We start from the raw sequence: 49,353 nt of genomic DNA on the forward strand, positions 1-49,353 counted from the left end.
TTCAGCTGGTGCTCGGGCTTCATTCGGGCTCTATGTTGACCTCTTCCTTCGGTTCAGCGGTTGCTTGGGCTTCATTCGAGCTCTATGTTAACCTCTTCCTTCGGTTCAGCCGTTGCTCGGGCTTCATTCGGGCTCTATGTTGACCTCGTCCTTCGGTTCAGCGGTTGCTTGGGCTTCATTCAGGCTCTATGATGACCTCTTCTTCCGTTTCAACCATTGCTCGGGCTTCATTCAAGAAGAAGCTCACTCATACAGTCGTAATTAACGACTGATTAGTCTCCTTCTTTAGGATTGTGTTTCGTGGAACAATCTGTGGAACAAGGTATATCGGGGCGTCACAGCAACAAAACTACAATTGATTGTACATGCTACGAAAGTGTATAATATAAACAAAGTAATCATAAAGTCAAAATGGCCGAGTGCCGCAAACACTCAGCCAAAGCAACTACATGCCGCATGAAGAGCGGCTAGCAAAATATCAGGTATACATTTTTCATGAAGTAACTACCCTTATCTTGACAGGAGCAGGGCGGTTACTTTTTTCTTTTGACGAATTTTAATATTAACGTTATCACAGCAATCAAGACTAAATTTGATTGCAGTATAACAGCTATTGCTTCATATGTCGTCATCTTACCACCTCCCTTCTTATAGGAGATGGCTAACCGCCCATCCGCTTTATGAAGTTGCTATTGTTAATTATAGCAAACGTATGTTCCTATTTCTACCATTCTTTTAAATTAGGAAGGATGTCCCACCGTCACGCTCCATTGTAACTACCACAAACCGTAGAACAATCGTGTTTAGATATATTTACTCGGGCACTACAGCGTCGCCCCGCATGCACGCACGAAGTGAACTGCACACCACACTGCACAACAAAAGCCCCCACATCAGTGGGGGCTCTTGCTTGCATACTTTAGTTGAGTAAAGGTGCCTGGCACCTTTTATGTGCATCACATCTTTTATGTGTATCGCACCTTTTATGCATGATGCTCATCGTACTACTTTTATCGGTTACGCCAGTCTACTCCTCAATCACTTTGAAGCTTGTAATTTCTACTTCTGCATTTCCGACTAATGCGGAAACTGTGACGTGGCTGACTTCAATGACGCGTTCTTCTGTTTCTCTGCCTTCACCGTACACTTCTTGTTCTACAGCTACTTTGATTGATAGCATGAAGTCTTTACCGTTATTTTTAGCAACTTTTCCGAGGTCAAAGTCGGCTAATGGTAATGTGTACGTACCTGTTTCTGTTTCGATTTCAAGCATAGCGTCAGGCTGTGATTGTTTCAGTTCTTTGATTTCACTTGTAGGAATGAGAACTTCAATTACATCGTTCGCTGCACGCTCTACTTCTACTATAAAGCGGTCAACACGGTCACTGTTTGCCGCTGCATTGATTAATGCATCCTTGGCAACCGTTGCATTCACTTTGTTTTTACCATTTTCTTGCGTTCTTTCAACTTGAACTTTTCCGTTATCTACTTTAATTTCTTGACCTTTCGCTTGGCCTTGACCTTTACCTTTCTTCTCAACCGCAGAGCCAACTGACGCATAAATGCTGTTTGCTAATAAGCGGTAGCTGTGTTCTGTATGCGCTCTAAACGCTAGGTCATTTGCAAATAAAGTAAATGTTGTATCAGCAGTAGACGCTGTAAATGCCATTACCTTACCTTTAGCATTTTCGTTTCCTGGCCACCAGCCAGCTACATAGAAGTCATCGCTGTCACTGAACGTCGCTAATACGTCTGCGCCTTCAGGAACTGAACTAATCCATGCTCCTGTCGTTACGTAAAGAAGCTCTTCTTCACTGTAACCTGAAGTTATAAGATGCTCATTGACATCAGCTTTTACAAGTCCTTCGTGGTTTGCTCTTGTATAGCCCCAAGTAAATCCAGGCAGCTTACCGCTGTTTCGAACAGCATTCAAAGCGTTCACACCTATACCAATATAAGATTTTCCTGACACATTATTAGCATTAAAAGTACCACTATCAGCAATAATCACATCTGCATCTTGTTGATTTACCAAATCAAACCCAAGCTGATTTAATGAAAATCTCAACTGCGAAGACCCCGTTACAGCAACTTTCGGCTGCGTAAGTCGGTTCGTTTTCAGATTTTGGCCATTCCCTAATGGCAGTGTTTCAAAATAATACTTGCCTTCATATGAACGAAGATCCTTTGTCGCAACGATGAAGTCACCTTGGTTCACACGAGCGTTCGTTTCCATTGCTACTTCAACTGTTTTGCCATTTTTCAGAAGCTCATTCACAAGTTTGATCGTATCATTATTCGTATTTTGCAGTACTTGCTTTGGCGTGTTTCCAGTAACACTACCTTTTGGAAGCTTGACGTTTTCAACTGCAGACGTCACTCCTGCAAATGCACCCGCTTCACGAATAGTATCAATATCAAATCCTCTTAATGCTGGGAAGTTAACAACAATCGGATCATACATCGCTCCCCAGTCAGAAACGTTCTCCCCTTGATAAAGCACTGCATTCGCTAGACCGCGTTTTGCTTGATTCATAGGAACAACAAACGTGCCTTTCGGGTACAGTGTCCCGTTTATTTCGATATTCTTTGTTGTTTGCTCCACCTTCACACCGTTGCGAAGCAAATAATCTACCATTTTATGCGCTTCAAGAAGATTTTTTTGCTCTTTATCATCTGTCGGAATTACATAATAATCAGGGAAGAAATTGTCATGCTCTCCTCGCACACGGCCAATTGATTCACCCGCTGCATTGACAAAATGCTTATCTACAGCACGGTTATCTTCGCCGTTCACGCCACGGTTGAAGATCCCCAGCTGATTTGCAAATAAATCGTCTTTATTTTCCGTAACAAACAGTGTAGCTCCTAATCCCGTACCGATCATCGCATACAGCGAGTCCTGGCTTAATTCTGGGACTTCTATTGTGTGGCCTAATGAGCCGTGCAGCATCGCATAAATTGCCGTATAAGCTGGCGTCATATCATCCCAGCCATCTTTCCAATCTAATTTCGGAATAAAATATGAATTTAACTTTGAAAGCCCAATTCCAGCTTGTCCCATTGCATGAGCTTGTTTAAGCATATTATCACTTAATAGATCATACTCAAAATTCGGGTTGTGCGGCGGTGTTGCTGGTTCAATTAAAAATCCGTTTACATACCCGTGCATATCAATAAAAGAAAGCGGTGTCCACTCGGCAATAATTTCATTCACCTGTTGTGTTTCCACCTGTGTTTGGTACGCGTTGTCACGGTTTAAGTCAAACCCGTTTGCATTCGCTCTTGTATTGGCAACCCGTCCATCTGGATTGTTTGTAAATAAATATAAGAAAATCACATCATCAAGTACTTCGTCGACATTTAGTGTGACCGCTGTTTCATCACCATCTATAGTCAATGAATTAAACTTCACTTCATCCTCTAACGCAAACTTCTTGAATAATTCAACCTGAGCATCCACACCTTCAACTTCATCAGGGTGAATATTGTTAAACCAAATCGGAACTTGGTAGTCTCCCATTGTTCCATTTTCTAACTCTTCTAGTAAACTAGCAGGATTTTCTAAAGCAGTTGGCAGCGTTTCATTTAAATATTTATCAACTGCCGCTTTATCACGAGCTAAAATAACGAAATGAATGTCGCGTCCTTCAACAGACGTTCCAACGTTTTGGTATTCCAAGTAACGTTTATTAGACTCATCTGCTTGAGCTTCTGCGAATACTTGATCAATCGCAGGCTTTATTTCTTCATTAAAAAGGAACTCATCATATACGTTCAACTTAACTTCTGTCGCCGCTTTTGCTCCACTTTCAGAGTTGATAAGCGCTAACTCGTAGTCACCAATAAACTGTTGATACTGCACGCGAATTGTTCGATTTGATAAATTCGTACGATCATAAAGCAAACCAAACTCCAATGTCGCTTTCACAGTGGTTGTGCCATCGACAAAATGAGGTTCCTCGATGACTGTAATAAATGGCTCACCGTTATAATTCGTTCCGCCTGTCCACTTTTTCCATTCAGAAAGGCTTTTTCCACCAAACTGAAATTCTAGTGTGTCCAAATCTACTTCCTTACCAAAATCAGCTTGTACTTCTACCGTTCGGATTTCAGTAAGAGAAAATAACGAGCGACTAACTTCTAATTCTACAACTTCGCTAGCTTCTACTGTGTTAGGTGAAGCCAACGTAGCTGGGGTAATCAATGATAGCAACATAATGATTACTGCAAAGACTGTCATGAACTTTTTCATATCCAAATCTATCCTCTCCTCTATATTCTACTAAAATAACATACCAGAATATTTCGTAGAGGGAAAGAATAAATATACAATCTTTCTGATTTTTCTTTCGACAACTTTCACTGTGTCCTGTTAGGACGAGGACTTACATTAACTAAAAATAATTCATCATCAACCTAGTTAAACAACTGTTTAACTTCCACATTTCAATATTAAAATAACAACACACTCACTTAAGACTTTTGTAATATGTAATTTCTACCATGAATTTTTATTAGATAATATGTATTTGATATTAAAAAACATCGTCAATCCCCCTGCCGAAAAACAAAAAACCAGACCCATTAATAAATGGTGCCTGGCACTACAGGAAAAAGGACCTACACAGCCCTTCACGACAATCTATTCTTATTTTTCCACTTGATCATAAAGGTGCTCGGACTCTCCTATCTTCACTTCACCTATTTCCAGCAAAGTCTGGACCTTCTCAATCTCGCTAGAATCTCCAAACTCAATGACGATCTCATGGAGTAACTTAAGTGCTGCTTCAATATGCGCTACTCCTTCTAGGTATACGGCATGAACATGTTCATAGTGATCGGGTATATCCTCCCTATCCTTAAACGCATTGATCCAGTTGGTTAATTGCCTACTGTATTCACTGGAATCCTCGACCCACATGTCGTTCATCTCGAAGTTAGCCAGATGATTGTTCAAGTCATCCATTGCTGCTCGCACCCGCAAATGAACCTTCTCATAGAATACTTCATATTCTTCCGTTTGGTCAGGAGCAGTCATGCCAATCTCCTCACTGTTCACTTCAGTATTTGCTGGTATAGCATTTTCAGCACTTATAACCTCAACATCATCGATCACCGTCGGGTCGCCATCTGAATCGGTCAATACAAACATCACGCCAACGAAAACCGTAGCCACTGCCAGGCAACTCAGCTCATATTTAAATTGACTCCAATGTCTTTGCTTCCCAACGATATATTTTCCTAGTAAAACGAAAAAGACAACGGCTAGAACGATCAATGAGACCGTAAATAAATAATGAGACTGCATGTTTCCCACTCCTAAAGTTCCTCACTCCACTTTTTTATTTCCCAGAAAATTAGTAGGAATTTGGAACATATTATTATGAGAAAACAATAAGGTGTTTGAGTTGAAAAAGCAAGAGGTTTTCCTATTTAACATAGGTAGTAATAAAAAGTGCCAGGCACCCTATTAGGTGCCTGGCACCGTTCGTGTCAATGTGGCGCGGGACGCAGCGGTAGCTTCACTTGGACGTCGCCAGAGTGATTGGCATTATTGCTAAGTTTTAATTTTCCGTTATGCTGCTTGATGACTCTTTCTGTAAAAGTTAGGCCTAAACCATAGTGATTGTTGGACGTTCGCTCAACGTTTTCTGTGTAAAATAGCTCTGTTCCTCTTTTCAATGCTTCTTCGGTGAAACCAGGTCCACCATCAATGACATTAAATTGGATCGAATTTTCATCTTGCCTAACGATTAATTGAACTTTCTCATGTGGAGGAGTTCGCTCAATTGCATTGAGTAAGATATTATTGAGGGCTCTAATCACCAGATCGATATCGATATATAGCGTCGTCCCTTTTTCTGAATTATTTTCCACGATTAAGTTATGAACACCGAGCTTTTTTACTTCACACTCTACTTTTTCCAAAAACTCATTAACGGTAATTTCTTCTTTATTCAATTTAAGTTCCTTATTATTCAGGTTAATATCAATAACCTCTTGTATATAACTTTCTATCTGTTTTATAGCATTCTGGATATCACTAAAAGTTTCTTCGGAATCCTCATTCCTATCTATTTCGAGCAATTCAACATTCCCTTTTATGACAGTTAATGGGATTTTAATATCGTGTATTAAATAGCTAATTTGTTCAGCCTTTGATCTCTTACTTTCGATTTCGTTTTCAATAGATTTAACTAATGCTTCTGATAAATTTTCCATAGCACCCATGACATCTTTATACTCATTAAACGTAACTTCTGGGAACTGAATATTTAAATCTTTTTCTTTTATTTTACGAGCGACATGAATTAACTTTTGATTTTCCTCAATAATAAGTCGCGAAAATCTCCTTATATTGTAAACTAAATACGTACAAAATACGATAATAGTTAAAATTAGGAGAATAACTCCAGGGTTTGGGATTGCCTGCCTTAACTCTAAATTGGCAAACTGAATTTTTAACGTATAACGGATCATGAGACTTTCATTTTGGCTATCATACCGCAAGTAAGAATTAGATTTTCCGTATTGATTATTTATATATGCCTTTTGGGCCTTTTCCATATTTCTTGAGCTTAAATTAGTATGCACAATTTGGTTCGTTTCTTTATTGAAAATTGCATAGTCTAATTGTGGAGGTATAATAGCAGGATCAATACGATCCGAATTTTCTATGATATCCTTGATTTTTTCCGCTTGTTTTATAGGTTCATTGGCTGGGAGAAACACATTGTTATTCAACCCCCATGTGACGATACCAACATTGAGAAGTATGATACAAACACCCACAAAACCAATACTGAGTATCCATTTAAAAAAGTATACTGATAACGTATTTCTTATTCCCATATATACCCTACACCCCAAACTGTATGAATTGGGGCCAAATCAAACTGTGCAAACTTCTTCCGTATCATCCTGATATGTTCAATGACAGTTGAAATTTGAGATTCACTTTCTAAAGAGTACACGGCATCATAAATGTAGTCTTTTGAGAAAACCTTCCCTTTATTTAAGGCCAACAGTTCACAGATATTATATTGGGTTTTAGTGAAGCCAACCTCTTCTCCACGAATAATGATTTTTTTAGCAGCCAAGTCTAGAAGAATATCACCATCAATAAATGTATTCGTATTTTGCTTTTTCGGTCGATGCTCCCTGCGCAAGTGAGCCTCAATACGTGCATTGACTTCGTGAATACTAAAAGGCTTTAAGATATAGTCATCGCCGCCAATCGTTAGCCCTTGTATGATTGAGTTTTCATCACTTTTTGCAGTCATGAATATGATCGGGATATTAATGAACGGCCTTATTCTCTTACATATTTGAAAACCATCTTCATCAGGCATCATGACGTCAAGTAAAATGAGATCAAAATTATTTATCTCTTCTAACGTCAAATCTTTCAAACTTTGAAGACCTGTTACTTCATGGTTTTTCATTTTTAACATTTTTGTGATTAGCCTTAAAATCGCTGCATCATCATCAATCGTTAATATATTAGCCATTGTTTAACACCTTTTCGTCATTTATTAATCAATCGTTTTTCGATTTGACCAACGATTGAACCAAACCATACTCCAGAGAATAATCATAGTTGTTAGTAGAAAAGCCGTAATACTTCCTCTTACTACGAGGTTGAATTGATCTGAAATCACTATTCCATTTAATTGAGGAATAACTATAAGTTGCTCAATAAAGCGATCGCCCCATGCCCACGGTAAGTAAGGCCAAATATTATCTCCAATTGTAGTCATTGCGAGAGCAGCAATAATTAATCCTGCAAACCCGAAAATACTCGTTATGCCCACTCCATGTTTGTAAGCAATCATATGATAGAAAAAATATTGGAAAACAACAGTAAGACTAAAAATTAGCCCCGCCCATAAGAAAACCGTAAAATCAATTCCCTCTATCCCTACCATATACTGTATACCGAACACATAAATCGTGATAGTTAAAAGTATAGCAAACCAATAAGAGACTAGCATCATGCTAATTTGACTAATAAATGTTACTATTTTACTTCGTGTTCGTCCGATCATATTTTGAAAATTTCCTGCATCGCCTTCTGAATCTGCGACCATACCACAAATAATCGCTATGATAACAGGTGTCCCTACTCCTATAAGCTCAAAGAAAATTTTATAGCTAGCCGCTGCACTTAAAGTATCACTTCTTCCGAGCATATAAACGATCAAAGCTCCAGATAGTGAGAGTGGAACGATAAGGTGTAATACTAAAAATAAACTTCGCTTTCTTTTTTTAAATTCAGCTAAAAAACATCGTATGAATTCAAGCATCTACCTCACCTCTAATTTTCTGAACGACCATACGGCTAATAGTGTAAGAAGGAAGAAGAGTAATAGACTTATTGTAATAGCGACGGGTATAACAGAAAAACTTAGAAGTTCACTATCCTCTGGCAGTGGGATACCATTGGAATGGAGCTTCGTTAAAGGCATTTGGACTCTTAAGTGCCAAGCATACGGTACCAACCACCAATCTTCAGTGGGAGCAAAAAGAGTACCCAAATTCAGATTAAGCATACTATTAAAAAGTAAGGTAAAGAAAAAGTTCGTTTTTCTTGAAAGCCATAAGCAAAAAGGGATTTGCCATAGTGAAGTAATAAATGTGAGCAAGACCGCTAAAATACATAGGGACAATGGGACTAAAAAGGGACTTTCTATTACAAAACTAGTAATCGTCATGATCACAATTAAAAAAATCGACGCTAAAAAAGTAAATCCTACTAAAAATACGATCCTCGTTAGTTCTCTCTTGCCTAAATTGACGGGGAGTCCCACTGTTGTTTTAAAGCGTGTTGATTTTTTTTCCAAGTTATTAAGAAGACCAGCTACAGCTGCGATAAATACTGATAGCCAAATGATCCCCCAATGATTAATGATCGTTTCCACACTCAGTCTAATAATTTCTGGGCCGCCGAGGAAGTTAAACGATAATGCAAGGAATGCGCATATCAAAGGAATGATAAAAAGCATTTTTCTCATTTTTGTTCGTTTCGTTTTTAACACTTCTGATTTTATATCCAAAATCACTAATCTCACCTCCTATTTTGAACGATGATTTCTTACTATATTTGTAAAGAGTGTCTCTAAATCCTCATGCACGTCGTATTCTCCTTCGTACCCTAAAATCCCATTACTTATGATGCCAATATCATCTGCAATATGCTCAACTTCAGATAACAAATGACTCGACAATAGCACCGTAATTCCTTGCTTTGGAAAAGACCGAATGAGCTCCCTCAACTCTTGAATACCAATCGGGTCTAAGCCATTTGTCGGTTCATCTAAAATCAGTAACCTCGGTCGATTTAAAATTGCAAGGGCAATTCCAAGGCGTTGTTTCATCCCCATAGAAAAATTCATGACCCTTTTACTGCCCGTATTCGTAAGACCGACTGTTTCTAACACTTCTTCAATTCGTTGCTTCGGTAATCCTAAGATCGTAGTAATCACCTCTAGATTTTCTTTAGCGGTCAGATTCCCATAAAGTGGTGCATGTTCAATTAAAGACCCAATGTGTGTTAAATCGGCTCGACTCCAAGGATGACCATCAAACACAACCTCTCCAGATGTAGGCTTAATGAGGCCAGCAATGATTTTTAGCGTAGTCGACTTTCCCGCACCATTCGGTCCAAGCAAACCATAGATCGTGTTGCGTCGCACATTTAAGGACAGTTCTTTAACGACCGTATCTCTTCTATATTTTTTAGTTAACCCCTTAGTCTGCAACATGTAAGTATCAGTCATCTTCTTTCCACTACTCCTTTTTCTTATGATTTAAAGAGAGTGTAACAACTAAACCTCAAGATAAAATCAAATTCCCCAAAGTCTTTTTACACAAAAAAGAACAGCTCATCTACAAGGATTTTTGTAAATGAACTGTTTTTTTATTCGTAAGTTAAGTCTGTACCGTTTGTTCAATATTTTTTAAAACTCTTTGTCCATATAACGTATGATAAGCATATGAGTAGAGTTTATCCTCAAACTCCCGGTCAATAACAAATAATCGATTGAAATGTAAATGAATAACGCTCCCGATGATGTTAAATAAATCACTCGTGAGTTCAGGAGTAGAAGAGATCTTTTCCAGGTATGCAGTTATACTCCCTCTCCTAGCCTCTAATATATTTAACAGTTTATCTCCCTCGGCTTGTTTAGAAAACTTATCCCAGTTATTATATGAATCTAAAGTATTAATAAAGTCAAAAGGCTCCTCTTTGTATTGTTTTTTGTAAGTACTATCATTTTTTAAATTTATTTCTAAAAAGTGTAGCTGCGCATCATAAGAAATTTGGAAATCATTCAAATAGTGAAGCAAAGTGATAACACCTACTTGTTCTTTATTCAATTGATGCGTTCTCATATATTCTAGTAAATTCATCACAACTAAACTATCCTGATAAAACAAATCTTCTGCATATGGAATTAATGAAGGTCCACCATATCTATTAACCTCTGGGAAATATGTACCAATTTCCACTTCATACAATATATTCACCTTTCGCAATTCCTCAAAGAATGTGTTCAACTTTGTATAGATTGTAAATAAATTAGCTGAATCTACCGATTTAAACCTTAATCTTATATGTGGTTTTGGATCACTATAACGCATAAAAAAGAACTTCTCATAATCATTACAGCCTAAGTGATGTACCAAAAAGTAGTGTAAAAAGTCTATCAATTCATCCTGTCGATCTTCGGGACCGTACAATTTAAGAAACAGCCAATCGTTAAAAGGAAGATACCGATTTTCCTTGTATACACTTCCATATTGTGCAACAGATTTGGACTTTTTCTTCAATCGATATTTCTCGTTCAGAACGAATGGAACAACAACTTCTGCAGAGTAAGACTCTTTTCCTAAACTAAGCCCAGGTTTTCCCGCCTCCGCTTTTTCCAGTGTCAAGCTAGGGAACTTAAAAAAGTTCTTAAATAGTAAATTAAAATCTGTTGACTTCGATAGATCTAATAAAATACGATTATCGGCAAATTGAAGGTAAACTTCATTAGGTATAGAATAAACATTTTTAAACTCCCCAAATTTCACTTTAAATGTTTCAATATCAGCCTTACCTTCGAACTTCTTTCTCAAGCTTTGTAAACTCCATTTCTCGTTTGAGAGGGTAATTTGTTCATACCTAATTTCAGGGATATGTATGAAATCCTGGTAATATACACTCCATGGTGTACTACTCCATTCTAAGCTTTGATATAAAGAAATATCACTTAATAAGCGAATAACATTACTTGTAGAACTTAAATTAAGCATGTTCATACTAGTAACATTGAGTAATCTCCCGTTCTTCTTATTTTTTAAATAAAAATACTGATCGTCAAAACCTACTAGAATGTCAGATAAAGCTAGTTCTTGATTTGGCTTATATGAGTTAGTATATAAAGAAATATTATATTCCCTAGGAGAATTCACACTTGTAACATTAGCCATTCTAATATGTGAAGGAATAAAGCTTAACTCCACATCATCAACATCAGGATCAGCTAACTCTTTCTCAATTTCTTCTAATACATCTTGGCATCCATTCATCATATAACTAAACCTACCGAAGGTCTTTCCAGCTTCAGATGATCCGATGTTTGGACCCAAATAAAGCAAATTTTCTCCACAATTATCTTTTCTAAGTATAAAATTAAGTTCTAGTGAGTTAGGTAAATGATCTTCGTCTACCTTTAACCCTATTTCATCTAGTTCTTCTTCGGTAATAACGATTGGATGCTTATTTTCAATTGCATCTAAATATTTATCCATAAAATATCTTTTTAGAATAGTGGTTTCATCGTTTAATACCGGAAGGTCTTGTGTAAACTTATTTTTAGGGTGACTATAAGCTTTTAAGGCTCCTATACCCTTTATTTCATCGATTACTTCATAGATAGGAACCTCTACATACGTTCCAAATTTCTCTATAAACCTCAGCCGATACTCTTCAAATTGTTGCTTAAAGCTATCTTTGTAATGAATATTCGATGCAAATTTCATTAAGATATTAATACATTTATTAATGCTATCAATTTCTTTCTTACTTAGAAGTTGTTCGTCAAGCTTGAGTTCAGTATCAACTTGTAAATGTTTTTCATTTTGAAAAGTGAATATATTTCTCATCTTCTCCTGTATTTTCAAATAAAACTCTGTACCCTCGCCTATTGCGGTATTATTATACTCAATAATTAGCGAGCTAATTTGATCAAGCGGTTCACCATATTGACTATATAATTCTGGATTCTCCTTTAACTGGTTGATGGTGTATGTTAGAAGGTCTGTATTACAAACTGGAGGTCGCACTTCGGAAATAAGAAATTCCTTTTCAATCAATGTTTTTAGATAAACAGTTAGTGAGGAAATATCTCTTTCAGGATACTCTTCTTTTAAAGAGTGTACTAACAACTGAAAACTTACCAACTTCTCTGAACACAATTCTTCAATGATCGCTAGAGGTTTACTATAATTAACATTGATTTGTTGCGATTTACCATTTAACGTATATGGAATATATAGTCGATTCCCTATACGATAACTCGCTGTATTCATTTTAAATTTTAAAATTGAATAATTTTCGAGTTCAATCTTCTTTATGAATCTAAACAACCATTCCGCGTCAATACGACTATGTTTTTGGTAGTTTAGAAAAGAAGGTGTTTTTGTACCAGCCGAATTTTTACTGAAATCTTGAATTGTAACTCCCGTAAATAAACCAAAGGGTGTTGTTCTAGTTGATGCCCGATTTATATAGTTACCTAAAGAGGTAATTAGATTTCTTTGTTTCTTCTTTGGTAGTTCGCTGAAATCTTTATTGACTAATGAATTATATATATTCTCACTCGCTACTAAGATCTGTTCACAAAAATATTTATCATTAGCAATGCTTTCAATATTGTTCTCTAGGTCTCCATATTTCTCTTTTAATGAGTTTGGCTGTAACGGTACTCTTAGCATATATTTATTGATAGGTGTAAAATATGTCATCATTGAACCCTTCCTTTAACACTAAAACTAATCGTCTAATAAAAATGCAGCACTCCATGTAGATGGGCTATTTTCTTCAAAAGATAATAAAGGTAATAATACACCAGTTATTCCTTGTAAAATTCCTATGGAGTTTAGTTTTAATAGATTATTATCTTTTAACTCAATATCTAAGAACCCAAAAGAATTCGCTTCATTAAAATACTCCAATGTTTTTTCTTTGAGTCTATGTGACTCCTCTAAGAACCTGATATCTAATGTTTTTTCATAAAACCGCTTGTAAATATAAGTAATTCCAGCATATCCATGACAAAATGTCGGGGAAAACAACCCTTCCTCTTTACCAATTAAATCAAGCATCGCTTGCTTTGCTAAGCCTAATAATTCCAAATCATTTAAAGCTTCAGCTGCACACAGCAATGCAAAAGCAGTACCTGGAGTACCGTAACACCAAGCAGAGCGTGAAGGCTCATTAATAATCATATTGGTATCTATATAATTATTAATATTAATCATCCCACCCCAATTGTTGCTATTATGATTTTTTAATCGTAGAATGTCTCCCACAATTCTATTTATTGCTTCAAGATGACCTTCGACTATTAAACCTCTATTATATGCCTTGCTTAAAATAATCAGTGGACCTGCTATACCATGTGACAACCCAACATTTAAAATGCCATCTTTAAATATTCCTTTTTCATGGTCCGAAAATAAATGTTCATTTAGAATATGCCAGTTTGGTATTTTATAATTGTTATAGTCTTTGTAACTAGATAAGGTTACGAGGTAGTCTAGGATCTTTCGAATGAACAATTCACTTGTATTGTCATTCCTAATCAAAAACAGGTAATTAGCAATCCCCGTTAACCCTTCAACTACATCATAATCAAACATCTCAGTTGCTTTTTTCTTTTTTATAACTGCTAACGTTTTATCAATTTGTTCATATAAATATTCATCCAATGATCTTTGTAGTTTTGAATAATACTGACCATCCAAACTTGCTATTCGAATAGCAAATGCAATTCCCGCTGTACCAGAAAACAAAGAAGCACCTTGTATTCCCCTTTCATTTATCCATTTTACGATTTCACCAACATAAACATTAGAATTTTCCATCCACTTCATATTGTTATCTATTATCCCTAAGTTACTAAAGAGGACACACAATGATGGATAGCCATGACTCAAAGTTAATGGACTTAATGTTTGCGTAATCCGTCCTACGCCTTTATAGTTCTCTTCATTTCTTTGCGATTCCATATGAATGTATGCTACATCAGTTAATCTCTTTGCAATATGCCTTAACCTTTGTTCTGTAGTCACGTTTTTTAACATTTACCTAACCTCACTTTTGTGTAACACTCTTAACTTTCTACTAAGAGTTTTTCACCAACTCTACGTTACTATCGATTTGATCCTTCTGGTATAGCCCACGATATACCTCTGAACTACTCATTAATTCCGAATGGGTTCCTACCCCTTCTATTTCTCCAAAATTGATAACTATGATTTTTTCTGCATTCTTTGCTACTGCAACCTTATGAGTAATAAACATACTTATTTGATCATTAGCTAATTTAAAGAAACTATCAAATACACGTTTTTCAGAAATTGCATCCAACGCTGAACTTGGTTCATCTAATAAAAATACGGATGCATCTCTATAGTAGGTTCTAGCAATAGCTACTTTTTGCCACTGTCCTCCAGACAATTGAGTTCCCTCATCAAACCAGTTTCCTAATTGATTATCCAACCGATAAGATTCCTCACTATTTTTTAAAAAGTCAACATTAGCAAGTTGTAATGTTTTATTTATTTTTTGAGTATCATTGATATTGTCAACATCACCTAAAGTAACATTATCACCTAGAGTGAACTCATATTTTAAATAGTCTTGAAAGAGGACTGCTATACACTTTCTATAACTCTCTTTATTGATCATTTGTAAATCTATACCATTAATAAGGATTAGTCCTTTGTAATGGGTATACAAGCCACAAATGAGTTTAAGCAATGTACTTTTACCAGAACCATTTACACCAATAATCGCCACTAACTCTCCTTTCTTGATACTAAAAGAGATATTTTTCAACGATTCATCCGTTCCACTATAACTAAAAGATACATTCTTAAATTCAATACTGTTAATAGCACCAATAGTAATTTCACCAGAATTTACTTTTTCCGTTTCCAAACTTAAAAACTCATCTAATAGTTCCATATATAAGTTACTTTCGTATAACATATAAATGTTATTAACCATGGCTTGACCATTTGATTGAATCATACCGATAGATTTGATATATGTTGCTACGTTTCCAATTAGTAACTTGCCAGTGAAAGCGCTAATGACAGCTATAAATACAACAACCCCCATACAAATATCTTGAATAGTATTAAAGATAAATCCATAAATCATCTTCTTCTTATTAATCGAATTGTCTTGGTTTCTAAAACGAGATTTTAGCGCCCAGAACCTTTTTAAAAAATAATTTTTCAGACCATACATTTTAATTTCTTTAAAAGAGAAATCATGTGTTAATAAGTAGCTGATATACCATGCCTGTCTTTCAGAATTACTTCTTTCAAAATGAATTTTAAAATCCTCTTGGGCAATTTTTAGATAATAGTATAATGATAAAAACGGTAATATGATTAAAATGATAACTAGAGCAGGCTTCCATAAGATTAAAATAATCGCCGAAGAAATAAATGTTACCGCAGCTGAAATAATTCCTAATAATGCTTGGAAAGTTTGAAAAGGTTTGTACCCTACTTCATTTTCTAAACGGGTTAACTTGTTGTATACTTCAGAGTTTTCAAAATCTTTCATTGACAAAAGACTACTTTTTTCTATTATTAGATAATTGATCTTGTATTCGAGCAGTAGTCTTAATTTACTATTAAAATACGAAGAGATGCTTGATAACCATGATGAAAAAAGCGAAAAGCCTAAATATATAAATAAAAGAATACTTAATTGGTTTAAAGTACTTTGTTTTAATTCAATAGCATTTAGTAATTGTTGAAACAAAAGAACTGATATAACTGGGGATAATCCAGTAAAAAGGGTAAGTAACATTACCCAGTAAAAGTTTCTTCCTGTAATATTAAAGATTAATTTAATTGTCTTACTTATTAACTTTAGATTTTTATTTACTCTTTCCATTTTTATCATTCCGTTTAGTTTTTTGGAATTTCTATTTTATATTGTTTGCCTATGATTTAATCTAATCTCTATGTATTTTTTATAGGAGACGGAAGGACTAATTAATAAGTGCTTTAGCACTTAACTCGTTAAAACAGACCGAGATAATGAAGTTTTATTAATTTATGTAAAGGTCTATTAATAGCGGGGGTCAAGTGCTAAAGGCTTTGGTGCAGTGTCTAAAAAATTCATCCATTTACAAATTAATACGTTGTAGTGAAGCAAACCCATTTCCAGCATGATCCTGGAGTGCAAGCATATCTACTTCCAACTTGTGGCTGTACATCATTATTGTCACTAGCCTGTTTAACATTTAGATCGAAATCATCAAACTTTGGCATCTATATCACCTCCTTTATATAGGTTGATACAAGGTCTGTGAGAAATGATCTTCCTTATTAATATGTTGTTGTAAAGCAAACCCACTTCCAGCATGATCCTGGAGTGCAAGCATATCTACTTCCAACTTGAGGTTGTACATCATTATTGTCACTAGCTTGTTTAACATTTAAATCGAAATCATCAAACTTTGGCATCCATTTCACCTCCTTTCAAGATTTTCACAATTGAGATTAAAGTCCAATTAATATTAATTAGTTAAAACTTTTATCCAGCAGGCAAATAAAAAACTTATTAATATTATTTTCCTTTTCACTATTGCAATAAAATAATAACCATTAAAAATCAAGATTTTATCAATTTTTTCAAGAAAATGAATAAATTGTCAAAAAATAAATTTTATTATCTTATTTTGTATAAAATATTTACATTTAAAGTAGCCAAGATATGAAGATAACCGCGAACCATATTGGTTCGCGGTTATCTTCATATCTTATAAAAAAGAAACAATTGAATTTCAAAAAAAAGAATGGTTATTAAATAATGAATAGACTTTTACCGAATAGTTCTATGGAAGGCGTAATGATTAATGAAGAAGGCCCTCTTTCGACAGGAGGGCCTTTTATTTAGGGAATAAAAGAGCACTACCCTTCTTGTCTAAACAAGTGCCCTTTTATCTTAACTACTACGGTTGCCCCAGCGACCAAACAACCTACCAACGGCCAAATAAAGCCCAATTCCCACACTCGCTCCAGCGGTATCGATCAGCACATCGCGTACCTCGCCAGATCTTCCTGGGATAAAAATTTGGTGCACTTCATCTGAAATGGCATAAAGAATACAGATCAGAAGAGCCAGTCCCACCTTTCTTAATAGTGGCAGATGACTATAACGCAGTGCATTCATGACCAAGATACCGAGAATGAAGTAGGCAATGAAATGAGCATTCTTTCTCACCAGATGGTTGAAAGCGCCAATATCAAACTCCATATTCGGTGCAACCTTCTCGACTGTCTCAACAATAACTTCTGTTATACCAGTGCTTAAATCATTCGAAACCGTCGCTGGCTGATGGGAAAGGTAAAAGATGAGTGCCATCCACAGGATAACAGCTGTCCATGGAAGAATTTTTTTCATGTATTTTATGACTCCTATGTTAGTAAAATAGTAAATTGATTTTATTCAACCTCAATGGGAACTTCAATAATGTGATGACCACCAGGAACAATTACATCGACCGTCACGTGTTTGATAATGATTTTATCATAAAAATGAGATCGGTTTTCATAACTTTCTACAGCCTCTTTAACCATTTGAATAACTTCTTCTTCGGTGACATAGTCAAGAATGCTATACATGCCAACACCTATTCTGATAAACATTTGATCAACAACGTACTCTTTTACTCTATCCTCATCACATCTTGGGTCATCTCTCTCACATTCTTCTTCTTCAAAATCTGTTAAATCATTTACCGCTCGTTGGATTTGATGCGGTAAATCATTAATATAGTTTTCTATCGATAACGTATCGATTTGGTTGATTACCTTTAACCAATTAACATCCGATTCTACTTCGCCAAATCGATCGAAAATATGCCTGATGCCGTCAGTCATGCTTTCATCCGTTTCCATTTCATTTCTCCAATCACCAACCGAGCTTTCTAGTGAGGCTAAGCGGTTTTCAAACTGATCCATATCACCAGATGTTTCTTTATTTTTCATTTCTTCCAACTCTAATTTCACATTAGCAAGTTCAGCTTGTAATTCTTCAATTGCTTGTTGCTGCTGAACGACCAAATCGGCCAATTCTTTTACACTAACCCCTTGCCCATTCCCATTATTAAAATTTGAGGAATTACTCGCTTGTACGAATGAGTAACTTCCAACTATTGAACCAAATAGAATAATAGATAAAACCAAAAACTTTACCTTTAAGTTCATTCAAAACTACCTCCTAAAAAATATATAAATCTACTTATAATATTAACACAACAAGAAAAATCAGGACGTCACTGTTACGCTACCATACACGAATGGAGCTAGAAGAGAAAACTAACACTCATTAGAAGGAAAACAAACAAAAACCTAGAAATTCATGTATATGCCTAGTGATTTTAAATACATATATGCCGTTGAGCTTACTAAATCGACCATTCTAACTTATAAAATTGTATGGTATTGGCGCAGGTCTTAACGATATCGGCGTAACTCCATTTTCGGCAAGCAAACGTAGGGATTTAATAGTGCATGCCTTGGACTGCCCCAATCAATTGCCAATTTTCTATACAACAAAAAAAGTAAGGCCTCCCCATGCATTATAGGGGAAGCCTCTACTAACTAAAGCCATAGATTTTTTATCGCAATCAAGCAATCACGAATCACGCAATCAATTAAAAGGCGTCATGTGACGGAATCAATCCGAATGAATGTAAGGTGGCTTTCCGTCTGGGGTTATTTCGTCATAAGCCATGACTCCCGTGAAAGAAGTAAAAAAGAGTCCTACTGCCATTGCTGCTATAACGAGGGTTGCTTTCGTTTTATTCTTCATCATGCCACATTCCTCCTAATGTTTAGTCTTTCTATTATGCCATACTTACTGAAAGTCTGTCTTCCCTGAATTTTAATAATTTTTAGATAATACAAGCCGTAAGCTTGCTTTTATATTATAATAGCAATACTTATATTAACATATTAATATTTTATACTTTCAAGCGACAAAATTCGGTGTTATCGGGGCGGGAGCAGAAGCAACCACGAACGAGCACCTTTATAGGAGGGAACTTATGTCTTATTCGGTTGGACAGCGTATAAAAGATTTAAGAGAGTATTTTAACGTTACGCAAAAAGAGCTATGTGACGGGATCTGCAGCCAGGGGCTAATTAGCCGCATAGAAAAAGACGAAGTGTCTCCAACAGCAGTCGTGTTAGAGAAAATTGCAAAACGACTATCGGTCGATATGAACTACTTTTTTGATGATATCTTCAACTACGGGAATAACTACGTCGAAATGATGAAAAACACGATCGATAAAAAAATTCGGGAATGCCATTACGAAGAAGTGCTGCAGCTTATCACCCTTGAAAAAAACAGCCCTCTATTTAAAAGCGATCAATTAAAGCAATATATGTTATGGCGAGAAGCGATCTGTATTTTCCACGTCAAACATGATGAAAAACGAGCACTCGAGCTACTAGACTCTGCACTTAAAATTGTGAACTCTTCCCCAAAAATTATGTCAGAATATGAGCTCCATATCTATCAATCAAAAGCCATTATTTACAGCATGACCAACAAACTAGAGTTAGCAGCAGAAATCTATAAGACACTCGTCCAAAAAATCAATAGTCTCACTCATATCAAGCATAAACGATTAATGATCAACATTTACTACAACGCGGGTCTGAATGCCTACGACCGCCAAGACTATGCGGAAGCACTAAATTTAGTAGATCAGGCCATCGCCTTGTGTATTGAAGAAGATTACTTGTATTTGCTTGGGCAACTATTTTTTCTATACGGCATTGTCCTTTTTGATCACGATCATACAAACAAAGAAGAAAGCCTCAAGTACTTGGACAAAGCGCTCTTTATCTTTACTCTGAAAAACAACCAAGCCATTATCGAAAATGTACATGAAGAAAAAGCGCGAATTGAAAATGTGAAGGCCACGGGGTAGTTGTCGAAGTAGAAAAAAACCTTAGCTAACAGTGTCAGCAGGTAGTGAAAGTTCAAAAATCACATGGCCATTTGCTGATTTAACGTACAGAACCTCATCTGTACGTTTCTGCTGTGCTTTTGTATAAGAATTTATTTTCCATTAACAATGAGGTCTGCTCGTTCAAAGGGTTTATGTTCTTCAACATAAATATCTTCTGAAATCATCCAATTATTTTCCCACATATCACGAGCCTCTTCACCATCTCTTTTTAGACCTCGTGAAAGCCTTAATTCTCGTGGGCAATCAACCCATATAGTATAATCATATTTTTTTACTAATTCATTACGAATCGAATAAACACCCTCTATTATTACAATTCCCCCAACGGGAACAACATGCCATTCAGCTAGTCTATCCGTCTCCCAATCATATCGCTGATAATGTCCCTCTTTGTTTTGACTGATAGGTTCAAGAACTTGTTTTAATAAACGTTTCCAATCAAAATCTGCACCAATTGGCTTTTTCTCTGGATGTATTTTTATTATTTGTGAGGACGGCAAATAAAAATCATCCATATGTACAACAGTAACATGAGCACATTCCATCTTCAGTTTGGCAGCTAATGTACTTTTTCCGGAACCTCCACAACCATCAATTCCAATTAACAAGGTTGGTTGCTTTTTTGAAATGGAATGAATTGACTTAACCAACTGTTCAAACTCAACAAATTCACTTTTTTTAGTTGTTAAATCCACTATATCCCCCCTTAAATCTGTCATGCTCATTTAATCAAGTTCCATCTCACTTATCATAATTATTTCTAGTCTCTCCAAAACTTTGTATAGTCCGCTTTGTCTTGAATATTAAATGCAATCATTTTCTCAAGTAATTCGTAATTTACTGGTTTCTTCCACGGAATTCGAAACAATCCTTTCGTAGCGCTGTAGCCAGCTTCTGCAATGTCATCGGCAAATTGCGCAATGCCAACCTCCTCTGGCGATACGCTCATATGGTGTTTCGCTATGGATAAGCCGATGATATATGTGCCGTGATCGGAAAACATTGGCGTATTCCACTTAATTTGTGGTTCTAAATTTGGAAATTGATTAGTAATCCACGACAAAATTCCCTCTGTTCGTTCACGATGATCGGGATTATCGATACCTGCTAAATATTCTGCAAAAACCTCCACTGTGTTCCCTCCTATAAATAAAAATCCAGAAACGCTTCTGAAACACCTATTCACTGTAAAAAATCCTCACAAAGTCGCGTGCTCTCTTCAATGCCCACTTTTTTTGTGTATTTGAACTAGAAAAGTGATTTCTTATCTAACTATAATGCTTTTTAGCGCAAAAAGAAAAGCGCTCACCTTTATTCAGCAGCGCTCTTATCAATAAAATAACATTAAACTTTTTACTTTCTTAAGTTTACCTTCATTAAAGAGGCAATTTGTTGCTTATCTGTAGTTGGAATTTGTTCTAATTGGTTAATAACTAGCTCTTGTCGCTGAATTGAATGGTTTTGGCTTAATTTAGCTTTTCCTTCTATTTTATTGATTTTTATTTTGAGACCTGTGGTAATAATAATGAAGCATAGAGACTGTTCCCCATGCTTCATTAACCCCCATGTATCGCATTCAAAATAAGCTTGTTCAGTATCTCTGGTTGTTCGTGATGAATCCAGTGCGTCGCTTCTTGGACCATAGTCAGCCTTCCATCATCGCACATTTTCATGCTTTCTTTTGCAAGCATAAAGGATAAGAATTGATCTTTCCTCCCCCAGATCATGCGAACGGGTACCGTCACTCTTTCATTCGATATTTGCCCCATCGTCCCCGCCCTCAATGCTCTGTACCAATTGAGCATACTCATCAGGGCATTTGGTTTGGACCAGGAGGCTTCGTATTGCTGGAGGTCCTGTTGTGAAAACGTTCTTGGGTAAGCCGAAATTAGCATCATATTTTTTATTGCCTTATAGTCGTTTTCTGAAAGAAGCTTTTCTGGAATTACTGGTGTTTGAAAAAATAAAATGTAAGAGCTCCGGAACATCTGGGTCGGGTGCTTCACTATATTTCCCATAAAAACAGCAGGATGAGGTACATTGATGGGAATTACCTTGTCCACGTAGGAAGCGCGTGTTGATGCCAAATGCCAAGCCACTAAGGCTCCCCAGTCATGTCCAATAATGGTGGCTTTTTTTCTGCCAAAGCACTCGATCAAGCCAATCACATCATCCCTTAGTTTATCGATTGTATACTGCTTGATCCCTTTTGGCTTATCACTCAAATTATATCCCCGCTGATCGGGAATAATGACACGATAGCCCGAGTTTGCCAATGTGCTGATCTGCTTTTTCCATCCGTACCAAAACTCTGGGAAACCGTGTAGAAGGATAACAAGAGGGCCATTCTCTGGACCTACAACAGCTGTATGTAAGTGAATTCCATTCGTCTTTATAAAACGAAAATCTATGTTTTTCATCATCGAGTCCCTCCTGTTTGGGGGTCTGACCCCCACTATGTTAACGCATTAACGCAGCGGGGGTCAGACCCCGTATCTCCAAACAAGGCTGTTCGTTACTTCAATAACCTCAACCTATTTATTTTGGTGTTTTTCAAGCATTTCCTTCAAATAATCTTCAGATTTCCCTTTTGGAATGCTGAGACTTTTCCAATCATTATCTTTTAGTTGTTTTCCAATGTAAACAATTTGTCCAATATGATATGCGTAATGTGCCATTTGCCTTTCAATAGCTTCTAAAACCAAATGATTTTCTCCACGAATGTTAATATTTTTTAATAAATCTTGCTCTCTTAAATCAGTTAGTGTATCAATTAGTACTTTCCAACCTTTTTCCCAAACAGTGATTAGCTCAGCTTTCGTAGTTATATCATCTATAAATTCCCCTTCACGATTTCTATATTCTTTTTCCCCATCTGAAGTTAAAAAGTCACTCCACCTTGAAACCATATTTCCACTTAAATGCTTTACTATTATTGCTACGCTATTGGATTCGCTATTATAGTTCCAATGTATTTCCTCTTCCGATAGTTGGTTTAATGTCTTATCTCCAAGGATTTTTACACTATTAAATCTTTCTATTACAATCCTCAAATACTCTTTTCCAATATCCATCTGAATCCCCCTATAAACGAATAATGCTATACAATATTAATTTAAAGACTAATGTATTAGTAAACTCTTCTGCTCTTTACTTCAATATGAAAAAGGCGATAACCTTTATTCAGCTATCGCTCACCGTTAGTTGTATAAAATTGTTTACTTATTTCTCTTTATTGAACCAAATTTTATAACCTTCCTGGTTTATTTCTGCAATAACATCTACTGTTCCACCCATTAAGTGGGTATTTGATTCTACTTCCGTCTGATAAATTTGGTACACATTTTCATCTTCAAACGAATTAACAAGATAATAAATTGAATCACCTGCACTATCCCATTTAACCCCATAAACATCCTTAAATATAAATGAACCTCCAGGTGCTTGCTTACCCTTTTCCATTTCAAAATGATATAAATTTATTCTGGCTGAATCATTATATCCACCAATAAATGCAATTACATTTTTTTTAGGTGCCCATGCAAACCCAAAAGGCGATTCGTAGCCATCGTAGTCGTATTGATAACCAATAGTTTCGGACAAATTAATCTCTTCACCTGTTTCTAAGTTAACAACAAAAATTTTTATTCCACTTTCCACCATAACATCATAAGCTAAAAATCGTTTATCATATGAAAAATGCAAACTTTGAATGTATTTATGATTATCAGGTAAAGAAACCTCAAATTTATTATTTTTATCATGTATAATTAACTCGCCATCTACTATTGATAGCTTATAATCCTCTATTTCGACAGTATTAATTGTTTCTTGAAGATTAACGATATAGGGGTTTGAATAATAATTTATTTCCTTTTGAGAACATCCTAATATTAGCAAAACAAAAATAGTCATTAATATAATTATCTTGAGAATATTCCTCACGTTTCTCCTCCAATCTTTTTATCTGTTTCTTCAACTATTCTGCTCATTACTTCTGCTATTTAAAAAATAGAAGAGCTGCCGAAACAACTCTTACAGTTACTGATCTTCAACTATTGCACTCCGTTTGTTTAATAAGTGCACGCGTTTAACCAATCAGACTTTCAAAAAGAAGATAAAATCCTGTACAACTTAAAAGGATATACGTAAATATCCTAAACATCCGTTGATTAAACCATTTGAACTTCATTTGACCTACAAACAACCCTAAAAATACTATTGGTATTGCATATAGACTTGATACCCATATCATTTTGTTAGTTCCAGTAAAGATTATTTGGGTTATTAGACTAATGAAGTAGATAAACAGATAAAACGCTAAAGTAGTAGCTCTTAACTTACCTTTCTCCGTATCCGTTCCTGTAAAGTAAAGTAATAATGGAGGTCCTGGCATACCGATACTTGTCGTTAAAAGACCTGAAAACCCGCCAATGATGAAATCCCTAAATGCTGTTGGTTTAACCTTAAAATTAAAAATCAATAACAATGTTAATAGTAAGAGAATAATGCTAACTCCTAATTTAAAAGCATCGATGTTAATAGAAATAAAGATTAAAATACCAAATGGTACACCAACTATACTTCCTAAAGTAAATCTTTTCAGGAGTAAAATATCAATGTCCTGTTTTATCTTTAAAATTAGTGATAAAGAGATAATTAATGACAAAATAATATTTATTTGTATGGCTTCTTGTGGAAGGAATAACATTAATAAGAATGGAGTTGCCATAATAGAAAAACCAAAACCTGTACTTGTTTGTAAAACAGAGGCTACTAATATAATACATATGAAAATGAATACAGCTCCCAAAATAGACCTCCTCGTTTAACAAACTGCTCGTTACTTGAAGAAAGATGCCTTGCTCCCATATTGAAGCATAGCACTCCGTTAGTAAAAATATTTCAACTGTTTATAACAATCCTCTTATGATAAAAAATATTGTTGTAATAAATATTCCTAAGATACAAAACCTTACATACTTCAAAAATACCCTTTTATCATTTCTTGGTGATAACTCTTCACCATTAGAATTCATCTTTGCCTTTTTTACTATGTTGTTTGCTTTTATGTATGAATAAATCGAAATAATTATTCCGAAAACTATTCCAACATCAGTTATCCTAAACCATTCAAAAAACAGTTAAATCACCTCATTTATTTCAATATACATACACCCGATATGTTTAACAAGTAAACGTATTTCTTATTCAACAATTCTCCCCGTTAACACCATAAGAGTCCATGCAGCTTCTTGAAGTATTGCTTCCGTTAGTTGAACAAATTCAACATAAAAGGGACCCTATATCTATATATTATCTAGGTCCCTTAGTTGCTTTCATTCATTTGTAGTTTTGATAAATTAATAATATAGCCTGCTTTCATCAACAAATCTAACCCAAGCAAACCATTGATATCATCATATCCGAAATCATTAAAGTCTAACTCTACATCTTTTACTGTAAATTCACCCATTTGAATTTGGTCCACTCGTTTCCTAAAAGCGTGCTCTTTCCCACCAATCCCATAGTAGGTGACAATTTTATCTTGCAAATCCACTCCTCAGCCCAACGTCTTGACGGATTTCAAGGACAATATTCTCATGTATTGTATGATATACTAATTCATCGCCTTTTGATTTTAATAGTTCCTTAGTTGCCATTTCATCTGGTACAGGAGATATTACAGCCATATCATCAATAATTTCTTGCCCATCCTTGATATGAGAAGATAATGATTTTAATTTTACAAATTGATTAGGATATAACTTTCTCACTTCGGACCATTTTATATCGAGCACCACCTTTCTAATTACTGTTATTTAGTTTTGGGGTCTGACCCCCATTGTGTTAACGCGTTAACGCAGCGGGGGTCAGACCCCCTCACGCAATTCCAGTAATCAAAGTAAATAAACTGAAAATATTTAGTGTATAACCAACATCACTTACCATATCCACTATTAAATTTCTAATAAGTAGTTTTTTATTAACCTTAGTTTAACATTAATTTCCTTTTTACTGACATAGAAAAAGCGCACCTTGTTAAAGGAACGCTATCCGTTAGTTTAATACCAATATCTTAGTTTTCATTTATTTTATCTTCTAACTCTTTCATTCTCTTTTCTAGTTTCTCAACTTTTCCTATTGAAAATAACGCTAAAGATAACGAACCTGCTGCAATTGAAAAAGCTAAGATTTCAAAGACTCCCAAATCGTACCCCTCCTTTTTCTAAAAATCCCACTAAACTGCTTCGTTAGCGAAACAAGGCATGCGATGCCTTGTTCAAGCACCGCACCCGTTTATTACACAACTACTAATTTACAACAATCTTTCCTGCAACTATGCTCATAACAGGTATGTGTAAAAACCTTATGAAACTAAAAATGAAGTTTTATGAGGCATGCTAGATTGACTTATGGGCCAGAAACGATATATGTTATAAAAATAACTACGAAAATACTTACTAATAACAATGTATTCCCTACAATTCCTAAGCTGCTGTACCTTCCATTGGTTCTTTGGGCATACGCACCAAAGACAATACCTGCTGAGTTAAAAACTAATGTTCCTAACCAAAATGGTAAGTTTGCAGACGAAAAGTAAAATTGTAACCCCCATAATAAAATGCCAATAAAAATCATACTTAAAGATAAGATACTCCAGTGATTTATCTTACTTTTCATAAATAATTTATCCTTTGTCATATTGTCCTTACTTTAAAACTAAGGTAAAGTATTCATCGTTAATAATGGTAGGACTCCACTAAAATTTCCCACTATAACTTCTTAACTTCTCGATTTGTTTGAAAACATCTGTATAAAGGATATCTAAATCCTTTTCACTTTCTAAATAATAAAACCACGCATCATCTTTATTCTCTTTAACATCATTTAAATATATGGTCGTATGCGAACCATTATTTAAAGAGTCAAAAGGATAGGTGTCATAGGTAAGTCCTTCAGTAACAAATGGATAATGACTTTTTTCCGCATTGAAAAATATAGTCGGGATTTCTAAGCTTTTATAAACTTCTGCAAATTGATCATCTGAAGCTACTTCAAATTTAGTCGGTGTGATCATAATCGCATCGAAACTTGCTGAAACATCTGATATATCTCCACTTAGTTTTTCTAATGAAATTATTTCAAAAAGGATCTTTTCATTTTCAATTTCAGGAATACCCCCAACTACTGCGATATTTAATAGCGTTCCATCATATTTAACTTCATTATTTGAACAAGCAACTAAAAATAAAAGACTAAAAAATAATATTATCTTCTTCAATTACAATGCCCCTTCTTCTAATACTACCCTTTAAAAATGCTATTCTACTTACATTTCAGCAATGACATTTCCAACTTCATCCAAGAATTCTATTAAGATATCACCGAAGTTATCCTGATTTTGGTTAGTCATCAAGATCCAAACCTTAGTTTTATCGTTGAGTATCACAATACTGCATCTATTCCATTTACTGCTACGGACTTAGTTTCAGTAACGATATCCTCTGGTATGACACCGTGTAAAAGGATATCTCCAGCTAACCGATCGACAACACTTGAGTATGAATAGTCTTTATTGGTGGCGTAAGAATAATAACTTAGTTTCCAACCAAAAATTCCTTTCTCAAACTGAACTAAAGAAACATGATTGCCAAATTCAAAAGGTACAAATGTGTAATTATCCTTCTCGTAAAACTCTTTATCACCAATTTCGTTTTGAGCAACTTCCGTTTTAAATTCACTTGCTATGAATGTTTCAAATGCTTGATCGACATTTTTAGAGCTTAAATTTACTGTTTCAATAATTGCAAGAATGGCATATATAAATACAATTAATGTGACAAAAATTAGCGTTATTTTGGAAGTTTTCTCATAAAAAATCTTCTCCGTTAACTTCATAATATCTTTATCGATAAGTAAAATAATTATTGCTGTTTAGAGGTTTTTGTTAATGTTAAGTCTTAATAACCCAGTTTAACAACCTAAACAACCAATAAAATACATAAAAGTTAAGTAAATACCCTATTGGATTAAAAGAAATGTTCAACCCTCCATGATAATCTAAAATCTGTGCAGGAAAGCCAAAGTAATAATAAGTCAATAGACCAGCGGAGTTACCATTTAAGGCATCAAGGTAAGTAGAACAGTTAAAACTAAACTCTATCGCTCTTAATAAAGTCATCTTTTATCCTTTTCCAATAACTCTATTATTTTATCTAATTTCTTTTCAATTTCATTCACTTGACTGGTTCTTCCTTTTGAATTCAATAGCAATCTCCTTATGAAGAGAGTAAACGAAATTACAAATAAAACGATAAGTCCTAAATTTATTAATTGAAATAAAATATCTCCCCAATTCACTGGTTGAAACAAAACTATTACCCCCTTTTCGTTGTTCGGTTAAAGCAATCCGTTAGTACAGAATAGAATGTCAGTTTGTTCAATAAGTATTTTACATTCCAATGCTATTAACTATATGTGAGTACATTCCGCCAAAAATATAACCAATAAAATATGCCAAACAAGCTATTAGTAAAACAAAATAAAATAGAAACTCTTTATAACCAACTTTAAAACGAGTATCTATTTCCAATTTGCTATACAATTTATAGAACATCACACGGACCTCCAAATCAAAGGTAAATAAAATTATCTTACAAACACGTAGTAAATTCCTGTAATAGCTATTCCAGCAAATAAAGAATAAACAAAAAGATTTACAGCAATTTTCTTGTTGAAGGTATTATTTTTAGTCATTTTCTACTCCCTCTTTTTTTCTTTCACTCTTCTGCCTCGTTACTTCAACAAGAGAAAAGCGATAACCCTGATTTAGCAATTGCAGCCGTTACATTAATTTTCATAGTTTTTAAAGATGGTGTCACACTAATCATTTGAACCAATCATTCATTAAACTCTACAAAAAAAATCCATTTATTTTGTAATAACACTACAAGACTATCATCATAAAGAGCATATTGTGCTCCTTCGTTACCAAAATTACTTTCTCCATTCTGTACGGGTATTTCTGTGCTTTTTACCGACGATGTGATTGTTCCCGTTATTGCAGATTCATCAATTTCTACCGTTATTTCTTTCCCTGTATCCATGTATATCCTTTCATTTACCATAACCATTGGGCGGATGTCGGATAAACCTTCCTTTATTTCGTTTTGGGAACAACCGAAAATACCTAACAAATAAAAGGTGCATAGAATAAGAGCAAAAAACTTTTTCAAATTAACACTTCCCTACTTCTAAATAATCGCATTCATTACTTAAAAAGGATTTTTTATCTGTTTTCTAAATAGCCTATACATTCGTTTTCACTATGATTGGTTTTTTCTGTTGTCATATCTCCGTATGTATTGTTTATAATCAATGTTTCTTTTTCACAAAATTGCACAACCTGTTTCCCTTTTTTGGTGACTCCATATAAGTATTCTAATTGAGGTTCATCTTTGAAAATCACCTTATAATGGCCGTGATAGACGCTATTATTAATTGAATGTTTAGGTTCAATATACGATTGCTCCAATATATCATCGTCACTATATCCCATCTCTTCTAAATGCGAAGGAATATATTTATTAACAAGGTAACTTTCATAGGGATTTCCATTATTAAGGACATAAAGAAAAGCAAAAGGTACCGATACAATAGCGATCAAAAGAAAACTCAAAATGATTATTAAAAATCGTTTATTCACAAGTAGCTTCATAGATTCCACTCTTTCTCTGTCTATTTTCTTTGCAAACTTATTATTTTTTTAGCAACCTGTCTCGTTCGTAAATAAGCGTCTCTGCCTATTACAGAAACGCTCCGTTGTTTAAAACAGTCACTGGCTTTTAGTTAAAAAATCCGTAATAAATAACACCTGCTATCGCGAATAAAGGAATGACGAAAATCAAATTTCTTTTGAATGTTTTAAAATAGGAACGAAAGCCTTTGCCCTTGTCCTCATAAGTGGCGACTTCATAGCTAACCAAATTATTGTCAAAATCCCTATTCCAATACCGATTACCCATGCCATTATTAAAACCTCCAAAATTTTCCTTTTTATAGATTATAACACACAACTTTCTAAGTATTCCGATTTAATAGGCGTGCCAATTACTTTTTAAAAATCGTTGGGTTTTCAATCCGAATAGAACACACTTCGCCGCATTTTAAGCAAAATGTGTATATTTTATTTGAACCATTAAACGACATCTTGGAAGGTTTTATAGGCATATAATCTGTGCCTTCAGCAAACTCTGTATGACCACACTTAACACATTTTTCTTGGTTTCCCATAATAATCTCCCCAATAATTTAAAATTCAAATGATTTTGTATACTTTTTATACGAGTCGGTAGAGAAAAAGGTTTCACATTGTATTTCTAATCTCCATGTAAGTAAAAAAACGTCCCTGCTCATTGCAGAAACGCTCACCTGTTTTAAATAAAATAACCTATTCATTAAGTGTCCACATTAATTCTCCGTTATTTCATGGAATACCCTGTTATATATACTAATGTCGCAAGGTGATTTCAATTACATAGAATTTTATTTGTTTTCAGCTTTGGTTTTAGCCTGTTCTATCATTACTTTGTATTTTTCACTGTATTTATCTTTAATCGGCTCGAATATATTATCTGTTTCAAAAGACTTATATTCGCAGGGATTAATATCGAGTGCTTTTTTCATATGTTTAATAGCAGACATATGTTCATTTTCTTTTACATAAAACCTGGCTAGGTCATTATGTGCTTGATACGAATTAGGGTTATTTTTCAATGCCAGTTCAAAATAATCAAGTGCTGCTATAGCATTGTTCTTATAATGCCAATATGCATATGCAAGAGCTGTATACCCATTATAAACTTTAGGGTATACTTCAACAGCTTGATGGTACAGTTGTATAGCCTTATCTGGTTGTTTATATACAAGCTCGGCTTGATAACCCGCATTTAATTTCTGCATCGCCTCTTGCATTTTGTAGTTTTCATCTTCAATGTTTTTTTTCCATTCATTAAACCGTTCTTCGACTTTTTTATCAATAATTTTCTCGGCCAAGTATGCATTAAAAAAACCATATGCTGCAAATCCCAATCCTGATATAGCTCCTGCTAATCCAGCTACACCAAGCATAAAAGCAACTGGGTCCCATGTACCACTTCCAATTATATTAACATCGTTTGAGAAGTACATATATACTGCGTACCCAAATATCACCAAACCAATTCCGGAAACCATCCATTTCATATGATTATCCTCCCCTTACGATTTATCGTAGAACAACTGATGTAAATTCGCAATATTTTTTAACGTAAGGTAATAGGATGATGATACCTCGAAGGGAGCATATCAAACCATTCCGTGCTTCTTTAAACACTTATTCCTCAACCTCAATTAACTCCAAATAAACCTTAACAAAAAAGCTTTCTAATAGCTCGCCTAATTTTCCATTGAGATTTTCATGTTCTTTATCCGCTCTCTCGATAACATTATAAAAATCTTCTTCTTCAACTTCGCCATCTTCTAATGCCTGAAATAATCTCCATAATTCCTTGCCATACTCTTTTTCAATTTTCGAGTAGTCAGTAGCGCCGATTCTCTCAAGTATATCAGTTAGATCCTTTAAGTAATTTTCTATGCCAACTTCTTCAATATGCCATGAAAACCAATTCAGTAGGCTTTCATGACCGCCGCTTTCAAGTTCAGAATAGTAGTTGTAGACAATATATGTATCATTAGCGACTTTACTATCAGTTGGAAAGTCGTACTCCACCATAACTGTGATCATCGCGTTCCAAATATCATCCTTAGTTAGTAAGTCTTTCTTCGACATTTTGTACTTCATATTAATTTCTCCACCTATCCCAAAATATTAGTAAAGAGCATATCACCGAAAAGAATAAATAAAAATACTATCCATAAAAATACCAAACCACCAAAGAAATACTTTTTCCCCGCGGACTCTCTTTTTCGTTCACTTTACACAGTTCAGCTATTAGAACAATTATTATGAAGGACACATCCCTCACTTTTCTGCTGCGTTTTGTCCTTCATCACCTTTATGAAGGACAATTCTCCCCTTTTCTCTAATGTACTTCCTTACTTTACGAGGCCTTATTGTTTTTTATTATTAGCTTTCGATTAGCAATTAGTGAAATCAAGAAGGAAACGAGTATTGAAGAAGTAATAATAAGTGCTAAATGTAGAAAAGAAGTTTCTAAGTAGTTCCCAAATAACAAAAGGAAAATGAGCGGAATGCCGAACCACTTCGACTTAATAATCCCTTTCCATCCTCTATCTTTACTATCATTCTTATGTTTTTTTGAAAATATGAGTGGTGAAAAAATTAAGAGTAATAGTCCAAGCGATAAGATAATGCTAAAAACATCCAATTGCACAATACTCACTTCCTTCAATATCTATATAAATCAGATCAAATAATACATAATTTTACATTTAATATTCCAATCAGCTCGCACACAAACAACTACTTTTAATGAATAATCGAGTTAAATGCGACAGTGTGACTAAATGAAATCCCGAGATAGCTATAGCTAATATGAACCTTATTAATCTCTTCGTTATGAATGACACTCACCCCATAAATTTCATCATTAATAGAAGCTGTTCCTGCATCCAATTTTTCGTAGTTAGAAGACGGAGCAGTGCCTGTTTTTATAGTTACCTCATCTATATTTGTAAACCCATATTTTCTCGCTTCTTCACTATTATAATCATCGGTTATGATGAAACCTTGTAATGTATTACTGACTTGTATACTTGTTTCGAGTGGCTCTTCATTATTATTCACCGACACATCTACTATCTTTATATCGCGAAAACCTTTGTTACCCACACCGACAACAACTGATTTATTGTCTTCGAGTGAAGCAATTGTACCAACCTCCAATGGTGGGTTATATTGCAGCAGGAAATAAACGCCTGGGATAATTACTGTAGTAAGATAACAGCACTCCAAATTTTCTTTTTCAATTTTTCCCATCCTTTACAAATGATCTCTTGCTTTTTTTCCTTCAATAAAAAGAGGAATGCCACACCGACTGCTCCTATACTATGCCTCTGTTAGTAGAATAAACTATTAGTTTGGATGAGAAAAATATCAACTTCCTAATTTCATTAACCATTCACGCAATTTGGCTTTTGGATAATAAACATTATTATTTATGATAATATGTGGAATGTTTGGGTGTTCATTAAGCAAATTTTTTGCATCTTCCTTAGAAATACCTATAAAATGATGAACGTTACTCTCCTTAATTAATTCGTGTTCATCATCCTCATCTAACGACTCTAAAATATTTTTTGAATTCGGGTTTTTAAAGTTTTTCAACCCATCTCCAATTAAATATCCTGCAATCGCAATCCCCATTGCTAACCAAATATAATCCATTTGAAATCCCCCAATCTTTGATGACCTTGCCCGAGCTTTCGCCCCCTTACTTGAACAGCTAAAAAATCGCTATACCTACTTATTGCTTCATACCTCTTTAGTCAGTGATAATTACGTTCCTACATCTCATTTTCTATGTATCTATATTTACGAAATATCTGGTAAAAGGTTTCAAATCCAGCATCCTTCTTCAAATAAACAAATCAAAAAATCCGGGTAGACTCCTCGTCTATCAACTTAACATGAATACCATTCGATGTTCCTCCATGAATATGTTTTAGAACATCTGATACATTGAGTAATTCCTTCAAATAAATAGACTTTTTCTGATTAGCTCCTATTGTCATTTGATGTGGACCTGCTAAATTCATAAGAGACTCCATCCGTAATTCATCTTCCATGAAAAAGGAATCTAAAAATTCTAACTCAAATGTCACAGCTTTATTGCTTCGGTTGTGTAATACAAGACGACATTCCCCATTCAAAAAGTCTTCACTCACATACTCAAAATTGCACGTCCCATTTGCATCGTATGAAATTGCTTTAATTCCACTTGCTAATGTTTCTTGGTACATTGTAATTAGAATGTTTGGTAGAAAAGCATATACGATTAAAACAATGACTATTGATCTTAAGCGGTATTTCTTCATGCCAATTGCAAGTAAAACGATGGCCATTATAAACAAAACAGAAGCAATGATACCGAGCAAAATATATCCATCCTGATTACTGATTGGAAACGACATGAATGTAGAACGTGCTTGAAACAATACATTATTAGGGAACGGAAAAAATAAAAACATACATATACCTAAAAGAACAACTGAACTAATGAGCGCCACTTTACTTCTTATCATAAAATCCTCCCTTCCTATTTATTAGATGGTGGTGGAAATAATTTTTTTATTAAGACAATAGATAATGAAAGGAAAATAGAAAGTGTTAAAAACATTAAATAAGTATTTAGATTGAAGTATAGTTTGTTAGTATGAATTGATAACAGAGAAGATGTAATTTGTTCAATATACACCCGATCTACATAACCAAATTCTTTTTGATATACGTCTGCTAATACATTGCGATGATTGTTGAACAAAAACTGTTGATAATATAACCCAAAAAACCAATGAAAAACTATACCTATAATAGCAATGAGGGCTATACGAGAATTAATCCTGAAATTCTTCAACACCTTAATCCACAAGAAAACTAGATAAACGAAGAGCGGCAATAGTATAGGCATTAATAATAATGCTGGGTTTCCGTTTCCTGAAACTGTCCTAGGAGACGGTGTTAATAGGTTAAATATATAAAACAACAAACCACTTACAATGCTGATAATAATGACAAGAGTATATTCCTTTTTCAATTTACCACCTCTTATTAATTTGTGGTTTAATTCGCTAACTCCCCTGATATTGGAACATGGGTGGTGGTAAAGCGTTCTACTAAAGAGCTCCGGTTTGTTGAAGAACAATCTCCACCATACAATCCACTAATATTTTTAATCTTATTCTCCGTGCAATGGATATGTCATACCGTCTTTTGTCGAGGAAGCACCTACAACTTCATTTTCACTCATTATAACTGTCACATGGATATGGCCAAATCCAAATAAATTACTTAATGGATGGTTATTTACATAAAAGAATTCATGATGGAGCTTTTTATCAACATAGAATTCTAGATTTTTATTCTGAACCTTTAGATAGTCAGAATACGGCTTTTCTGTTAGCTCATTGTTTGTTATAGTGTATAGACCAAAATCATCACTATGGTAAAGAACAAAAAAACCTTCATTTTTTAAATATGACACTACAATAGTGCTGGTTTCAGATAGATTAGTCAGATGATTCCACCTAATTCCTACGATTATTGCAAATACTGTAATAACTATTAAAATTACTATAAAAATCTTCTTCAAATGACACCACTCTTCCACTGCTTCTTTGCTTCTATCTTTTGAACAAACCTGCCGCGTTAGCATGATAAGCGATAGCAGTTGTTACGCTATCGCTCCCGATACTTTAAGTACAGTCTTGTCAAGAAATAAGTAACTAGCCATAGTAAAATAAGCGGAGATTTTTCGGTTAGATGCAGAATGAAGCTCGTACCAGGGTATATAGGGGGAGATTTTCCGATTATGCAAAGAAAAATGACCCAATTTCAGTTTTTTTGAGTCGATAGGCGGAATTTCTCCGTCTATTCAAGCTATTTTCAGTGCTAATTACTAATTAAGCGGAATTTCTCCGTTTATTTATCAGATCGGGTTCTTAACCTATTCCCCCAGCCATCGGCCAATCACTTGCTGAACAATTTGTTGGCATCGACGAGGCTTCTCACTAACTTGGTCATAAGAAAAGCGTATCACGGTCCATCCGTCAATCACCAACTGGTTTTGACGTTCCAGGCTGGAAAATTGCCATCTGCTTATGTTCTTTAAGTGAGGGCCGTATCCGTCATCTCTTTTTTTGAACAATTTTTATTAAAATCGGAATCCCATAAAAAACTATTATTCCTACGATAACAGATAAAAAAATATCAAGTTGTATTACATCGGTTACAAAGAGCAACACTAATGCCACTAGAACGAATATTCTCCAATACAAAATAAAATTCATGAGAAACTCCTTTTTTCAGTATTGCTACCCATTAGCTTCATAAGCAGTTTTTTTAAACGCTAATTGAATACCTAATGTTCATTAGAACTTTCATTATATTTAACTAGATATGGTAAAAACAAAGAGATGAATAAAGAAATTGAGATCATAAGAATGATAGCTGCAAAGATATTTAAGTGGAAATAGTTTAATAAAAGAACACCGAAAAATACCATAGGGACAACAATTAAGAAAGATACCAAATTTCTTGAAGAGAAAGATAATTTGTGTGCAGTGTTACATTTTTCACAAATTACAGGTTTATATCCTAACCATAATGATTTATTAATTACTCCCCATTTCATTTGTACCCCACATTTATTACAACTTGGTAAACCCATCATTACACCCCCAATTGAACAAGAAAGGCATTTACTTGAATATATCGTCGATCCTATTTCTATCGTAGTCTAATATCCAATCATTATATTTTTCATAAACATCTCTTATGGTTTCAGTCGAACTAGCCAACAAATCACAACCTCTGTCATCATATATGTAAAATATAGTTTTCCTATCGATGTTTATAAAATAGACGCTGTGAAATATATTTGGTTTTATCCCCATATCTTGATTGCAAATTGCTTTTAACATAGGAGTATATTGAATGTCAGATAGCTTACATTTTAGACAAAACCGATGCGTCTTCCATATTCCATCATCATCTTCTGGATAAATATACGGGATTGTATTTTTCTGTAGTTTATACAAAACCGATTTGTCATTAACGTATTTATGAAAAACGTTTAATTTATGCTTAAAAGCTTCACCATCCGCATAATCATTGACATCAACGACAATAAAAAGATCATCATCTGATGAATGTAGCGACTGAAATAAAGTAATTGCTCTTTCATAAACACCCTGGAGATATGGGCAATTTACATAAACGTTGTCAGAGTCATAGTTTACTCCTAATTCAAACCTCAATCCGATCTCCCAACTATAAAATAACGGCGGTCTAAATTCTAAGTTTGGGAAATGATCATTCATAAATTCTTTTAAATGCATAAGTTGCACCTCTTTATTCTCCTTTACTTCTCTCAATTATCTACATAAATTCTGCATTACTTTTTCCTATAAAAGCAAAACCACTTCTCTTGCTCTTCTGTCTGGTTCACTCAAAAAGAAACGCGCTGACCCTTAACAAAGCAGCGCACCTTTTAGCGTATCATCAATCATTACTTAGCGTAATTGTTTCAACATTACCATTCCATTCGACTGTCACTTCAACTGCGGAGTCTTCTGTTATTTTAGCGTTCGTTGGATTTGCATTACTATTACTTCTTAAAACCCCATTTTCAGATAGTGTGTAGCCAACACCTCCAAAGCCTCCTGCATTTGTTTCAACATCAAAAGTAATATCTCCAACTGAATGAACATCATTTCCTTTATAAAGCAGCTCAAATTCTTGGTCTTCATAATCATTACTATGCTGTTTAACCTTTAAAGACGCTGACCAATTATCTGTTTCACCTGTAAAAGTAAAAGTGTAAATGCTGTAAACACAAGCCGACAGAACTAACATGAATAGTAACCCAAGCAACACTGATAGCTTTCGTACCATATGATCCCCCCTCCTTATTTCATACGATATTGCCAGACATAAGTTTCAACTTTTTTCCATTTACCTTCATTCAGGCATTAACTTCAACAATGCACTAATTCATACCCTTTCTTTTTTGAAAAGGCCATTTTTTTAGTGTTTCCGTTAATTTTCTTATGGTTTTTCTATAAAAATCCGAATAATAATCATTTACATATAATAAAAGTTCGTTTATAATCAATTTTGTGTTTAAGAAAATTATTTGAAATCATTCGTATATTCTTAGAAATATGGTCTAAGAGTCTCTACTAGGAACCTTAAAATCCTAACTACGAATGGGTGGTTTCCTCTACCCATTTTTAGTTAGGATTTTTTTATTGTTTTGGAAGAACATTATATTTAAATATATCTGTTGGGAGTGTAGATCATGGATAATGTATTTGATTATGAAGATATTCAGTTAATCCCTAATAAATGTGTCGTTAACAGCCGTTTGGAGTGTGATACGACTGTGACACTAGGAGGTCGTGAGTTTAAACTTCCTGTTGTGCCTGCCAATATGCAAACGATCATTGATGAAAAAATAGCCCTATATCTTGCTGAAAATAATTACTTTTATATTATGCATCGCTTTGAGCCAGAAAAACGCATGTCATTTGTTAAAGAGATGCAGGCGAAAGGTCTCTACGCTTCAATTAGTGTTGGAGTGAAGGAAGATGAATATCAATTTATCGAAGAGCTAGCAGCGGCAAATCTTACCCCTGAATACATCACGATTGACATTGCACATGGTCATTCAAATGCAGTCATCAATATGATTCAGCATATTAAAAAATATCTACCTAAGAGCTTTGTCATTGCTGGTAATGTCGGGACTCCTGAAGCTGTCCGTGAACTTGAGCACGCTGGTGCCGATGCGACAAAGGTTGGAATTGGACCTGGTAAAGTATGTATCACAAAAATTAAAACAGGATTCGGAACTGGAGGCTGGCAGCTGGCAGCACTTCGCTGGTGTGCAAAGGCAGCAAGTAAACCAGTTATTGCTGATGGCGGAATACGAACACACGGTGACATCGCCAAATCGATTCGATTCGGTGCAACGATGATCATGATTGGCTCGCTTTTTGCTGGGCATGAAGAATCACCAGGAGAAACGATCGAACTCGATGGAAAGATAGTAAAAGAATATTTCGGGTCTGCTTCTGAATTCCAAAAAGGGGAAAAGAAGAACGTAGAAGGTAAGAAAATGTACGTTGAGCATAAAGGTGCCTTACAGGATACGTTAACTGAAATGGAGCAAGATCTGCAATCTTCTATTTCGTATGCTGGTGGTACTACGCTAGATTCCATCCGTCACGTAGATTATGTCATTGTGAAAAACTCTATCTTTAACGGCGATAAAGTATATTAAGGTTTTAAAGAAAGAAAGCTCTTTTTATGGTGAAAATTGGATAGAAGCTTGAAAGCATAAGTAATCAACAGTGACTGATTACTTATGCTTTTTTTCTTCATTCAAAAGAAAAGACAGTGTGAAGTTCAACTTCTCTACTGTCTGCTTAATCTCTCTATTTCAGCTTCAACTTTATAAACTCTTTTGTTCAATACTTCAGTTTTATCATCAACATGTTCAGAAATTTTCTCTGTATAAGTCCCAAGACCTTCGATTAAGTTCTGCTGTAATTTTTGTTGGCCAACTTCAAGTCTGGCTTGTCCCGTTTTTAAATCACCGATATCCGTCTTTATTTCTTTCAATTCACATAAGATTTGTTTTAATATATCTTCCAAAGCACTTTCCTCCGCTCTAAGATACTATTTTTCAAGTATATCATCTATAAACTATTCCACCAATCAAATTTTTCTAATAAGGATAAAATAAAAATATGGTCAGAACTAAAAACCCGCTCATTTTTGAAGGTAGCGGGTTTTCGTTCTAAAACATCACTCGGATACGTCCAAGGTTACAGTTGGACTTATTTCCATGTGAGGATAGTTAATTCTTTCATCGAATTCCACCCAGTCAAGATTTGCCATCAACAGTAGGTAGCGTTTACCACTTGCCGGGTCACTGATGATGATATGGTCACGGCCAGCCGTTTCAACACGACCTTGGTAAACCATTGCATTCCATCTGTTGTTCCCTTGGTAAGTAAAGTAGAAGGTACCAATCTTGCCTTTGTTAAAGCGCAGGATATTTTCGATAAATGATTCTTCCACCCTGCCTGTCGGTAGCATCTGTCCAGTTCCCATCGGAACAACAGGCACATTATATGCAGGTCCAGAATGCATACCCATCGGGAAGCCAGTTGGTTGTTGTGTGGCAGGTGCTTGCATCATAGTAGATGGATAAAAACCAGGGTAGTTCATTTGATTATAACTAGTGTTTTTTCCACAAGTCATGATAAGTTCATCTCCTTTTTATTAATCAACGATAAAACTCTGGGCAGTAGCCCGGTACACCGACATAGAAGCAATGATTTTTATGTGCAAAATCGAACTGTGTCATGGGCGATCTTGGCATCGTTGGGGTACAAGGATCGCGGAATGCTTGCCCTGGACTCGGATTAAAAAACCATAAGTTCATTCGGGCTCGTGGATTCCTATGACCATTCAATAAATTCCTGGCCCTCTGCAGGTCTTCTTCTGTGGGACGCTGTGTATACAAGGCTCCATTTAAAACAGGCTCAAAGTGAGGGATCCCAGTTCCCGGTATTTCTTGATAGATTGCATGTCTGATATTGCGTAAATTTCTGAAGTCAGGTTCACAGTCTGCCTCAACCCGATTGGCCACAACCGTTCCTACCATATCCATCCCTTCGGCGCCTTCACCAATGGCTTCTGCCAGCATCAGCCTTGCTAACGCGTTCACGTCATTTTCAGTATGATGTATTCGCCTACCCATTTTCTCACTCCCTTCAGCTTATACAGTAACTTATTGCCTAAAGCCCGTTTTCGAAGCTTGCCTATCCGCCCAACTTTAAAAATTGCATATAAAAAGTAAAAAGTCTTGTCCTTTCTTAGATTGTCGAAACACAAAAATGCTTTTGAAAGTTCAAATTCACAATGAAAATAACAGAGTAAATCATGTAATTTTGGCAATGGAATCGCACAGAAAAACGCAAAGGGTTTACCAGCCTCTGCGTTTTTGGTGTTTTATTTGATTTTTTCTTCAACTAACTCATCAATTGAATAGCATTTAACCCAAAAAGCGGACTATTCAAAGCAGTCCATGTCTGCTAGTTTTAATTGCTTCTTATTAACTCATTTACTTTAGTTCGAATGCTACTCAATACTTCTGAGTTCACTTTTCCAAATCTTTTTCTAATAATTCCTTTTGAAAGTGTATAAACTTTGTCTGCTCTCACTGCTGATGTCACTTTAAGAAAACCTTCCTCTAAATCTTTATGTTCAATCACGACTGAGTAATCGAGGTCTTTTAATTGTGATGTAATAGCAACAACAAGAATATCATCCGTCATCTGATTATAATCATCGTTTGAAATAATGAGAACTGGACGCTGTTTTCTATTGGATAAATCACTGAATGGTACTGGAATTAATACAATGTCACCTTGTTTATGCATCATTCCAAACCTCATCATCTACATCATTATCCCAAAAATCAATGCTACTTTCGCTCGCTTTTGATAAATCTTCTGATAAACTTTTTTCTTTTTTGGCCTTTATATACTCAGCAAAGTCTAAAATTTTAACGACTTCTTGCTCTGGAATTTCATCAATAATTTTTAGTAATCGTTCCTTAGCAGTATTCATGATGTTCATCACCTCTTTCATGAATAATTTATCTAATTATATCATTTTGGATTACTTCAAACCATTGGTGTTTAAGTAAAATCACCTGTTAATATTATTAAAAACAGATAACGTAATTACCTGTTTGAAGTACATTATTTTTCATTAGTAAAGTCAATAATTCTTAAATAATTGCCTGAATTGTCTTTATAAATAGCATACCGACCTGGTGGAATGTCAACAGGTTCCTTCACAAACTCTAACTTCTCGCTATTTTCTTTATAAAAAGTGTCCACAGACTCGACTAAGAAAACACCTCCTGCAGATAATCCCTGCTCATCATCTTCTATCAGTAATCGAACATCTGAATTAGGTAAACTTAAGGCAACTGTGTGTTCCCCTTCTCTCCACGCTTCCTCAAAACCGAGCGTATCACGATAAAACAATAACGATTCTTTAACATCTTTGACTGGATGATACAAAAATACTAATTTCAAATACTTTTCCTCCTAGCCTAATGAGATAATTTAATTATGTTTAACGTAATTTAGTTATGTTTAACATAATCAATTTACGTTCGTATGTCAATATGATAAGATTAATCTATTATGAAAGAATGGATACCAATACCAGGAACAAATAAGGATACGTTAATCAAAGTTGCATTAGAAGAGTTTAGTTTATATGGATACAAAGGGGTTAACATTTCAAAGTTAGCCCAAAAAGCTAATATGACGACTGGAGCTGTTTATCATCACTTCGGTTCCAAATCAAAACTTTATGAAGTGATTAGGACCGATATGGAACAACGATTAATTGATAGAATGGAGGGAGCAGCTTCTCTGTTTGACAAGCCAGAAGAAGCTATTAAAGCCGCACTTTTAACTGGTTTAAACTTTGCAATTAAAGGTAACATTTGTAAACTTATTAGTGAAGAAGCACCTTATGATAAAAAAGATAAAATCGAGGAATATATATCTGAATTGACTGTGGAAAATGACCTTCCAATAGAAGTAGTGTTAATTTCATCTTGGCGTTCAATTTTAAAAGGGATTTCTTCTAACCAATTAACAGCTGAACAAGGGAAAAATTTAATTGCATGGATTTTTAACAAGGGAGAGTGAATTTTATTGACTCTCTTTTTTGTTTATTCTCTTGTTCACAAATTTGAAGGGATTGATCTTATTGAACAATTGTTTCTGTAGTTTAAGAAGGAATCAGTTCAAATATTAGTTATGGTGATACATATGTGTCTTATATAAGTTCACCTTGATTAAAAACTAATAGTCTACAAGCACGTGGACGAACAGACTCAAAATTATATTATTCTAGTACAGTACTAAAGGATAATGGGCATACTTTAATTAAATTTTATAAAATTGATTTAATGGCTTGCTGTGCTTTATGTTTATCTTCTTCTTTTACATAAATATCATAATGTGCCCTATCATTATGATCTATAGGTGGATAGGTATTTGGGTTTCTTATAATATCAGTTTGATATTTCACACCATGTTCTTTTAATTTATTGGTAATTTTAAAATACTTTTCATTTCCAAATGCTGAACATAATAAACATTTATATTTTGTAAAAAACATTCTAATAAACCTCAATTATAACGCCCCCTTCTTATCGTTTTGTTATTACCTACGTATAAAATTAATTAATCAGAAACTTTGAAATTCCTGCACAAAAAAATAATCCACCCGTCAAGTAGTTAACAAATCTTTGGAAAATGTCTAGGATAACAAGAAAGATTTAATTTATGATCATTTGGAGAGGTAATAACATTCTTCCACTATCCTGCTTCGTCTTTTAATAATAGAAGCGCGGATCCTTGTTGGGTCATTTCATTTATAATGTTTTAAAATTTTCTAATGGAGATCACTGGTGTATCCAAAATAACGGCTGGTTTATTAATTTGCTACTGATTATTTGTGAGGAAAATTTATAGGCATAATAAACTGTATCATCAATTGAAAAAAGAACTTCCGAATAAGAAAAACATAGGGAGATTTTAGCCCTCCTATGTTTTCATTGATATTATTTATCTGTTTGTTTTTGCTTCTTTTTCAAATACTCCGCACGTATTTTTTCAAGTTGCTGTTTTTTATCAAATTTGGCAGGCGTCTGTTTTTCATGATACTTTCTCACAGCTACCTGACTTTTGGCATCCAATTGATATTTTCCCACTTTGTTCACCTACTTTTCTTGTCTTTTAAAGAGATTCTATTCAACAAATATAATATACCTTATTCTACTGAGTAAACTTTATTACTTTATTATGTACGCTAACTTTGTATATATCAGTAAAAACAACAACTTTAATTTTTATAAAGTCAATAAAACTTCAATCCAACTCATTACAATTTTAGTTGCCTCTTTTTCCCATTCAATTTTTAAATAATTCTATTTGTTATTGCTAATTATATCAGTGAACCAATATTTAAGTTATTTAATAGGAGGCAATTATGAGTAACAATCATCTAGAAGGCGATGCGGTCATTACAGAAACTGAGGTAAAAGGCGGGTCACTGCCACTCATAGGAGATAAAGCTCCTTCCTTTGAAGCAACAACAACCCATGGTACGATCCACCTTGAAGACTATAAGGGAAGCTGGCTCATTCTATTTTCGCATCCAGCAGATTTCACCCCAGTATGTACAACTGAATTTATAGCTTTTCAAGAAATCTATCCACAATTACGTGAGCTAAATACAGAATTACTTGGATTAAGTATTGATAGCGTTCACTCGCATATCGCATGGGTACGAAACGTTAAAGAAAAATTTGGTGTAAAACTTGAATTTCCAATCATCGCTGATCTAAATAAGGATGTAGCATCAAAATTCGGCATGCTTATGCCTGAAGGAAATAATACCGAAACATCTAGGGCAGTCTTTGTGATTGATGCTGATCAAGTAGTCCGTGCGATTGTTTATTATCCATTATCTACAGGAAGAAATATGGATGAAATGTTACGTTTAATACAAGCTCTTCAAACGTCTGATCAGCATCGTGTAGCTACTCCTGCGAATTGGAAACCAGGAGATAAAGTTATCGTTCCTCCCCCTACCACTCAAGAGGAAGCGGAAGAAAGATCAAAAGATGATACGATTGAATGTATTGACTGGTATATGTGTAAGAAAAATATTTAAACCAAACATGAAGTTAAGGGGTGAATTAAATGGCATGTGTAACTAGTGACGGTAACTTAACATCGAGTGCAAAAGATTTATTACAAGTTATACAACATGAAGCCTTGTCTGCTGATCAAATCGCAAAAAAAATAAATATGCCACTCTTTAAAGTAAGAAGCAATTTACGCGATATGGCCAGCATGGGCTTTGTTATCGAAGAAAATGAGTCCTATAAAATGAATCCAAAAGTAGAAAAACTTTTAAATTAAAGCAAGTTTCATTTAAGGAGGCTCCTAAAACAATAATTGACGGAGCCCTCTTCTTCTGTAAATTCCCTACCAACCTACTCTAAAATCTTAACGGGAGACCCTCTTATTACTAATCTCAATCCATTCAATAAACTTCCATTAACCTATCCAATCGTTAAAACTAAACTCAACTATACACAATACATATTTATTTTCCTTCATTTTTAATTTATTAAATCTAGGTAAGATTTGAACAAATTTTGAACTTATTTATAATTATTATAAAAAACATACCATACCCCCTTGAGTATAATTAAAATCCGGTGTAGAATGTAATTGTAGCAAGATAATAATAATTATTAAAAAGGAGTTGTTATAAATGATGAACGAAGAAATCAAAGTACAGGAAGTAAATGAAGGTTTACCACGTATTGGTTCGCCAGCACCGCAGTTTGAAAGTGTGACAACACACGGGACAATACAATTATCGGATTATAAAGGGAGCTGGGTGATCTTATTCTCACACCCTGCCGACTTTACCCCAGTTTGTACGACTGAATTTATGGCATTCCAAGAAATTTATCCGCAATTACGTGAACTAAACACAGAGTTACTAGGTTTAAGTATTGATAGTGTTCACTCCCATATTGCTTGGGTAAGAAACGTTGAGGAGAAATTTGGTGTGAAAATTGAATTCCCAGTAATTGCCGATCTTAACAAAGACGTTGCAATGAAATATGGAATGATTATGCCAGGAGAAAGTGATACATCGACTTCACGTGCTGTGTTCGTCATTGATCCAAACCAAGTAGTTCGAGCAATTATTTACTATCCATTATCAGCTGGACGTAATATGGATGAAATCCTCCGTCTCATTGAATCATTACAAACTTCTGATGAGCACGGTGTTGCAACACCTGCTAACTGGAGAAAAGGTGAAAAAGTCATTGTTCCTCCTGCAGCAACACAAGAAATGGCGGAGGAGCGCATGAAAGAGGAAGGCATCGAATGTGTCGATTGGTACTTCTGCAAAAAAGAATTAAAATAAGGCGGTGAATACGATGGCTTGTGTGAATCCTGATGGAACATTAACGAGTTCAGCAAAAGCGTTGTTATCAGCAATCCAAGATCAGGCTTTAACGCCTGAAGACATTTCAAAGAAAATTGGACAACCATTATTTAAAGTGAGAAGTTCACTTCGAGATATGAAGTCGGGTGGATTTGTTGTCCAAAATGAGGAGAACTACTCTGTTTCCGAAGGTGCTAGAAAACTATTAAATCGATCATAACGGTAGAGTTATAGTGAATAGGGATTGGTGTTAGGAAAAACATTTCAAAGTGTTTTCTAGGTTTATAAGATATTAGTATATCCCCTATTAAAACAATCTCTTGTTTAATAGGGGATTTTTACAAATTAAAACTTCCCTTACATGTACTTGTTAACCTACAAAGTTTTTCTACTGTTTACAAAATTCAATAGAAAGAAGTGAAAGATTTGCACAAGCTCCTAAAAATCTTCGGTGTTTTCACTTCACTCGGTATGTTAATTGTTTTAATGCAAGGTGCGTTAGTAACTAAAACAGGATCTGCTGACGGTTGCGGATCTACATGGCCTCTTTGTTTCGGTGAGGTAATACCTACCTCCCCCCAAATGGAGACGATCATTGAATATAGTCATCGAATAGTGTCTGGATTACTTGGAATTTTTATTATTCTTTTAGCAATTTGGGCTTGGAAAAAACTACCGCACATTAGAGAAACCAAATTTTTAGCAATCATGTCTATTTTTTTTATTATTTTTCAAGGATTTCTCGGAGCTGGTGCTGTTGTATTCGGTCAATACAAAGCAATACTAGCACTACACTTTGGTATTTCTGCAATTTCATTAGCAACCGTTGTATTATTAACCGTTTTAGCCTTTGAAGACAGTGGGGCCAAGATGTCTGTACCGAATATTTCAAAACGTTTCAGAAATTACGTATTTTTTTCAATTACTTATTGCTATGTAGTGATTTATACAGGTGCTTATGTCAAGCATACCCAAGCGACATTAGCATGCGCAGGTTTCCCTTTATGTAATGGGGAGATTTTACCTGGTTTGATTGGACCTGTTGGGTCACACTACTTTCACCGGATCGCTGGGATTGCTTTATTCTTTGTAATATTAATTATGTTTGTTTGGGTAATTAGAAAATACCGTCATGAACGCACCATTTTATGGGGAGTAAGTTTATCTTTATTGTTCGTGACTGCTCAATTAGTTAGTGGTGTAGCTGTCGTATTTACTGCTGCTTCATTATTTACAGCCATGCTACATGCTCTAATTATTTCTTTATTATTTACAACTTTATGTTATTTAACGATGATTTTAACAAGAAAAAAATTCTAATCAGAACTGTAATAAGGGCAGGGTTTATATTACGTTCTGACCTTTATCCTCATTAAAACTTATTTTCTTGATTTTAAATTGAAAAGTATGTATTTCAAGTAAATACCATGTCTAAACAACAGCAAATATTGAAAATCTATCTTTAGTCGAATCTTACTTTCATTTGGAATTGAGCAAAACTACTTAAGCTTATTAAGGTGGTATAATCCGATGGCAGATAAACAATACGAAATAGCCATTGTTGGTGGTGGAACAGCAGGAATAACCGTGGCTGCCCAATTGGCTAGAAAAATTTCTCCACATGATATTGTCATTATCGATCCTGCTGAGCTCCATTATTACCAACCATTTTGGACACTAGTTGGAGGAGGTATAGTCAGTAAAGAAGACTCCGCACGTAAGGAAAGGGATGTCATTCCAAAAGGTGTTCACTTTATCCAAGAAGCCGTTGATACCTTTAACTTAGCTGACAAAAGTTTAATGACAACAACAAATCAACAGGTTTCTTTTAATTATTTAGTTGTAGCCCCTGGATTAAAGCTGTACTGGGAAAATGTCAAAGGTCTAAAAGAAGCAATGGAACATGGTGGAATTGGTAGTAATTACGCTTATGAATATGTTGATAACACATGGGAAGCAATTAAAAACTTTAAAGGTGGGAAAGCAATCTTTACTCACCCTAATACACCAGTAAAATGCGGTGGAGCGCCACAGAAAATCATGTACTTAGCTGAAGAGTATTTCAATAAATCAGGTGTTCGTCATCAAACAGAAATCATCTTTAATTCCGCAAATCCAGCGATCTTTGATGTTCCAAAATACCGCGATGTTTTAGAAAGTGTCATTAAAGAAAAAAATATAAAAACCAACTTCAGAACCCATTTAATTGAAGTTCGCCATCAAACAAAGGAAGCGATTTTTGAAAATTTGGATTCCGGCGAAAAAACATCATATCAATATGACATGATGCATGTTACCCCACCAATGGGTCCTCACCCATTCATTAAGAATAGTGAACTAGCTGATGAGAGTGGCTGGGTTGATGTTGATCCTTACACCCTACAACATAAACGATTTGAATTTGTATTTGGTTTAGGAGATAGCGCTAATTTACCCACTTCTAAAACAGGGGCTGCGATTCGTAAGCAAGCACCTACTGTTGTTAAAAACTTACTTTCCCATATGAAAGGTGAAGTCCTTAACGAAAAATACGATGGGTATACTTCCTGTCCAATTGTTACAGGCCGTGGTAAGTTGGTTTTGGCCGAATTTGACTATGAAAAACAGCCTAAAGAAACCTTTCCTTTTAATCAAGCGAAACAAAGATATAGTATGTACTTTCTCAAAAAAGAATTACTACCACGGTTTTATTGGCACGGAATGTTAAAGGGAAAAATGTAGCACTTACAATATGAGTAACCAATATCTTAAGAAATTAGTTTTAGAATTTAAATACTTAAAAACTCAAATAAAAAGGGTGAATAAAGATTGTTACTTCGATATTTTTATGATGAAAAATTAGCACAGGCTTCTTATCTTGTAGGCTGCCAAGCAACTGGTGAAGCTATAGTAATTGATCCCGCTAGAAACATTGAACCTTTTTTAACTATTGCAGAACAACAAGGTATGAGAATCATTGCAACTGCCGAAACGCATATACACGCAGATTTCGTTTCAGGTTCGCTTGAATTAGGTTCGCGTACAGGAGCTAAAGCCTATTTATCAGATGAAGGCGATCAAGATTGGAAATATCAATTTCTCGACCAAATCGACCATACTTTAGTTAAAGATGGAGATACATTCAAAGTTGGTGGAATTACTTTTAAAGTGATGCACACACTAAACTGGTACCTGTAGTTAGGACACTTGAAAAAGAGTGTTTTATCTACAGGTATTTTTTTATATACTTGAATTCAT

Annotated in this window: 60 protein-coding genes, 2 pseudogenes and 1 riboswitch; of the genes and pseudogenes, 10 read left to right on the plus strand and 52 right to left on the minus strand. The window is 34.8% G+C overall.

What is annotated here, in order from left to right:
* Window positions 1-533: 533 nt before the first annotated feature.
* The 16 genes from GKP30_RS23635 to GKP30_RS20805 form a co-directional block, all read right to left on the minus strand.
* Window positions 534-632, minus strand: coding sequence for a putative holin-like toxin (locus tag GKP30_RS23635; protein ID WP_236035268.1), 99 nt, complete (start codon window positions 630-632; stop codon window positions 534-536).
* 395 nt (window positions 633-1,027) lie between these two features.
* Window positions 1,028-4,255, minus strand: coding sequence for a M14 family metallopeptidase (locus GKP30_RS20735; RefSeq protein ID WP_236035273.1), 3,228 nt, complete (start codon window positions 4,253-4,255; stop codon window positions 1,028-1,030).
* Between the two features lie 396 nt (window positions 4,256-4,651).
* Entirely contained in the window at window positions 4,652-5,311 is a 660-nt protein-coding gene (locus GKP30_RS20740; protein ID WP_216831382.1) for a hypothetical protein, read from the minus strand.
* Window positions 5,312-5,496: 185 nt separating this feature from the next.
* On the minus strand, window positions 5,497-6,855 hold the full coding sequence (locus GKP30_RS20745; RefSeq protein WP_216831383.1) for a sensor histidine kinase: 1,359 nt from the start codon (window positions 6,853-6,855) through the stop codon (window positions 5,497-5,499).
* Window positions 6,846-7,514: a response regulator transcription factor gene (locus GKP30_RS20750; protein WP_216831384.1), complete on the minus strand. Its 669-nt coding sequence runs from the start codon at window positions 7,512-7,514 to the stop codon at window positions 6,846-6,848. Before GKP30_RS20750 ends, GKP30_RS20745 begins: the two co-directional genes overlap by 10 nt.
* 24 nt (window positions 7,515-7,538) lie before the next feature.
* Complete coding sequence (locus tag GKP30_RS20755) at window positions 7,539-8,309, minus strand: lantibiotic immunity ABC transporter MutG family permease subunit (RefSeq protein WP_216831385.1); 771 nt, start codon at window positions 8,307-8,309, stop codon at window positions 7,539-7,541.
* The gene (locus GKP30_RS20760) at window positions 8,310-9,065 is read right to left on the minus strand and encodes a lantibiotic immunity ABC transporter MutE/EpiE family permease subunit (RefSeq protein ID WP_216831386.1); all 756 of its coding nucleotides are present in this window, start codon (window positions 9,063-9,065) and stop codon (window positions 8,310-8,312) included.
* A 12-nt stretch (window positions 9,066-9,077) separates the two neighbouring features.
* Window positions 9,078-9,782 (minus strand): lantibiotic protection ABC transporter ATP-binding protein, encoded by a 705-nt coding sequence (locus GKP30_RS20765; RefSeq protein WP_216831387.1) that lies wholly within the window; start codon window positions 9,780-9,782, stop codon window positions 9,078-9,080.
* A gap of 151 nt (window positions 9,783-9,933) precedes the next feature.
* Entirely contained in the window at window positions 9,934-13,020 is a 3,087-nt protein-coding gene (locus GKP30_RS20770; protein ID WP_216831388.1) for a lantibiotic dehydratase, read from the minus strand.
* Window positions 13,021-13,044: 24 nt separating this feature from the next.
* Window positions 13,045-14,358, minus strand: a complete 1,314-nt coding sequence (locus tag GKP30_RS20775; protein ID WP_216831389.1) for a lanthionine synthetase C family protein — start codon at window positions 14,356-14,358, stop codon at window positions 13,045-13,047.
* A 40-nt stretch (window positions 14,359-14,398) separates the two neighbouring features.
* A complete protein-coding gene (locus GKP30_RS20780; RefSeq protein WP_216831390.1) occupies window positions 14,399-16,192 on the minus strand; it encodes an ABC transporter ATP-binding protein in 1,794 nt (597 codons plus the stop codon).
* Between the two features lie 242 nt (window positions 16,193-16,434).
* Window positions 16,435-16,572 (minus strand): gallidermin/nisin family lantibiotic, encoded by a 138-nt coding sequence (locus tag GKP30_RS20785; RefSeq protein WP_216831391.1) that lies wholly within the window; start codon window positions 16,570-16,572, stop codon window positions 16,435-16,437.
* Window positions 16,573-16,629: 57 nt separating this feature from the next.
* Window positions 16,630-16,767 (minus strand): gallidermin/nisin family lantibiotic, encoded by a 138-nt coding sequence (locus GKP30_RS20790; RefSeq protein WP_216831391.1) that lies wholly within the window; start codon window positions 16,765-16,767, stop codon window positions 16,630-16,632.
* A 481-nt stretch (window positions 16,768-17,248) separates the two neighbouring features.
* Window positions 17,249-17,707, minus strand: a complete 459-nt coding sequence (locus GKP30_RS20795) for a VanZ family protein (RefSeq protein WP_216831392.1) — start codon at window positions 17,705-17,707, stop codon at window positions 17,249-17,251.
* A 41-nt stretch (window positions 17,708-17,748) separates the two neighbouring features.
* The gene (locus tag GKP30_RS20800; protein ID WP_216831393.1) at window positions 17,749-18,513 is read right to left on the minus strand and encodes a hypothetical protein; all 765 of its coding nucleotides are present in this window, start codon (window positions 18,511-18,513) and stop codon (window positions 17,749-17,751) included.
* Window positions 18,514-18,985: 472 nt separating this feature from the next.
* Window positions 18,986-19,123, minus strand: a complete 138-nt coding sequence (locus GKP30_RS20805; RefSeq protein ID WP_216831394.1) for a hypothetical protein — start codon at window positions 19,121-19,123, stop codon at window positions 18,986-18,988.
* A 232-nt stretch (window positions 19,124-19,355) separates the two neighbouring features.
* Between GKP30_RS20805 and GKP30_RS20810 the strand changes: the two genes are divergently transcribed.
* Window positions 19,356-20,249, plus strand: coding sequence for a helix-turn-helix domain-containing protein (locus tag GKP30_RS20810; RefSeq protein WP_216831395.1), 894 nt, complete (start codon window positions 19,356-19,358; stop codon window positions 20,247-20,249).
* Between the two features lie 131 nt (window positions 20,250-20,380).
* Here the strand turns inward: GKP30_RS20810 and GKP30_RS20815 are convergent, their stop codons facing one another.
* The 28 genes and pseudogenes from GKP30_RS20815 to GKP30_RS20940 all read right to left on the minus strand — a co-directional run bounded on the left by GKP30_RS20815 (window position 20,381) and on the right by GKP30_RS20940 (window position 37,929).
* Window positions 20,381-20,941 (minus strand): uridine kinase family protein, encoded by a 561-nt coding sequence (locus tag GKP30_RS20815; RefSeq protein WP_236035275.1) that lies wholly within the window; start codon window positions 20,939-20,941, stop codon window positions 20,381-20,383.
* Window positions 20,942-21,051: 110 nt separating this feature from the next.
* Window positions 21,052-21,423, minus strand: coding sequence for an iron chaperone (locus GKP30_RS20820; RefSeq protein ID WP_216831396.1), 372 nt, complete (start codon window positions 21,421-21,423; stop codon window positions 21,052-21,054).
* A 221-nt stretch (window positions 21,424-21,644) separates the two neighbouring features.
* Window positions 21,645-21,803, minus strand: a pseudogene (locus GKP30_RS20825) (FMN-binding negative transcriptional regulator); the annotation flags it as partial.
* Between the two features lie 44 nt (window positions 21,804-21,847).
* Window positions 21,848-22,714, minus strand: coding sequence for an alpha/beta fold hydrolase (locus GKP30_RS20830; RefSeq protein WP_328703195.1), 867 nt, complete (start codon window positions 22,712-22,714; stop codon window positions 21,848-21,850).
* A 111-nt stretch (window positions 22,715-22,825) separates the two neighbouring features.
* Complete coding sequence (locus GKP30_RS20835) at window positions 22,826-23,365, minus strand: DUF1572 domain-containing protein (protein ID WP_216831397.1); 540 nt, start codon at window positions 23,363-23,365, stop codon at window positions 22,826-22,828.
* 148 nt (window positions 23,366-23,513) lie between these two features.
* The gene (locus GKP30_RS20840; RefSeq protein WP_216831398.1) at window positions 23,514-24,236 is read right to left on the minus strand and encodes a TolB-like translocation protein; all 723 of its coding nucleotides are present in this window, start codon (window positions 24,234-24,236) and stop codon (window positions 23,514-23,516) included.
* Window positions 24,237-24,381: 145 nt separating this feature from the next.
* The gene (locus GKP30_RS20845) at window positions 24,382-25,104 is read right to left on the minus strand and encodes a sulfite exporter TauE/SafE family protein (RefSeq protein WP_216831399.1); all 723 of its coding nucleotides are present in this window, start codon (window positions 25,102-25,104) and stop codon (window positions 24,382-24,384) included.
* Window positions 25,105-25,620: 516 nt separating this feature from the next.
* Window positions 25,621-25,845: an aspartyl protease family protein gene (locus tag GKP30_RS20850; protein ID WP_216831400.1), complete on the minus strand. Its 225-nt coding sequence runs from the start codon at window positions 25,843-25,845 to the stop codon at window positions 25,621-25,623.
* Window positions 25,835-26,095 (minus strand): hypothetical protein, encoded by a 261-nt coding sequence (locus GKP30_RS20855; RefSeq protein ID WP_407928652.1) that lies wholly within the window; start codon window positions 26,093-26,095, stop codon window positions 25,835-25,837. Before GKP30_RS20855 ends, GKP30_RS20850 begins: the two co-directional genes overlap by 11 nt.
* A 275-nt stretch (window positions 26,096-26,370) precedes the next feature.
* Window positions 26,371-26,502: a hypothetical protein gene (locus GKP30_RS23820; RefSeq protein WP_268884706.1), complete on the minus strand. Its 132-nt coding sequence runs from the start codon at window positions 26,500-26,502 to the stop codon at window positions 26,371-26,373.
* A 203-nt stretch (window positions 26,503-26,705) separates the two neighbouring features.
* Window positions 26,706-26,975, minus strand: a complete 270-nt coding sequence (locus tag GKP30_RS20860) for a hypothetical protein (protein ID WP_216831401.1) — start codon at window positions 26,973-26,975, stop codon at window positions 26,706-26,708.
* A gap of 79 nt (window positions 26,976-27,054) precedes the next feature.
* Complete coding sequence (locus GKP30_RS20865) at window positions 27,055-27,576, minus strand: amino acid oxidase (RefSeq protein ID WP_236035269.1); 522 nt, start codon at window positions 27,574-27,576, stop codon at window positions 27,055-27,057.
* A gap of 164 nt (window positions 27,577-27,740) precedes the next feature.
* Complete coding sequence (locus GKP30_RS20870) at window positions 27,741-28,193, minus strand: hypothetical protein (RefSeq protein ID WP_216831402.1); 453 nt, start codon at window positions 28,191-28,193, stop codon at window positions 27,741-27,743.
* A 279-nt stretch (window positions 28,194-28,472) separates the two neighbouring features.
* Window positions 28,473-28,667, minus strand: coding sequence for a DUF4083 domain-containing protein (locus GKP30_RS20875; RefSeq protein WP_236035270.1), 195 nt, complete (start codon window positions 28,665-28,667; stop codon window positions 28,473-28,475).
* 527 nt (window positions 28,668-29,194) lie between these two features.
* Window positions 29,195-29,530, minus strand: coding sequence for a hypothetical protein (locus tag GKP30_RS20880; RefSeq protein ID WP_216831403.1), 336 nt, complete (start codon window positions 29,528-29,530; stop codon window positions 29,195-29,197).
* Window positions 29,531-29,583: 53 nt separating this feature from the next.
* Window positions 29,584-30,012 carry a DUF3139 domain-containing protein gene (locus GKP30_RS20885; RefSeq protein WP_236035271.1) on the minus strand — a complete coding sequence of 143 codons (429 nt, stop codon included), beginning with the start codon at window positions 30,010-30,012 and terminating at the stop codon, window positions 29,584-29,586.
* 186 nt (window positions 30,013-30,198) lie between these two features.
* Complete coding sequence (locus GKP30_RS23825) at window positions 30,199-30,324, minus strand: hypothetical protein (protein WP_268884707.1); 126 nt, start codon at window positions 30,322-30,324, stop codon at window positions 30,199-30,201.
* An 80-nt stretch (window positions 30,325-30,404) separates the two neighbouring features.
* Window positions 30,405-30,587, minus strand: coding sequence for a hypothetical protein (locus GKP30_RS20890; RefSeq protein WP_216831404.1), 183 nt, complete (start codon window positions 30,585-30,587; stop codon window positions 30,405-30,407).
* Window positions 30,588-30,839: 252 nt separating this feature from the next.
* Window positions 30,840-31,538: a tetratricopeptide repeat protein gene (locus tag GKP30_RS20895; RefSeq protein ID WP_216831405.1), complete on the minus strand. Its 699-nt coding sequence runs from the start codon at window positions 31,536-31,538 to the stop codon at window positions 30,840-30,842.
* A gap of 130 nt (window positions 31,539-31,668) precedes the next feature.
* Window positions 31,669-32,136 carry a DMP19 family protein gene (locus tag GKP30_RS20900; protein WP_216831406.1) on the minus strand — a complete coding sequence of 156 codons (468 nt, stop codon included), beginning with the start codon at window positions 32,134-32,136 and terminating at the stop codon, window positions 31,669-31,671.
* Window positions 32,137-32,784: 648 nt separating this feature from the next.
* Window positions 32,785-33,294: a hypothetical protein gene (locus GKP30_RS20905; protein ID WP_216831407.1), complete on the minus strand. Its 510-nt coding sequence runs from the start codon at window positions 33,292-33,294 to the stop codon at window positions 32,785-32,787.
* Window positions 33,295-33,411: 117 nt separating this feature from the next.
* The gene (locus tag GKP30_RS20910; RefSeq protein WP_216831408.1) at window positions 33,412-33,702 is read right to left on the minus strand and encodes a DNA-binding protein; all 291 of its coding nucleotides are present in this window, start codon (window positions 33,700-33,702) and stop codon (window positions 33,412-33,414) included.
* Between the two features lie 203 nt (window positions 33,703-33,905).
* Window positions 33,906-34,559, minus strand: coding sequence for a hypothetical protein (locus GKP30_RS20915; protein ID WP_216831409.1), 654 nt, complete (start codon window positions 34,557-34,559; stop codon window positions 33,906-33,908).
* A gap of 14 nt (window positions 34,560-34,573) precedes the next feature.
* A complete protein-coding gene (locus GKP30_RS20920) occupies window positions 34,574-35,071 on the minus strand; it encodes a hypothetical protein (protein WP_216831410.1) in 498 nt (165 codons plus the stop codon).
* Between the two features lie 141 nt (window positions 35,072-35,212).
* The gene (locus tag GKP30_RS20925) at window positions 35,213-35,644 is read right to left on the minus strand and encodes a hypothetical protein (RefSeq protein WP_216831411.1); all 432 of its coding nucleotides are present in this window, start codon (window positions 35,642-35,644) and stop codon (window positions 35,213-35,215) included.
* A gap of 750 nt (window positions 35,645-36,394) precedes the next feature.
* Complete coding sequence (locus GKP30_RS20930) at window positions 36,395-36,703, minus strand: TIGR04104 family putative zinc finger protein (protein ID WP_216831412.1); 309 nt, start codon at window positions 36,701-36,703, stop codon at window positions 36,395-36,397.
* A gap of 31 nt (window positions 36,704-36,734) precedes the next feature.
* Window positions 36,735-37,373 (minus strand): DUF3885 domain-containing protein, encoded by a 639-nt coding sequence (locus GKP30_RS20935; RefSeq protein WP_216831413.1) that lies wholly within the window; start codon window positions 37,371-37,373, stop codon window positions 36,735-36,737.
* Window positions 37,374-37,536: 163 nt separating this feature from the next.
* A complete protein-coding gene (locus tag GKP30_RS20940; RefSeq protein ID WP_216831414.1) occupies window positions 37,537-37,929 on the minus strand; it encodes a hypothetical protein in 393 nt (130 codons plus the stop codon).
* Between the two features lie 231 nt (window positions 37,930-38,160).
* Window positions 38,161-38,260: riboswitch (purine riboswitch) on the plus strand.
* Between the two features lie 75 nt (window positions 38,261-38,335).
* Between GKP30_RS20940 and guaC the strand changes: the two genes are divergently transcribed.
* The gene (guaC, locus tag GKP30_RS20945) at window positions 38,336-39,319 is read left to right on the plus strand and encodes a GMP reductase (RefSeq protein WP_216831415.1); all 984 of its coding nucleotides are present in this window, start codon (window positions 38,336-38,338) and stop codon (window positions 39,317-39,319) included.
* A 134-nt stretch (window positions 39,320-39,453) separates the two neighbouring features.
* On the opposite strand, the gene GKP30_RS20950 is transcribed toward guaC, so the two are convergent.
* The 6 genes from GKP30_RS20950 to GKP30_RS20975 all read right to left on the minus strand — a co-directional run bounded on the left by GKP30_RS20950 (window position 39,454) and on the right by GKP30_RS20975 (window position 42,155).
* Window positions 39,454-39,693, minus strand: a complete 240-nt coding sequence (locus GKP30_RS20950) for a hypothetical protein (protein ID WP_216831416.1) — start codon at window positions 39,691-39,693, stop codon at window positions 39,454-39,456.
* A 153-nt stretch (window positions 39,694-39,846) separates the two neighbouring features.
* Complete coding sequence (gene gerQ, locus GKP30_RS20955; RefSeq protein ID WP_216831417.1) at window positions 39,847-40,305, minus strand: spore coat protein GerQ; 459 nt, start codon at window positions 40,303-40,305, stop codon at window positions 39,847-39,849.
* A gap of 25 nt (window positions 40,306-40,330) precedes the next feature.
* The gene (locus GKP30_RS20960; RefSeq protein ID WP_216831418.1) at window positions 40,331-40,807 is read right to left on the minus strand and encodes a cell wall hydrolase; all 477 of its coding nucleotides are present in this window, start codon (window positions 40,805-40,807) and stop codon (window positions 40,331-40,333) included.
* 340 nt (window positions 40,808-41,147) lie between these two features.
* Window positions 41,148-41,492, minus strand: a complete 345-nt coding sequence (locus tag GKP30_RS20965) for a type II toxin-antitoxin system PemK/MazF family toxin (RefSeq protein WP_236035272.1) — start codon at window positions 41,490-41,492, stop codon at window positions 41,148-41,150.
* A complete protein-coding gene (locus tag GKP30_RS20970; RefSeq protein WP_216831419.1) occupies window positions 41,482-41,679 on the minus strand; it encodes a DUF2281 domain-containing protein in 198 nt (65 codons plus the stop codon). Before GKP30_RS20970 ends, GKP30_RS20965 begins: the two co-directional genes overlap by 11 nt.
* Before the next feature lie 134 nt (window positions 41,680-41,813).
* Complete coding sequence (locus GKP30_RS20975; protein WP_216831420.1) at window positions 41,814-42,155, minus strand: VOC family protein; 342 nt, start codon at window positions 42,153-42,155, stop codon at window positions 41,814-41,816.
* A gap of 111 nt (window positions 42,156-42,266) precedes the next feature.
* Here GKP30_RS20975 and GKP30_RS20980 point away from each other — a divergent pair, with 111 nt between their 5' ends.
* Entirely contained in the window at window positions 42,267-42,782 is a 516-nt protein-coding gene (locus GKP30_RS20980) for a TetR/AcrR family transcriptional regulator (RefSeq protein WP_216831421.1), read from the plus strand.
* A gap of 247 nt (window positions 42,783-43,029) precedes the next feature.
* Here GKP30_RS20980 and GKP30_RS20985 read toward each other — a convergent pair whose 3' ends face one another.
* Window positions 43,030-43,272, minus strand: a complete 243-nt coding sequence (locus tag GKP30_RS20985; protein ID WP_216831422.1) for a hypothetical protein — start codon at window positions 43,270-43,272, stop codon at window positions 43,030-43,032.
* Window positions 43,273-43,702: 430 nt separating this feature from the next.
* Window positions 43,703-43,852 carry a hypothetical protein gene (locus GKP30_RS20990; protein WP_216831423.1) on the minus strand — a complete coding sequence of 50 codons (150 nt, stop codon included), beginning with the start codon at window positions 43,850-43,852 and terminating at the stop codon, window positions 43,703-43,705.
* Window positions 43,853-44,130: 278 nt separating this feature from the next.
* Here GKP30_RS20990 and GKP30_RS20995 point away from each other — a divergent pair, with 278 nt between their 5' ends.
* The 7 genes and pseudogenes from GKP30_RS20995 to GKP30_RS21025 form a co-directional block, all read left to right on the plus strand.
* Window positions 44,131-44,817, plus strand: a complete 687-nt coding sequence (locus tag GKP30_RS20995) for a peroxiredoxin (RefSeq protein WP_216831424.1) — start codon at window positions 44,131-44,133, stop codon at window positions 44,815-44,817.
* A gap of 29 nt (window positions 44,818-44,846) precedes the next feature.
* Complete coding sequence (locus tag GKP30_RS21000; RefSeq protein ID WP_216831425.1) at window positions 44,847-45,068, plus strand: hypothetical protein; 222 nt, start codon at window positions 44,847-44,849, stop codon at window positions 45,066-45,068.
* A 358-nt stretch (window positions 45,069-45,426) separates the two neighbouring features.
* Window positions 45,427-46,095 (plus strand): peroxiredoxin, encoded by a 669-nt coding sequence (locus GKP30_RS21005; RefSeq protein WP_216827580.1) that lies wholly within the window; start codon window positions 45,427-45,429, stop codon window positions 46,093-46,095.
* Between the two features lie 13 nt (window positions 46,096-46,108).
* Complete coding sequence (locus GKP30_RS21010; RefSeq protein WP_216831426.1) at window positions 46,109-46,336, plus strand: hypothetical protein; 228 nt, start codon at window positions 46,109-46,111, stop codon at window positions 46,334-46,336.
* Between the two features lie 206 nt (window positions 46,337-46,542).
* Window positions 46,543-47,436: a COX15/CtaA family protein gene (locus GKP30_RS21015; RefSeq protein ID WP_216831427.1), complete on the plus strand. Its 894-nt coding sequence runs from the start codon at window positions 46,543-46,545 to the stop codon at window positions 47,434-47,436.
* 210 nt (window positions 47,437-47,646) lie between these two features.
* Complete coding sequence (locus tag GKP30_RS21020) at window positions 47,647-48,837, plus strand: NAD(P)/FAD-dependent oxidoreductase (protein WP_216831428.1); 1,191 nt, start codon at window positions 47,647-47,649, stop codon at window positions 48,835-48,837.
* An 87-nt stretch (window positions 48,838-48,924) separates the two neighbouring features.
* Window positions 48,925-49,275, plus strand: a pseudogene (locus tag GKP30_RS21025) (MBL fold metallo-hydrolase); the annotation flags it as partial.
* Window positions 49,276-49,353: the final 78 nt, after the last annotated feature.

It is taken from the genome of Alkalihalobacterium elongatum (assembly GCF_019024285.1).
Classification (GTDB): domain Bacteria; phylum Bacillota; class Bacilli; order Bacillales; family Bacillaceae_F; genus Alkalihalobacterium; species Alkalihalobacterium elongatum.

Coding starts and splice junctions, on each gene's coding strand:
- GKP30_RS23635 (WP_236035268.1), bottom strand. CDS start 632: ATGACGACATATGAAGCAATAGCTGTTATACTGCAATCAAATTTAGTC.
- GKP30_RS20735 (WP_236035273.1), bottom strand. CDS start 4,255: ATGAAAAAGTTCATGACAGTCTTTGCAGTAATCATTATGTTGCTATCA.
- GKP30_RS20740 (WP_216831382.1), bottom strand. CDS start 5,311: ATGCAGTCTCATTATTTATTTACGGTCTCATTGATCGTTCTAGCCGTT.
- GKP30_RS20745 (WP_216831383.1), bottom strand. CDS start 6,855: ATGGGAATAAGAAATACGTTATCAGTATACTTTTTTAAATGGATACTC.
- GKP30_RS20750 (WP_216831384.1), bottom strand. CDS start 7,514: ATGGCTAATATATTAACGATTGATGATGATGCAGCGATTTTAAGGCTA.
- GKP30_RS20755 (WP_216831385.1), bottom strand. CDS start 8,309: ATGCTTGAATTCATACGATGTTTTTTAGCTGAATTTAAAAAAAGAAAG.
- GKP30_RS20765 (WP_216831387.1), bottom strand. CDS start 9,782: ATGACTGATACTTACATGTTGCAGACTAAGGGGTTAACTAAAAAATAT.
- GKP30_RS20770 (WP_216831388.1), bottom strand. CDS start 13,020: ATGATGACATATTTTACACCTATCAATAAATATATGCTAAGAGTACCG.
- GKP30_RS20775 (WP_216831389.1), bottom strand. CDS start 14,358: ATGTTAAAAAACGTGACTACAGAACAAAGGTTAAGGCATATTGCAAAG.
- GKP30_RS20780 (WP_216831390.1), bottom strand. CDS start 16,192: ATGGAAAGAGTAAATAAAAATCTAAAGTTAATAAGTAAGACAATTAAA.
- GKP30_RS20785 (WP_216831391.1), bottom strand. CDS start 16,572: ATGCCAAAGTTTGATGATTTCGATCTAAATGTTAAACAGGCTAGTGAC.
- GKP30_RS20790 (WP_216831391.1), bottom strand. CDS start 16,767: ATGCCAAAGTTTGATGATTTCGATTTAAATGTTAAACAAGCTAGTGAC.
- GKP30_RS20795 (WP_216831392.1), bottom strand. CDS start 17,707: ATGAAAAAAATTCTTCCATGGACAGCTGTTATCCTGTGGATGGCACTC.
- GKP30_RS20800 (WP_216831393.1), bottom strand. CDS start 18,513: ATGAACTTAAAGGTAAAGTTTTTGGTTTTATCTATTATTCTATTTGGT.
- GKP30_RS20805 (WP_216831394.1), bottom strand. CDS start 19,123: ATGATGAAGAATAAAACGAAAGCAACCCTCGTTATAGCAGCAATGGCA.
- GKP30_RS20810 (WP_216831395.1), top strand. CDS start 19,356: ATGTCTTATTCGGTTGGACAGCGTATAAAAGATTTAAGAGAGTATTTT.
- GKP30_RS20830 (WP_328703195.1), bottom strand. CDS start 22,714: ATGATGAAAAACATAGATTTTCGTTTTATAAAGACGAATGGAATTCAC.
- GKP30_RS20835 (WP_216831397.1), bottom strand. CDS start 23,365: ATGGATATTGGAAAAGAGTATTTGAGGATTGTAATAGAAAGATTTAAT.
- GKP30_RS20860 (WP_216831401.1), bottom strand. CDS start 26,975: ATGAAAAGTAAGATAAATCACTGGAGTATCTTATCTTTAAGTATGATT.
- GKP30_RS20870 (WP_216831402.1), bottom strand. CDS start 28,193: ATGAAGTTAACGGAGAAGATTTTTTATGAGAAAACTTCCAAAATAACG.
- GKP30_RS20885 (WP_236035271.1), bottom strand. CDS start 30,012: ATGAAGCTACTTGTGAATAAACGATTTTTAATAATCATTTTGAGTTTT.
- GKP30_RS23825 (WP_268884707.1), bottom strand. CDS start 30,324: ATGGCATGGGTAATCGGTATTGGAATAGGGATTTTGACAATAATTTGG.
- GKP30_RS20890 (WP_216831404.1), bottom strand. CDS start 30,587: ATGGGAAACCAAGAAAAATGTGTTAAGTGTGGTCATACAGAGTTTGCT.
- GKP30_RS20895 (WP_216831405.1), bottom strand. CDS start 31,538: ATGAAATGGATGGTTTCCGGAATTGGTTTGGTGATATTTGGGTACGCA.
- GKP30_RS20900 (WP_216831406.1), bottom strand. CDS start 32,136: ATGAAGTACAAAATGTCGAAGAAAGACTTACTAACTAAGGATGATATT.
- GKP30_RS20905 (WP_216831407.1), bottom strand. CDS start 33,294: ATGGGAAAAATTGAAAAAGAAAATTTGGAGTGCTGTTATCTTACTACA.
- GKP30_RS20910 (WP_216831408.1), bottom strand. CDS start 33,702: ATGGATTATATTTGGTTAGCAATGGGGATTGCGATTGCAGGATATTTA.
- GKP30_RS20915 (WP_216831409.1), bottom strand. CDS start 34,559: ATGATAAGAAGTAAAGTGGCGCTCATTAGTTCAGTTGTTCTTTTAGGT.
- GKP30_RS20930 (WP_216831412.1), bottom strand. CDS start 36,703: ATGGGTTTACCAAGTTGTAATAAATGTGGGGTACAAATGAAATGGGGA.
- GKP30_RS20935 (WP_216831413.1), bottom strand. CDS start 37,373: ATGCATTTAAAAGAATTTATGAATGATCATTTCCCAAACTTAGAATTT.
- GKP30_RS20940 (WP_216831414.1), bottom strand. CDS start 37,929: ATGGTACGAAAGCTATCAGTGTTGCTTGGGTTACTATTCATGTTAGTT.
- guaC (WP_216831415.1), top strand. CDS start 38,336: ATGGATAATGTATTTGATTATGAAGATATTCAGTTAATCCCTAATAAA.
- gerQ (WP_216831417.1), bottom strand. CDS start 40,305: ATGACTTGTGGAAAAAACACTAGTTATAATCAAATGAACTACCCTGGT.
- GKP30_RS20960 (WP_216831418.1), bottom strand. CDS start 40,807: ATGGGTAGGCGAATACATCATACTGAAAATGACGTGAACGCGTTAGCA.
- GKP30_RS20965 (WP_236035272.1), bottom strand. CDS start 41,492: ATGATGCATAAACAAGGTGACATTGTATTAATTCCAGTACCATTCAGT.
- GKP30_RS20970 (WP_216831419.1), bottom strand. CDS start 41,679: ATGAATACTGCTAAGGAACGATTACTAAAAATTATTGATGAAATTCCA.
- GKP30_RS20980 (WP_216831421.1), top strand. CDS start 42,267: ATGAAAGAATGGATACCAATACCAGGAACAAATAAGGATACGTTAATC.
- GKP30_RS20995 (WP_216831424.1), top strand. CDS start 44,131: ATGAGTAACAATCATCTAGAAGGCGATGCGGTCATTACAGAAACTGAG.
- GKP30_RS21000 (WP_216831425.1), top strand. CDS start 44,847: ATGGCATGTGTAACTAGTGACGGTAACTTAACATCGAGTGCAAAAGAT.
- GKP30_RS21005 (WP_216827580.1), top strand. CDS start 45,427: ATGATGAACGAAGAAATCAAAGTACAGGAAGTAAATGAAGGTTTACCA.
- GKP30_RS21010 (WP_216831426.1), top strand. CDS start 46,109: ATGGCTTGTGTGAATCCTGATGGAACATTAACGAGTTCAGCAAAAGCG.
- GKP30_RS21020 (WP_216831428.1), top strand. CDS start 47,647: ATGGCAGATAAACAATACGAAATAGCCATTGTTGGTGGTGGAACAGCA.